Source organism: Salinicoccus sediminis, assembly GCF_000986795.1.
Taxonomy (GTDB): domain Bacteria; phylum Bacillota; class Bacilli; order Staphylococcales; family Salinicoccaceae; genus Salinicoccus; species Salinicoccus sediminis.
In genome coordinates, this window is sequence record NZ_LAYZ01000024.1 from 1 (window position 1) to 57,671 (window position 57,671).

General features: G+C 51.6%; 51 protein-coding genes (1 of these 51 running past the window's edge). 5 read left to right on the forward strand and 46 right to left on the reverse strand.

Annotated elements, in window-relative coordinates:
- The 10 genes from WN59_RS08595 to gmk form a co-directional block, all read right to left on the reverse strand.
- On the reverse strand, positions 1–1,041 hold a 1,041-nt coding region (locus WN59_RS08595; RefSeq protein ID WP_046515820.1), incomplete at its 3' end, for a cytochrome P450.
- Between the two features lie 67 nt (positions 1,042–1,108).
- Positions 1,109–3,088: a Stk1 family PASTA domain-containing Ser/Thr kinase gene (gene pknB / locus WN59_RS08600; protein WP_231577188.1), complete on the reverse strand. Its 1,980-nt coding sequence runs from the start codon at positions 3,086–3,088 to the stop codon at positions 1,109–1,111.
- The gene (locus WN59_RS08605) at positions 3,085–3,831 is read right to left on the reverse strand and encodes a Stp1/IreP family PP2C-type Ser/Thr phosphatase (RefSeq protein ID WP_046515826.1); all 747 of its coding nucleotides are present in this window, start codon (positions 3,829–3,831) and stop codon (positions 3,085–3,087) included. Before WN59_RS08605 ends, pknB begins: the two co-directional genes overlap by 4 nt.
- A 3-nt stretch (positions 3,832–3,834) precedes the next feature.
- Positions 3,835–4,938, reverse strand: coding sequence for a 23S rRNA (adenine(2503)-C(2))-methyltransferase RlmN (gene rlmN, locus WN59_RS08610; RefSeq protein WP_046515829.1), 1,104 nt, complete (start codon positions 4,936–4,938; stop codon positions 3,835–3,837).
- Between the two features lie 2 nt (positions 4,939–4,940).
- Positions 4,941–6,242 carry a 16S rRNA (cytosine(967)-C(5))-methyltransferase RsmB gene (gene rsmB / locus WN59_RS08615; RefSeq protein ID WP_046515832.1) on the reverse strand — a complete coding sequence of 434 codons (1,302 nt, stop codon included), beginning with the start codon at positions 6,240–6,242 and terminating at the stop codon, positions 4,941–4,943.
- On the reverse strand, positions 6,243–7,187 hold the full coding sequence (gene fmt / locus WN59_RS08620; RefSeq protein WP_046515834.1) for a methionyl-tRNA formyltransferase: 945 nt from the start codon (positions 7,185–7,187) through the stop codon (positions 6,243–6,245).
- Positions 7,188–7,199: 12 nt separating this feature from the next.
- Entirely contained in the window at positions 7,200–9,578 is a 2,379-nt protein-coding gene (gene priA / locus WN59_RS08625; protein WP_046515838.1) for a primosomal protein N', read from the reverse strand.
- On the reverse strand, positions 9,578–10,768 hold the full coding sequence (gene coaBC / locus WN59_RS08630; protein ID WP_046515841.1) for a bifunctional phosphopantothenoylcysteine decarboxylase/phosphopantothenate--cysteine ligase CoaBC: 1,191 nt from the start codon (positions 10,766–10,768) through the stop codon (positions 9,578–9,580). Before coaBC ends, priA begins: the two co-directional genes overlap by 1 nt.
- Before the next feature lie 40 nt (positions 10,769–10,808).
- A complete protein-coding gene (gene rpoZ / locus WN59_RS08635; RefSeq protein ID WP_046515844.1) occupies positions 10,809–11,003 on the reverse strand; it encodes a DNA-directed RNA polymerase subunit omega in 195 nt (64 codons plus the stop codon).
- Positions 11,003–11,623 (reverse strand): guanylate kinase, encoded by a 621-nt coding sequence (gmk, locus tag WN59_RS08640; protein WP_017548484.1) that lies wholly within the window; start codon positions 11,621–11,623, stop codon positions 11,003–11,005. Before gmk ends, rpoZ begins: the two co-directional genes overlap by 1 nt.
- 139 nt (positions 11,624–11,762) lie before the next feature.
- Between gmk and WN59_RS08645 the strand changes: the two genes are divergently transcribed.
- Positions 11,763–13,460 carry an Rqc2 family fibronectin-binding protein gene (locus tag WN59_RS08645; RefSeq protein WP_046515849.1) on the forward strand — a complete coding sequence of 566 codons (1,698 nt, stop codon included), beginning with the start codon at positions 11,763–11,765 and terminating at the stop codon, positions 13,458–13,460.
- 103 nt (positions 13,461–13,563) lie between these two features.
- Here the strand turns inward: WN59_RS08645 and WN59_RS08650 are convergent, their stop codons facing one another.
- Genes WN59_RS08650 through glgB form a run of 4 tightly spaced genes read right to left on the reverse strand, consistent with a single transcriptional unit; the run spans position 13,564 to position 19,177 of the window.
- Entirely contained in the window at positions 13,564–14,970 is a 1,407-nt protein-coding gene (locus tag WN59_RS08650) for a glycogen synthase (protein WP_046515852.1), read from the reverse strand.
- Between the two features lie 20 nt (positions 14,971–14,990).
- Positions 14,991–16,097: a glucose-1-phosphate adenylyltransferase subunit GlgD gene (glgD, locus tag WN59_RS08655; protein ID WP_046515855.1), complete on the reverse strand. Its 1,107-nt coding sequence runs from the start codon at positions 16,095–16,097 to the stop codon at positions 14,991–14,993.
- Positions 16,090–17,247, reverse strand: a complete 1,158-nt coding sequence (locus tag WN59_RS08660) for a glucose-1-phosphate adenylyltransferase (protein WP_046515858.1) — start codon at positions 17,245–17,247, stop codon at positions 16,090–16,092. Before WN59_RS08660 ends, glgD begins: the two co-directional genes overlap by 8 nt.
- Position 17,248: 1 nt before the next feature.
- Positions 17,249–19,177 (reverse strand): 1,4-alpha-glucan branching protein GlgB, encoded by a 1,929-nt coding sequence (gene glgB, locus WN59_RS08665; protein WP_052747358.1) that lies wholly within the window; start codon positions 19,175–19,177, stop codon positions 17,249–17,251.
- 171 nt (positions 19,178–19,348) lie between these two features.
- On the opposite strand from glgB, the gene pulA reads away from it, so the two are divergent.
- Both pulA and WN59_RS08675 read left to right on the forward strand, forming a co-directional pair.
- On the forward strand, positions 19,349–21,445 hold the full coding sequence (pulA, locus tag WN59_RS08670; RefSeq protein WP_052747360.1) for a type I pullulanase: 2,097 nt from the start codon (positions 19,349–19,351) through the stop codon (positions 21,443–21,445).
- On the forward strand, positions 21,438–23,081 hold the full coding sequence (locus tag WN59_RS08675; protein ID WP_046515869.1) for a phospho-sugar mutase: 1,644 nt from the start codon (positions 21,438–21,440) through the stop codon (positions 23,079–23,081). The genes pulA and WN59_RS08675 overlap by 8 nt, the downstream gene beginning before the upstream one ends.
- A gap of 136 nt (positions 23,082–23,217) precedes the next feature.
- On the opposite strand, the gene pyrE is transcribed toward WN59_RS08675, so the two are convergent.
- From pyrE to bshC, 29 genes are all read right to left on the reverse strand, one after another.
- Positions 23,218–23,826: an orotate phosphoribosyltransferase gene (gene pyrE / locus WN59_RS08680; protein ID WP_046515872.1), complete on the reverse strand. Its 609-nt coding sequence runs from the start codon at positions 23,824–23,826 to the stop codon at positions 23,218–23,220.
- A complete protein-coding gene (pyrF, locus tag WN59_RS08685; RefSeq protein WP_046515875.1) occupies positions 23,823–24,527 on the reverse strand; it encodes an orotidine-5'-phosphate decarboxylase in 705 nt (234 codons plus the stop codon). The genes pyrE and pyrF overlap by 4 nt, the downstream gene beginning before the upstream one ends.
- A complete protein-coding gene (locus WN59_RS08690) occupies positions 24,524–25,462 on the reverse strand; it encodes a dihydroorotate dehydrogenase (RefSeq protein WP_082099231.1) in 939 nt (312 codons plus the stop codon). The genes pyrF and WN59_RS08690 overlap by 4 nt, the downstream gene beginning before the upstream one ends.
- Positions 25,459–26,208, reverse strand: a complete 750-nt coding sequence (locus WN59_RS08695; protein WP_046515879.1) for a dihydroorotate dehydrogenase electron transfer subunit — start codon at positions 26,206–26,208, stop codon at positions 25,459–25,461. Before WN59_RS08695 ends, WN59_RS08690 begins: the two co-directional genes overlap by 4 nt.
- Positions 26,209–26,216: 8 nt before the next feature.
- Positions 26,217–29,393 (reverse strand): carbamoyl-phosphate synthase large subunit, encoded by a 3,177-nt coding sequence (gene carB / locus WN59_RS08700; protein WP_046515883.1) that lies wholly within the window; start codon positions 29,391–29,393, stop codon positions 26,217–26,219.
- Positions 29,386–30,477, reverse strand: a complete 1,092-nt coding sequence (carA, locus tag WN59_RS08705) for a glutamine-hydrolyzing carbamoyl-phosphate synthase small subunit (protein WP_046515887.1) — start codon at positions 30,475–30,477, stop codon at positions 29,386–29,388. Before carA ends, carB begins: the two co-directional genes overlap by 8 nt.
- Complete coding sequence (locus WN59_RS08710; RefSeq protein ID WP_046515890.1) at positions 30,477–31,751, reverse strand: dihydroorotase; 1,275 nt, start codon at positions 31,749–31,751, stop codon at positions 30,477–30,479. The genes carA and WN59_RS08710 overlap by 1 nt, the downstream gene beginning before the upstream one ends.
- Entirely contained in the window at positions 31,752–32,633 is an 882-nt protein-coding gene (locus tag WN59_RS08715; RefSeq protein WP_046515891.1) for an aspartate carbamoyltransferase catalytic subunit, read from the reverse strand. It abuts the gene before it with no gap.
- A complete protein-coding gene (locus WN59_RS08720; protein WP_046517231.1) occupies positions 32,626–33,942 on the reverse strand; it encodes a uracil-xanthine permease family protein in 1,317 nt (438 codons plus the stop codon). The genes WN59_RS08715 and WN59_RS08720 overlap by 8 nt, the downstream gene beginning before the upstream one ends.
- Before the next feature lie 27 nt (positions 33,943–33,969).
- On the reverse strand, positions 33,970–34,497 hold the full coding sequence (gene pyrR, locus WN59_RS08725; RefSeq protein ID WP_046515893.1) for a bifunctional pyr operon transcriptional regulator/uracil phosphoribosyltransferase PyrR: 528 nt from the start codon (positions 34,495–34,497) through the stop codon (positions 33,970–33,972).
- A gap of 216 nt (positions 34,498–34,713) precedes the next feature.
- Positions 34,714–35,619, reverse strand: a complete 906-nt coding sequence (locus tag WN59_RS08730; protein ID WP_046515896.1) for an RluA family pseudouridine synthase — start codon at positions 35,617–35,619, stop codon at positions 34,714–34,716.
- The gene (lspA, locus tag WN59_RS08735) at positions 35,606–36,091 is read right to left on the reverse strand and encodes a signal peptidase II (protein ID WP_046515899.1); all 486 of its coding nucleotides are present in this window, start codon (positions 36,089–36,091) and stop codon (positions 35,606–35,608) included. Before lspA ends, WN59_RS08730 begins: the two co-directional genes overlap by 14 nt.
- 9 nt (positions 36,092–36,100) lie before the next feature.
- Entirely contained in the window at positions 36,101–38,839 is a 2,739-nt protein-coding gene (ileS, locus tag WN59_RS08740) for an isoleucine--tRNA ligase (RefSeq protein ID WP_046515902.1), read from the reverse strand.
- A gap of 267 nt (positions 38,840–39,106) precedes the next feature.
- Positions 39,107–39,625 carry a DivIVA domain-containing protein gene (locus WN59_RS08745; protein ID WP_046515905.1) on the reverse strand — a complete coding sequence of 173 codons (519 nt, stop codon included), beginning with the start codon at positions 39,623–39,625 and terminating at the stop codon, positions 39,107–39,109.
- Between the two features lie 21 nt (positions 39,626–39,646).
- Positions 39,647–40,429 carry a YlmH family RNA-binding protein gene (locus tag WN59_RS08750; protein WP_052747362.1) on the reverse strand — a complete coding sequence of 261 codons (783 nt, stop codon included), beginning with the start codon at positions 40,427–40,429 and terminating at the stop codon, positions 39,647–39,649.
- A gap of 112 nt (positions 40,430–40,541) precedes the next feature.
- A complete protein-coding gene (locus tag WN59_RS08755; protein WP_046515911.1) occupies positions 40,542–40,847 on the reverse strand; it encodes a YggT family protein in 306 nt (101 codons plus the stop codon).
- 11 nt (positions 40,848–40,858) lie between these two features.
- Positions 40,859–41,458, reverse strand: coding sequence for a cell division protein SepF (locus WN59_RS08760; RefSeq protein ID WP_046515913.1), 600 nt, complete (start codon positions 41,456–41,458; stop codon positions 40,859–40,861).
- A gap of 5 nt (positions 41,459–41,463) precedes the next feature.
- Entirely contained in the window at positions 41,464–42,105 is a 642-nt protein-coding gene (locus WN59_RS08765; RefSeq protein WP_046515916.1) for a YggS family pyridoxal phosphate-dependent enzyme, read from the reverse strand.
- A gap of 4 nt (positions 42,106–42,109) precedes the next feature.
- A complete protein-coding gene (locus WN59_RS08770; RefSeq protein WP_046515919.1) occupies positions 42,110–42,880 on the reverse strand; it encodes a polyphenol oxidase family protein in 771 nt (256 codons plus the stop codon).
- A gap of 59 nt (positions 42,881–42,939) precedes the next feature.
- A complete protein-coding gene (gene ftsZ, locus WN59_RS08775) occupies positions 42,940–44,079 on the reverse strand; it encodes a cell division protein FtsZ (protein ID WP_046515922.1) in 1,140 nt (379 codons plus the stop codon).
- 26 nt (positions 44,080–44,105) lie between these two features.
- Positions 44,106–45,566 (reverse strand): cell division protein FtsA, encoded by a 1,461-nt coding sequence (ftsA, locus tag WN59_RS08780; protein ID WP_046515926.1) that lies wholly within the window; start codon positions 45,564–45,566, stop codon positions 44,106–44,108.
- A gap of 113 nt (positions 45,567–45,679) precedes the next feature.
- Positions 45,680–46,942, reverse strand: a complete 1,263-nt coding sequence (locus WN59_RS08785) for a cell division protein FtsQ/DivIB (protein ID WP_046515929.1) — start codon at positions 46,940–46,942, stop codon at positions 45,680–45,682.
- Between the two features lie 17 nt (positions 46,943–46,959).
- A complete protein-coding gene (gene murD, locus WN59_RS08790; protein WP_046515932.1) occupies positions 46,960–48,300 on the reverse strand; it encodes a UDP-N-acetylmuramoyl-L-alanine--D-glutamate ligase in 1,341 nt (446 codons plus the stop codon).
- Positions 48,301–49,278: a phospho-N-acetylmuramoyl-pentapeptide-transferase gene (mraY, locus tag WN59_RS08795; RefSeq protein WP_046515934.1), complete on the reverse strand. Its 978-nt coding sequence runs from the start codon at positions 49,276–49,278 to the stop codon at positions 48,301–48,303.
- 11 nt (positions 49,279–49,289) lie between these two features.
- A complete protein-coding gene (locus WN59_RS08800; protein WP_052747364.1) occupies positions 49,290–51,320 on the reverse strand; it encodes a penicillin-binding transpeptidase domain-containing protein in 2,031 nt (676 codons plus the stop codon).
- A 106-nt stretch (positions 51,321–51,426) separates the two neighbouring features.
- A complete protein-coding gene (gene ftsL / locus WN59_RS08805; protein WP_046515939.1) occupies positions 51,427–51,807 on the reverse strand; it encodes a cell division protein FtsL in 381 nt (126 codons plus the stop codon).
- A gap of 11 nt (positions 51,808–51,818) precedes the next feature.
- Positions 51,819–52,748 carry a 16S rRNA (cytosine(1402)-N(4))-methyltransferase RsmH gene (rsmH, locus tag WN59_RS08810; RefSeq protein WP_046515941.1) on the reverse strand — a complete coding sequence of 310 codons (930 nt, stop codon included), beginning with the start codon at positions 52,746–52,748 and terminating at the stop codon, positions 51,819–51,821.
- A gap of 11 nt (positions 52,749–52,759) precedes the next feature.
- Positions 52,760–53,191 carry a division/cell wall cluster transcriptional repressor MraZ gene (gene mraZ / locus WN59_RS08815; protein WP_046515944.1) on the reverse strand — a complete coding sequence of 144 codons (432 nt, stop codon included), beginning with the start codon at positions 53,189–53,191 and terminating at the stop codon, positions 52,760–52,762.
- Between the two features lie 143 nt (positions 53,192–53,334).
- Positions 53,335–54,921 (reverse strand): bacillithiol biosynthesis cysteine-adding enzyme BshC, encoded by a 1,587-nt coding sequence (gene bshC, locus WN59_RS08820; protein WP_046515947.1) that lies wholly within the window; start codon positions 54,919–54,921, stop codon positions 53,335–53,337.
- A 113-nt stretch (positions 54,922–55,034) separates the two neighbouring features.
- Here bshC and WN59_RS08825 point away from each other — a divergent pair, with 113 nt between their 5' ends.
- Entirely contained in the window at positions 55,035–55,502 is a 468-nt protein-coding gene (locus WN59_RS08825) for an N-acetyltransferase (RefSeq protein WP_046515949.1), read from the forward strand.
- A gap of 62 nt (positions 55,503–55,564) precedes the next feature.
- On the opposite strand, the gene rpmF is transcribed toward WN59_RS08825, so the two are convergent.
- Together rpmF and WN59_RS08835 are read right to left on the reverse strand one after the other, a co-directional pair.
- Positions 55,565–55,738, reverse strand: a complete 174-nt coding sequence (rpmF, locus tag WN59_RS08830) for a 50S ribosomal protein L32 (RefSeq protein ID WP_017548446.1) — start codon at positions 55,736–55,738, stop codon at positions 55,565–55,567.
- Positions 55,739–55,741: 3 nt separating this feature from the next.
- Positions 55,742–56,263 carry a YceD family protein gene (locus tag WN59_RS08835; protein WP_046515953.1) on the reverse strand — a complete coding sequence of 174 codons (522 nt, stop codon included), beginning with the start codon at positions 56,261–56,263 and terminating at the stop codon, positions 55,742–55,744.
- Between the two features lie 137 nt (positions 56,264–56,400).
- Here WN59_RS08835 and WN59_RS08840 point away from each other — a divergent pair, with 137 nt between their 5' ends.
- Positions 56,401–57,549, forward strand: coding sequence for a nucleotidyltransferase (locus WN59_RS08840; protein ID WP_046515955.1), 1,149 nt, complete (start codon positions 56,401–56,403; stop codon positions 57,547–57,549).
- On the opposite strand, the gene coaD is transcribed toward WN59_RS08840, so the two are convergent.
- Positions 57,524–57,671 carry the 3' end of a pantetheine-phosphate adenylyltransferase gene (gene coaD, locus WN59_RS08845; protein WP_046515958.1) on the reverse strand. The gene runs 338 nt beyond the window's last position, so the window shows 148 of its 486 coding nt (coding positions 339–486); its start codon lies beyond the right edge, outside the window; it ends in the stop codon at positions 57,524–57,526. The two genes, WN59_RS08840 and coaD, sit on opposite strands and share 26 nt — an antisense overlap.

Consider the following 57,671-nt stretch of genomic DNA (forward strand, 5'->3'; position numbering starts at 1 on the left):
GCCATCCCAGTCCTTGAAGCGTTCAGGATAGAAATCATCCGGATTTTCAAATACGTCCTCGCGGTGCATCGTTCCATATATATCGAGAGCAATCATTGTATCCTTTTCAATTGGATGCCCTTCGAACTGTATATCCGTTTTTGCTTTGGCAGGCAGGAAAGGAACGAACGGATAGAACCTTCTTACTTCCTGGGAGAACATGTATGCATAGTCATCATCGGACTTGATCTTCTCCCGCGTAATCGGATGCTCATGCATCGCAAGGAGACCGAATGAAACAAAGCGGTTGATGGCGATGAGCGGGCGGAATGTGTTCATCAGGTCGATTGCGCATAGCCTGGAATCCATCGGATTTCCTTTATAGTCTTCCCAGTGGGCGAATTCATACAGTGCAGTGCCCTCCGGAGGGAATATTTTGCCTTTGCGTGTTTGGATGATCTGATCTTCAAGCCAGTCCTCAACACGTTTGCGGGCATCCACAGACGCTTTATATCCTTTGAATTTTCCGCCGAGACCTTTGAAGGAGTCGATCATGACATCCATGTCAGTCGCAATCTCTTCAATCTTCTCCTCAGGTGCCTGTACGCCGGCCCATTTGGTCCCGATCTTGGTCAGCTGCACGATGGACTCACGGTAGATGTTGATCTGATCCATCTGTTCCATCTTCTGGGTATTCATGTACCAATGGTTGCGTGTCAGTTCCCTCAGATGTTTCAGGTTGCCTTCAGTCATGAGGGACATGAACAGGGCTTTTCTGTCAATATGCTTTTTACCCGTGGTCGTGTGGATTGCCCCTTTACCGAACAATGTATTCACGACACGTTTTGGCAGTGTGCCGGAACGCTCGATCTTGTCGTTGTCATAGAACAATTCAGCAGCATCTTTACCGCTGATGACAATAATCTTTTTTCCGCCGAGTGCCCGTGTTTCAAAAATATTTTCACTTCCAAGGCGCTTCCTCTGGTTGGTTATATAGAGATAGCCCTGTTTCATAACTTTAAGAGTGTTGTCGAGACCTTTGTCTCTCTTAATTGTGCCCATAAACTCTCCTCCAAATTTCAGTTTCCATACCATTATATATAAACAGTTGACCCAATGCCAACAATTACTAATATGGAATCTCATCTTCTATTTCAGTCTCACCGTCGATTACAACTTTGTAGGAAGCCGTCTCCCCCTCTTCAATCGTCAGATCGATGCTGTACTCTCTTTCTTCAGTCATTTCAAAGGTGTCGGCGGCCGTACTGATGTCATTATCCTTGTCTTCGATGAAAATTTCAACAGTTTGCGGCTCAGGTTCTGAGTCCTCTTCTGAAGCGTTTTCTTCCTTGTCACCTTTTCCACTCTCCGAAGACTCTTCTTCCGACGGATCTTCTTCGGCTTCCTCTGCGGATGAACCCTCCTCTTTCAGATAAGGGATCGTGATGTTCTGTACATACTGCTTCTCACCGGGCTCCTGGCCGCGGGATACAACCATCTGGATGGTCGAACCGGGAAGGAAACCGCCATAGTTCGGACTCTGGCTGATGATATGGCCCTCCGGCACATCTTCGTTATAAAGTTCATTTGAAACCTCAACGTTGAACCCCTGGGACGTCAATTGTTCATGTGCAGTTTCATACGGCTCACCGGTATAATCGACGACTTCGATCGGCTCGAGCCCCTGGGACACTGTGAGGATCAAGTCCTCTTCTGCGGGATGGACTTCATCTTCCGGCTCAATGGATTGTGACAGGATCGTCCCCGGCTCACTTTCATCATACTGTTCCTCTATGTTCACCGCACCAAATCCAAGCGAATTGATATCATTGCTGACATCATCATAGTTCTCCCCCGTGAAATCCTCCATCTTGTACGGCTCTTCTCCGAGGCTCATGACAAAATCCACAGCCGTCCCCTCTTCGATTTCTGTACCGGCCCCAGGGGAAGTGCTGATGATATGTTCCGCTTCGACGGAATCATCATATTCCTCGGTGACTTCGCCCTTGACCAGATTGTTCTCATCAAGCAGCTGTTCTGCTTCCTCCATGGTGGAATCCTCAAAATCAGGCGTGGCGACCGTCGGTTCAGGCCAGAAGGCCGACGCAAGCACTCCGCCGGCGGACAGCAGGAGAAGGAGCGGAATCAGCCATAATAAAAACAGGCGTCTCTTTTTGGGCTTTTCTTCCCTGTCCGCTTCCCCTTCTTTCGGCGGCTCCCCGGCCTCCACCGGCGCAGCCACTGCTGTAACCATCGTATTTTCATCATCCTTTTTAGCAGAAGGAGTATACGGTGCATCATTATCCCTGTATTCACCGATTGCCCTTATGACATCATCGGCGTGCCTGTACCTGTCATACGGATCCTTTTCTGTACATTTTAAAATGATGTTGATCAGGCCGCGGGGCACATCCCGGTACTCCAGAATATCAGGCATCGGTTCTGAAATGTGCTTCAGCGCCACAGATACCGGTGTCTCGCCTTCGAATGGAAGCCGTCCCGAGAGCAGTTCGAAAAGGACGATCCCGAAGGAATAGATGTCCGTCCGCTCGTCTGTCTGGCGCCCTTTGGCCTGTTCGGGGGAAATATACTGTACAGAGCCCATCACCTGGTTCGTCTCCGTCATCCGCGTTTCGCTCAGGGCCTTGGCAATGCCGAAATCCGTGATTTTCACCCTGTGCTGCTCGTCCAGCAGAATATTCTGGGGTTTGATGTCCCTGTGGATGATGCCCGCCTGATGCGCGTGTCTGATGCCCCCGAGGACCATCAATGCAATCCTTACAGCCTCATCCAGCGGGATCGGGTGATTGTCGCGTATGTACTCCTTCAGCGTCGGACCCCTCACCACTTCCGTGACCAGAAGATGGTATTCGTCTGATTCATCGACATCCAGTACACTCACTATATTCGGATGGGACAGCTGGATGGTGCTTTCCACTTCACGCTGAAAGCGTGCTTTCGACTTGTCACGGTCGTGATGGTCCACCTTGATCAGCTTGACGACCACTTCGCGGTCCAGGATGATATCACTCGCTAAATAGACGGAACTCATGCCGCCGCCCAGATATTTTAAGATTTTATAGCGTTCTGATACCACTCTTCCTATCACTCTGTTTCACTCGCTTTCAGATCGGCCAGGACGAGGCTGATATTATCAGTGGAGCCGTTTTTCTCCGCCCTGCGGATCATTTCCTCCGCCCTGTCGGACAGTTCTTTCCCTGTTGCATATGTCAGGCTGTGTATTTCATCCGTCGCCATCTCATCAGTCAGCCCGTCGGATGCAACCATCAGATAGTCATACTGCCTGTTCCTCAGCCTGAAGACATCCGCCTGTATGAGACGGTCTGTCCCCATCGCTTTGGTGATGATATTTTTCTTCGGATGCCTTTCGGCTTCTTCTGCTGTGATTTCGCCTGCATCCACCAGCAGGTTGACGAACGAATGGTCCTTCGTCACCTGCTCTATGGATCTCGGATTCATGACATAGGCCCTTGAATCACCGACGTTCAGCACGATGATCGTCTCATCTATGAAAGCGGCCAGGACGAGCGTCGTGCCCATGCCCCGGTACTGCGGGTTCTCCTCCTGGTAGTCGAACAGGCTGCGGTTCACTTTCATCACCAGATTGCGCAGGTACTGTTCACCGGTCTCCACATCGAGGAGGTTTTCCGCTCTCCATGCTTCACCGATTTCATCCAGCACGAATTTACTGGCCACGTCACCATACTGATGGCCGCCCATGCCGTCAGAAACCATGATCAGGAGCTGTCCGGTACCATTATGGAAAATGCCGGTCACATCTTCGTTTGTACTTCTGAAGTTTCCGCAAATACTCTTTTCAACTACTCTCAAGGATCATTCCTCCGTCTCTTCTTTTGATTCCTTTGCCCTGAGCTGTCCGCAGGCTGCATCGATGTCGGTGCCCTGTTCGCGCCTGAGGGTTGCATTGACACCGCATTCGTTCAATGTTTCAAGAAATTCAAAAATATCGTCACGGCTCGTCCGGACATAATTGCGTTCCGGCACATGGTTCACGGGGATCAGGTTGACATGGCATTTCAGATCCTTTATCAGTTCGCTTAATTCCCGTGCATGACGGGGCTGGTCGTTCACCCCGCCGAACAGCCCGTACTCGAATGTGACCCTGCGGCTTGTGACCTGCTGATAGTACTTCAGGGAGTCCATCAGCTTGTCGATATCATACGCCCTGTTGATGGGCATCAGTCTGCTGCGTATTTCATTATCTGCAGCATGCAGGCTCACTGCGAAATTGATCTGGATATCCTCCTCTGCAAAATCATATATCCTCGGCACGATGCCGCTTGTCGATACGGTAATGTGGCGCGCGCCGATGTTCAGACCGTCGTCATGATTGACGACGCGGAGAAATTTCATCATCTGGTTGTAGTTCTCAAACGGCTCTCCGATGCCCATGATGACGATGCTGCTCACCCGCTCATCCGTTTCATCCAGGGCTTTTTGGATCTGGAGCACCTGGGAAACGATTTCGCCCGCTTCAAGGTTGCGCTTCAGTCCGCCAAGCGTCGAAGCGCAGAAGCTGCAGCCGATGCGGCAGCCTACCTGCGTTGTGACACAGACCGAATTGCCGTAGTCGTGACGCATCAGGACGGTCTCGATCGTATAGCCGTCCCTCAGGCGGAATAAAAATTTCATCGTGCCGTCTTTGCTTTCCTGACGCACCACGGTTTCCAGACTGTCCATGTTGTAGTTTCGAGCAAGCTTTTCGCGAAGTGGTTTCGGCAGGTTCAGCATCCCGTCGAAATGGTTCACGCGGTGGACGTAGAGCCATTCGAATATCTGCTCCCCCCTGTAGTCCGCTTCCCCCCATTCCACTGCAAGATCTTTCAGTTCATCCTTTGACAGCGAATAGATCGACGGCTGGTCGAACTCCGGCAGTTTGTAGTTCCTGATCTCTTTTTTAGGTGGTCTTTCTATCATGATTACTTTTCCTTCTTCCTGAACCTGGCGATGAAGAATCCATCGGTGCCCGCTTCCTGGGGCAGAATCTGTCTGAACGGCCCTTCAAAGCCGAGGGCGTCGATGGTGAATGGATCGAATTCCATATCTTCATTCTGCTTTTTGAAAGTGAAGGCCACATTCTCATTTTCCATCTGGTGGATGGTGCATGTGGAATAGACGAGTATCCCGCCAGGCTTTAAATAGTTTTTAACGTGATTCAGTATTTCCAGCTGCAGTTCTACAAGCGGCGCTATATCCTGTTCTGTGCGTTCATATCTGATTTCCGGTTTCCTTCTGATCACACCGAGCCCCGAGCATGGTGCGTCGACGATGATGCGGTCGTACATCCCGGGATAGTCGTGGGATGCAGCATCGCCCCGGAATGTGCTGAGATTTGTGAGTCCGAGCCGTTTCGCCTGGGCTTTGATCAGCGGCACTTTATGCTCGTGTATATCCGACATATCGATATGTCCATCCGGCATCTTTTCAAGCGCATGGAGCCCTTTCCCCCCCGGCGCGCTGCAGGCGTCGAGCACCGTATCGCCCGTTTTCGGTTCAAGTGCGGTGTTCACAAGCATCGAACTCAGATCCTGTATGCTGAAATATCCTTCCCTGTACAGAGGCGACCGCAGTATGTCGCCGCCGCGCACTCTGATCGCATCGGCTTGCAGTCCGCTCTCCTCTACATCATGACCGTCAAGCTGTAATCTTTCAAGGAGTTCAGGGCGGGATATGCGCGAAGTATTCGTGCGGATGTACATTTCAGGATGAGTGTCGAGGGCACGGGCGATCTCAGCCGCTCCCTCCAGTCCATGATGCGTCTCCCACTGCTTCAATATCCACTGCGGGATGCTGGTTTCTATCGACAGCCTTGAAATATCTTTTTTTACACTGCCTATGTCACGGAGCGGATTCCGTTCGAAATTCCTGAGTATGCCGTTTATGACGTTGGCATGACCCGGCCCGCCAATCGATTTGGCGATATCCACTGCTTCATTGATCACAGCGTAGTTCGGCACGCGTTCCAGCCATACAATCTGGTAGACGGAGAGATACAGCAGGCTTTTCTGCCAGCGCCTGATTTTCTTTCTGATGTAGGGTTTTATATAGAATTCGATTGTAAGGCGCTTTGAAATTGTACCATAGACGATCTCGGTCAATAACCCCCTGTCTGAGGGATCAAGATTATTCTCTTTGATGATGTCATTGAGGACGATGTTGCTGTAGCCGCCCTCTTCTGTAATACGTGTATATACTTCCAGTGCAAGTTCCCTTACATTCATCTAATCCACCTGCCCCATGACTGTGCCGATCAGATCCTGTCTGCCTGCTGCAAAATGATGCGCATCCGCCTTCTTCTTGCCGGAGAGCTGGACTTCGGTCACTTCCACAGCCCGTCCGTCACCGCACGCAACTGTAAAGCCCCGCTCTGTAATGCCGGTGATGGTGCCTGGCATTTCAGCTGTACTGTCCACAGGTTTGTCTGCGCCGTAGATTTTAAGACGCTTGCCATCAAGCATCGTGTATGCACCGGGCCATGGTGACAGACCCCGTATATGGTTGAATACGGTGCGCGCATCCTGCGTCCAGTCAAGCCGTTCATCTTCTTTTGAGATGTTCGGGCTGACAGTCACTTCCGCCGGGTCCTGGGGCGCACGGTCGTTCGTCCCGTCAAATATGGACGGCAGCGTCTCAAGCAGCAGTTTTGCTCCGATTGTGCTCAGGCGGTCATGGAGCGTACCCGTATTGTCATCATCTGTGATCTGTACGGCGCTCCGGCTGATGACATCACCTGAGTCCAGTCCTTCAGCCATGTACATGATGGATACACCGGTCTCCCGGTCCCCTTCCAGTATCGCACGATGGATGGGTGCACCGCCCCTGTGGCGCGGAAGCAGTGAGGCATGGACATTCACAGCACCGAGCCGCGGGATGTCCAGGAGTTCTTTGGGAAGTATCTGGCCATATGCTGCAGTAATGATGATGTCGGGGTTCATCTCCCTTATCTTTTCAACGGCTCCGGAATTCCCGATCCGTTCCGGCTGGAAGAGGGGGATGCCCATCTCTTGTGCTGCAGCCGCAACCGGCGGCGGTGTCAGTACGCGCTTTCGCCCCACGGGCTTGTCCGGCTGGCTGATGACCATGGAGACCCCATGATTCCCATGCAGTGCCCTGAGCACCGGCACGGAGAAATCAGGTGTACCCATGAAAATGATGGTTTCGTTCATAAATGGTGCCTCCTACATGATTACAAGCGGATTGACATCTATTTTCAGGGAGATGCCTTCCTTCTTGTATTTTTCGTGATATTCCTCATCCAGTGCGGTGAGGATGTCAAGCAGTGCCGGCTCCCGCTTGTACTTCAGCAGTATCTGGAAACGGTGCTGGCGGTTTATGCGCTCTATCGGGCTCGGTGAGGGGCCGACGATGATCGACTGTCCGCTCATCGCCCCGGCAAGCGTTCCGTGTATATGGCTTGTGGCATCCAGGCACTTCCTCACATCTTCACTGGAAATCGTGAACAGTACATGGAAGTAGAACGGCGAATACCGCGCCATGCGCCGGAATGCCATTTCCTTTTCATAGAAACTGCGGTAGTCATTGTGACGGGCAAGCTCTATCGCATAGTGCGATGGATTATAAGTCTGGAAAAGGACCTCACCGCTCAGCTCATGCCGCCCCGCACGTCCGGATACCTGGGTCAGCAGCTGGAACGTCTTTTCATTCGCCCGGAAATCCGGAAGATTGAGCATCGTATCCGCGTTCAGCACACCGACAAGCGTCACTTTCGGATAGTCGAGTCCTTTGGCAATCATCTGGGTCCCGAGCAGGATCGGTATCTCGTCTCGTTCAAAATGGTTCAGCAGCTTCTCGTGCATGCCTTTGCGGCGCGTTGTGTCATTGTCCATCCTGACGACATCGGTGCCGAACATGTCGCGCAGTATCTCCTCCACTTTCTCCGTGCCCGTGCCGCGGAACGTCACATCAGTGCCCGCACAGTTGTCGCACTGTCTGCTGACGGCTGACTCATAGCCGCAGTAATGGCACAGAAGCGAATTGTTGGACTTGTGATACGTGAGTGATATGTCACAGTTCGGGCACATCGGCACATGACCGCAGCTCTGGCATATCTGGAAATTCGAATAGCCCCTCCGGTTCAAAAGCAGGACTGTCTGCTCCCCTTTTTCAATCCGGTCCTGTATGGCGTCATGGAGCTGTGTGGATATGATCGAAGTGTTTCCCGTCCGGTGCTCTTCCGACATATCGACGATCTGGACTTCGGGCAGCACCTTCGTACCCGCCCGTTCGGTCAGCTCAAGGCGTCTGTAGACCCCTTTTTCGCTTCTTGCATATGTTTCGAGACTCGGTGTCGCAGTGCCCAGGATCAGCGGGCACCTGTGGCGCCGGCTTCTGAACTTCGCAACCTCCGCCGCGTGATACATCGGCCGGTCACCCTGTTTGTATGTCGTTTCATGCTCTTCATCGATGATGATGGCACCGACATCCTCAAACGGAGCGAACACACTGCTCCGCGCGCCGACGGACACCCTTGCCCGGCCTTCTTTGATCTTGCGCCATTCATCATATTTCTCGCCGGCGGAAAGAGCGGAGTGGAGCACCGCCACATCATCACCGAAACGCATCTTGAAACGGTTCACCATCTGTGGTGTCAGCGCGATTTCAGGCACGAGCATGATTGCCGTCCGTCCCTCTTCCAGCACTTTTTGGATGACCTGCAGGTAGACTTCCGTCTTGCCGCTGCCTGTGATGCCGTGGAGCAGGAAGGTTTCGGCAGTCTCCGCATCCATGGATGATGTGATTTCATCATAGGCATGCTGCTGTTCTTCGTTCAGCACCTTCGGACGGTCATACTCAAAGACCCGGCCGGAGTATGGGTCGCGTTCGACTTCGACATCCACTTTATCGATGAGCCCTTTTTTGTAGAGCGCGTTCACCATGGCATTCGAATAACCCTCTTCGCTGAGGTCTCTGACCAGCACGGGTTCGGATGACATATCGATCCGCTCAAGCAGTTCAACCTGCTTTTTAGCCCGTCCCAGGTTCGGTTCCGGCACTTTCAGCGAATAAACACCAAGCGCCGTCTTTTTGCGGGTGTGCTGGGACATCACCGTCTCCTCGGCGAGTGCGCCGGATTTCAGGTGCGGACGCAGGACGCTCAGCTGTTCTGCTGTGAGACGGCGCGTTTCCGCCTCTTTGCTAAAACCGAGCGATGAGAGCGCCTGTGCCGCTTCCCTGTCATCAGAAACGAGACGTATGATCTTTTTGTAATTCGCCTTCAGCGCGGCAGGGAGGATGGTCTCGATGACACTGATATACTGGTCGACGTAGTATTCCGCCAGATATTTCGCAATCACGATCATCTCTTCGGTCAGTACCGGCTCGATATCCAGTGTCCTTGCGATAGGCTTAATCCTCGCCGGATCGAAATCCGCAGTATCATTTATGTCCATCACATAGCCCTGTATCGTCCGGCGCCCGAACGGCACGAGGACCCTGTGCCCCACTTTGACGATGTCCTGCATGCCCTCCGGTATCCGGTAATCGAAAACCTGGTTGACACTTTTACTCGGTACATCAACTATGACTGAAGCAAACATCAACCCTGCCACCTCTTGACGATCGTACCGATGATCTCGACGCCGAGTGCCTGCTTGTCCATCTTCGGATAAGGCTGTTCAAAACCGTCGCTGAACAGCATGATGACCTCGTTGTCATCACTGTTCATCCCTATCTCTTTGTCCGAAACATCATTCATGACGATACAATCCGCATTTTTCTTTTCCAGCTTGGCTGCTGCGTACTTGCGCACATTGTCAGTCTCCGCGGCGAAGCCCACGACGAACATATCCCCTTTATGATCCCCTGCATACTGGAGGATGTCCTGCGTCTTTTTCAGTTCAATGGACAGTTCATCGTCATCTTCAGATTTCTTCATTTTGGAACTCTGTACGTCCCGTGGTGTGAAATCGCTGACGGCCGCGGTGAAAATGCCGAGATCCGCATCCATATGGCCCTTGACCGCCCCGAACATATCCGCAGTCGACTCCACATCGATCACTGTCACACCGGGCGGCGCGGGCAGGTTGACCGGGCCTGAGACGAGTACGACATCCGCGCCGCGCGCAGAGGCCGCTTCAGCGATCGCATATCCCATCTTACCGCTGGAATGGTTGGTCAGATAACGGATCGGGTCGATGGCCTCCCGGGTCGGGCCTGCTGTGATGAGCACTTTTTTGCCCTCAAGTGTCTTCTGAACCGTCAGCATACCCTCTATATAGGCTTTTATTTCAGGGACGTTTGCCATCCTGCCTTTTGCATTATAGCCGCAGGCAAGGAAACCCGATTCCGCATCGATGAAATGATAGCCCTCTCCCATAAGCAGTTCTATATTGCGGCGGACGGCCGGCTGGTTGTACATATGCACGTTCATGGCGGGGGCCATGATGACAGGTTTCGTGTTTGCAGCAAGTACATTGAGCAGCATATTGTCATAAATCCCGTTTGCCAGCTTGCCGATCGTATTTGCAGTGACCGGAACAACAGCGATTGCATCCGCCCACTCCCCAATTTTTATATGGGAGATGACAGAAGGATCTTCCTCTTTAAATGTATTCGTATAAACATGATTGCGCCCGATTGCCTGGAAGGCAAGAGGCGTTACGAATTCAAGTGCATTATCCGTGAGCACGACACGGACTGCATGTCCGGACTGTATCAGTTTACTCGTAAGATCGATTGCTTTATAGGCAGCGATGCCGCCTGTCACACCTATTACAATATTTGCCATGTCCTCACCTCTTTAAAAAAAGCTGACAATGAATTGTCAGCTAGTGTTGTTCTGTCACTTTGTTTTCTGCGATTTCCTCTAAAGCCCGACTTACAGTCTTGAGTGTCTTATACTCATCCAGAATCAGATCTTCGGGTTCATCCTGCAGGTGTCGTGCGCGTTTGGCAGCCATGGTCACGACGAGATATTTGGAATCGACATTCTTTTTCAGTTCATGGATTGATGGGTAAAGCATTAATTATTAACCTCCAGCAGCATTCTTAATTTAGATTCTACACGTGCACGCCTCATATGGGATGCTTCCACGATGCATTGGACACGCTGGCGGGCAGCATCGACATCGTCGTTCACCACAACATAATCATACAGGTTCATGAGTTTCAGCTCACGTTTGGCCTCATCTATCCGGTGTCTGATGATATCCGGTGAATCCGTACCGCGGTTGACGAGCCGTTCCTCCAACTGTGTAAGATTCGGGGGTGCAAGGAAGATGAACAGAGCGTCCGGGAATTTTTCCCTGACCTGTTTGGCACCTTCGACTTCAATTTCCAGGAATACATCATGTCCATCCGCCATTGTCTGTTCCACATATTCTACAGGAGTCCCGTAGTAGTTGCCGACATATTCGGCATACTCGATAAACTTGTCCTGGTCAATGAGCAATTCGAACTCTTCCCTTGTCTTAAAGAAATAGTCGATGCCATCCACTTCCCCTTCACGCATCTGTCTTGTTGTCATTGAGATCGAGTACTTGAAATCCGTATCCGGGTGATCGAAAATCGCCTTTCTCACAGTACCTTTGCCGACACCGGACGGTCCGGAAAGAACAATTAGAAGTCCTTTTTCTGAAGTCATAACACGTAACCTTTCTATTTGTGATTATCTCTTAATGTATCATATCCAAGCCTGAAATTCATCATAAAATCACTGCATCGACCAAACTCACCCATTTCATGTTAAAATACAGGATAGCAAATCACAGGAGGAACAGCCAATGGCATTTGACGGCAACTTTGTCCATGCACTCACCGATGAACTTTCAATATTGGAAAAAGGCAAGATCAATAAGATCCAGCAGATGGATGATACATCCCTCATACTCAAAATCCGCTCACAGCGGGCAAATCATAATCTCCTGATCAGTGCACACCCGATGTATGCACGTTTCCATCTGACGCATCAGAAGTATGAATTCCCGTTCGACCCGCCGATGTTCCTGCGCGTCGCGAGAAAACATATCGAAGGCGGCATCATCAAAAGCATCCGGCAGATCGGCAACGACCGGCGGGTGGAATTCCATATCCAGTCCCGCAATGAGATCGGGGATGATGTCGGGCGCATACTCATCCTCGAGATCATGGGCAGGCACTCGAACATCATCATCACCGATGAACAATATAATATATTGGAAGGCATCAAGCACCTGACACCAAACAACAATGCCCGCACGATCATGCCGGGGTTCGCATACAAGGCACCCCCGACGGCGGAAAAGCTCAATCCGAGGACGGAGGAAATAGAAAAGCTGCCTTCCCGGATTGATTTCAACAGCGGCAAGGTAAGCAGACAGATCCTTGCCGCCGTTGAGGGATTCAGTCCGTTGTTCGTCCGGGAAATCGAGTACAACGCCGGGCACTTCAACATCCGCAACATCGTGCCCGCAGTCAGGGAGACACTCGCCAAGGCCGGGGAAATCCGCCCCTCCCTTTATGACGGGGGCGCAAGCGAGACATTTTATCATACACCCCTTGGGCACCTCGGGGAACCCTCTGAAACTTTCGGTACGCTGTCTGAGCTCGCGGACCATTACTATCACAACCGCTACCAGACTGCACTGATCAAGCAGAAGGCGAATGATTACCTGAATGTCATCAGCCGGGAATATGAGCGCACGGAGCGGAAGATAGAAAAACTGAAGGGGGACCTGGGGGAAGCAGCTGAGAAAGATGTACATCAGAAATACGGGGAACTGCTCACCGCCTACATGCATCAGGTGCAGCCACACCAGGATTCCGTTACGGTGCTTGACTATTACACAGGCGAAGAAGCCACCATACCACTCGAACCGGATATTTCACCGAGTGACAATGCCCAGAAATACTACAGCAGGTACAACAAGCTGAAAAAGCGTGAAAGCGAGGCGGCAAAGCAGCTCGACCAGGCGCGTATGGATATGGAGTACTTCTCGAACCTGCTCCATCAGATGGAAGAGATCACAACAGAAGAGGAAGTCGGGGAAATCCGTGAAGAACTGTATGAACAGGGCATCATCAAAGCGAGAAGGAGCAGCGGGAAGAAAAAGAAGAACCGTCAGATCCAGCTGCACCAGTTCCGGACAACCAACGGCCTGGATGTGCTGGTGGGCAAAAACAACAAGCAGAACGATTACCTGACATCAAGGAAAGCACAGAACAACCATCTGTGGTTCCATACAAAAGATATTCCCGGTTCACATGTCGTCCTCACCCATCCGCCCGGCCAGATCGAAGAGCAGGACATACTGGAGGCCGCCATGCTTGCCTCCTACTTCTCAAAAGCGAAGGAATCCGAATCCGTACCCGTCGATTTCACAGAAATCAGGCATGTGCATAAGATCAGCGGAGCCAAGCCCGGATTTGTCACATATACAGACCAGCAGACCGTGTTCGTGACTCCTGATGGGAAAAAAGTCGACAGCATGGCAGTGAAATAAGATCCATCATGGGTATACGGGCCCTTTGCGGCCCGTATTTTTTTGATTTTGGACAGGGTACACCCTCTGCCGGAAGTGCCTCCCTCAACGAGGAGGCGCTGCATCATTTATCATACAATGCCGCATACTGCTGTGCGGAAGCCGTCCAGCTGTAATCGGAAGCTGCCATATTCCTGCACAGTGCATCCATGTGTTCCAGTGACCTGTACAATTTCAGGCTATACTTGAGCCTGTCCAGCAATTCGTGCGCATTGTAGTTGGCAAACGACAGGCCGTTTCCTGTATGGTCATATTCGTCATACGGTATGACAGTGTCCTTCAGCCCTCCGGTCTCCCTTACGATCGGCGCACTCAAATAGCGGATCGCAATCAGCTGGCCGAGACCGCATGGTTCAAAAAGGCTCGGCATGATGAAGAAATCACCTGAAGCGTAAATCCTTCTGGCAAATGGTTCGCTGAAACCGAGTGTGACGTGGACTTTCCCGGGGAAATGCGCTTCAAGTAACCTGAAATACTCTTCATATTCAGCGTCACCGGAGCCGAGAACCACTAGCTGGACGTCCGATTCGAGAAATTCATGCATAATGTGCCTGATGAGGTCCAGTCCTTTTTGGGCGACGAGCCGGGTGACGACACCGTACATCGGTATGCGTTCATCCACTTTGAATCCAAGCGCTTCCTGCATGGCTGTCTTATTCGCCAGTTTGTCGGCGCGCGAAGATTTGAACTGCTGGCTGAGGGCAGGGTCCGAGAGCGGATCATAGTCCTTCGTGTCCAGGCCGTTGAGGATGCCGTACAGGTCGCCGCGCCTGTCGGCAAGCACCGGTTCCAGCCCCTCCCCGAAAAAGGGGGTGAGGATTTCATCCGCATAGGTTTCGGAAACCGTTGTTATGATATCCGCATGATAGATTGCCGCCTTCATCATGTTCATCATCCCGTGCCACTCAAAACCTGCAAAGTGTTCCATGCCGAGATCGAGCATTTCTCCGAATCCTGAATGCTCGAACCATCCCTGGTATTTTATGTTATGAATCGTATAGACCGTCTTCATGCCGGGGTGCGGCCGTTTTATACTGCCGATCGCGACAGCGGCACCGGTCTGCCAGTCATGGCAGTGGAGCACATCGAAATGTTCTTCAGTGCGGTACATGAACTCTATGATTGCATTGGAGAAAAAGATGAATCGCTCGCCGTCATCGACATAGCCGTACAGGCCGTCACGGTTGAAATAATATTCATTGTCGACAAAATAGTAGTCGACACCCCGGTCCCGGCGCTTCAGGATGCGCGTATACTGGTTGCGCCAGCCGACCGGCGTGCTGAAGACGAAGACTTCCTCCATATCGGGACGGTAACCGGACTCTATGATCTCCTTATAGAGCGGCAGTATGACAGAAACCTCCACTTCCTGCTCTGCCAGGGCCTGGGGCAGGCTGCCGGCGACATCCGCCAGCCCCCCGGATTTTATAAAGGGGGTACATTCACTCGCTGCAAAAAGCACGTGTTTCATGTAACGACCGCCTCCTTCTTTTAAATGGTGGACCGCTTCGCAATGATATACGGTTTGTCCTCTGAACCGATGAGCATGCGGCCTTCTGTAATTGTGACATTTTTATCCAGGATTACATTTTCCAGATATGCCCCACGGCCAATCGTACAATTCGCGAAAACCACTGAGTTTTTAACAGTTGCCCCTTCTTGGATTGTGGCATTTCTGGAGATGACAGAGTACTCCACTGTTCCTTCAATCATGACGCCATTGGCGACAATTGAAGATTTAACATCACTGCCCTTCTTGTACAGCGCCGGCGGATTCGTGCTGATCTTCGTTTTCACAAGGTTTTCACCATGAAAGAAATCACGGTATCTTTCATTTCCGAGGAGCGACATGCTGTTTTTGAAGTACGCCTGTACTGTATGGAAATAATAGGTAATCCCTTCAATGTCAAAATAGTCTGTCCGGAACCGGTTCAGCTGCTCACGGATGCCGTTGTGGAACAGGTTCGGCTTGTAGTTGTCTATGCAGTAGCGCACTATATCAAGCAGCACCTGCTTTTTGATGATGAACATGCCCGTATAGATGTGATTGTTATTCCTGTCATTATTGAAACCGGTAAGGCTGTCACCTTCCGTCAGAAGTTTCAGCATCTGTGCGCTTGGTATATTCTCCTGCGGCCGCCTCTCTGCGACGAAAGTGATATCATTATCCTGCTCCTTATGATAACGGATCGCATCTTTGCAATTGGCGTTCGTAATGAACTGCGAACCGGCGACCATGACGTGATTGCCTTTGAAACGGTCGAACAGATCCCAGTGATTATGGAAATGCTTCAGGTCCCCTTCGGAAATGTCGGAAGGGTCGTTCCAGTCCGGAGGCAGGATGAATATCCTCGAATTCCTGCCTTCGAAGCCGAAGTCCTCCTTGCGGCTCAGATGGTCGAGCAGCGACCTGAATTTATTGCCGGCGAATACACCGACGGTCTTTATGCCCGAGTCGGACATGTTCGTCAGTGCAAAATCAATCAGACGGTACCTTCCCATGAACGGCACGGATCCTCCGCTTCTGAAATATGTCAGTTCCTCCAGGTCATCCTGTTCCGCCTGCAGGTTCACCAGCCCAAGGACATCTCTATGCATTTTTTCCGCCTCCCTTACCCATATAGTCTCCCAAAGTCCCTTCACTCAATACAACGGGCTCATCACCGTCCGCCCGCACCACCGTCCCCGCCGGCACTTTGAGACCGGTGGTCACGATGACGCGCTCCAGTATGACGTTATCCCCGATTACGGCATCGGGAAGTATGATGGAGGATTTCACGTCCGATCCCCCGCCTGTCTCCACGCCTGTGAACAGTACTGAATCTTCGATTCTGCCCTCTATGAACGAGCCGGAGGAAATCAGCGAATTGGTGATTTCAGCGGTCTTACCTATATACTCCGGCGGCCTGTTCTCTTCGTTCGGATACGTCGCCCATGTTTTGGACCGGAGCATTGTCTGGAAATCCTCTTTGAGGAGATCCATGTTCGCTTCCCAGTAACTGGCGACAGTTCCGACATCCTTCCAGTAGCCGTCGAATCTGTAGGCGAATAAAAGCCTCTGATCCAAAAGCAGTTTCGGTATGATATCCTTGCCGAAATCATGATCGCTCGATTCATCCTTTTCATCCTCGAGCAGATAGGGCCTGATGACATCCCACTTGAAAATATAGATTCCCATCGAGGCGAGGTTGTTTTTCGGATGTTCGGGCTTCTCATCAAATTCGTAGATGCTGAGGTCTTCATTGGTATTCAGGATGCCGAAACGGCTTGCTTCCTCCATCGGTACTTCAATGACGGAAATTGTCGCATCCGCTTCCCTTGCCCTGTGGAAGTCGAGCATTTTCGTATAATCCATCTGATACACATGGTCACCGCTCAGGATCAGCAGCTCATCCGGTTCAAACTGTTCGACATAATTCAAATTTTTGACGATGGCATCCGCCGTCCCGGAAAACCACGAACCGCCCTCCCTGTCAGAGAATGGGGCGAGCACACTGACACCGCCGGTCTGTCTCTCCAGCCCCCACGGCTTGCCGATGCCGATGTGTTTATTGAGCATGAGCGGGGAGTACTGCACCACCACTCCGACCGTCGAAATATCCGAGTTGGCCAGGTTGCTCATCGTAAAGTCGATGATCCTGTACTTACCCCCGAACGGGACTGCCGGTTTTGCAATGTCTTTCGTCAATTCCCCGAGCCTCGTTCCCTTTCCCCCGGCCAAAAGCATCGCTACAACTTTGGACGTCATATTATATACCCCCATCTGGATTATTTTCTATTTCAAACACCTGGAATGCCAGGGGTGCCACCGTCACCTTTATATGCTGATTTTCCCTGATGTGGTGTTCATCGAAGCTGAAATGCCGTCCGGGGTTCGTCACACCGGAACCGGAAAATTCCGTACTGTCACTGTTGAACACTTCCCTGTACGTGCCCGGCGACGGCACCGGAATCTTAAAATCATGATAGACATCCGGCCTGTAGTTCAGTATGCAGACTTTGAATGCCGCCCCCGCCCGCCTCGCGTAGCTGAAGACAGAATGCACTTTGTCATCGACGACGAGCCACCTGAACCCCTCCGGATCATAATCCGCCCTGTAGAATTCGGGATTGAACCTGTAGAGCCGGTTCAGGGACTGTACGTACTTTTTCAGTGCCCGGTGATAAGGATAGTCCAGAAGATGCCAGTCGACCTGCTCTTTGTCCTTCCATTCATGATACATGCCGATTTCCTGTCCCATGAATAAAAGCTGTTTGCCCGGCTCCGACATCTGGCTGCCGTACAGGAGGCGTGCCTGGGCGAACTGCTGCCACTGGTCGCCGTACATCTTCCCCACAATGGATTTTTTCCCGTGGACCACCTCATCATGTGACAGTGGCAGTACATAGTTTTCATTGTACTTATAGGCAAGCGAGAACGTCATACGGTTGTGGAAGTAGTCCCTGTGGCTGAAATCCTTGTCCATATAGGAGAGCCTGTCATGCATCCAGCCGAGGTCCCATTTGAAGTTGAATCCCAGACCGCCGGCATCCACAGGCGAGGTCACCATCGGTGTATCCGAAGAGTCCTCCGCCATCATGAGCAGCGATTCATCATAATCGAAGACCGCCGCATTCAGCTTTTTCAGGAAACTCACGCCTGCTTTGTTCACCTCTGTACCATCACTGTTGTAGATCTTCTCGTGTGGTTCATGATTTTCAAAGTTCAGGTCGATCATGCTGTGCACAGCATCTATACGGAGACCGTCCACATGGAATTCCCGGAACCAGAACATCGCAGCCGAGATGAGGAATGACTGGATTTCCGGGCGGCCATAGTCGAATGTCAGCGTCCCCCACTGCCTTTTATCCGCAATGCGCGAATCCGGATGTTCATAGGTCGGTGTGCCGTCAAACAGACGCAGACCGTGGTCATCCCTGCAGAAATGGGCGGGAACGTAATCCATGATCACCCCGATCTCCGCCCGGTGCAGTTCATTGATCAGGAATTTCAGCCCTTCGGGGTCCCCGTAGCGGCTTGTTGCAGAGAAGTATCCCGTCACCTGGTACCCCCAGGAGAGGTCAAAAGGGTATTCTGTAAGCGGCAGGAATTCCACGTGGGTGTACTCCATCTCCCTGAGGTAGGGAATCAGCGCCTCTGCCGTTTCCCTGTAGGAATAATGGGCAAGGTCGGTCAGTTCATCATCTGTAAGTCCCCCTGTTCTGGTGACAGGATGCTTCATCCACGTCCCCAGATGCATTTCATATATGCTTATCGGGGACCGGTAGACATTCGAGCAGCTGCGCCGTTTGAGCCAGGCATCATCCGTAAATTCAAATTCATCCGCATGGATGATGCTTGCGGTGGCCGGACGCTTTTCATGATAGAAGCCGTAAGGGTCTGACTTGAGATGGGAAGTTCCGTCAAAGTGGATCCTGTATTTATAAGTATCACCGATGGACAATTCCCCGCTCCTGAAGATCCACAGGCCGTCATCCCCGAGCCGTTCAAAGTCCATGCCCCTGCCGGTGTAGTCATTCGCGTCACATGCGAGCTGCACATGATCCGCTTTCGGCGCCCATGTGATGAAACGCATTTCCCCCTCCGGCCCGGGATGGGCGCCCATAAATTCATAGGCACGGTAGTGATTCCCCTGATGGAAAAGATATTTGTCCAGATCAAAGTCATCTTTGCTCAAAAAATCCACCCCTTTCGGTTATACTGTGGTTATATCCTTATTCGCAAGTATACAACTGTTCAGAAAGAAAAAACTTGGATCAATACAATTCTATCAAAATTTTCAAAAAATTAATATTTTTTTATCATTACGTTTAAAATACTCTGCCTGAAAAGGGATATGGAGGAACCTATGCTCAGAGCTTATCTCGACTCATCTGATGAAATTACAGTCAGACCTTTTGATGGTCATGAATTGGACTATGGGAATATAAACCTGTTTCAGGACGGGACTCTGATGGAGCGGGAAAGTGCAGTGGTTTCAGACGGACAGATCCGCCTGAAATATAAAGAGGATATCGCCCTCGATCAATTTGCCCATATAGAATATGACGGGAGAATGTATCCGCTGATGAACGGAACGTACGTCCATTCCATCGATTTCGATATGAAGTATTCGACCGGCGAAGAAATGGGCGCCGCCTACACGAGAACCCATACGGTATTCAGAGTGTTTGCGCCGACCGCAGTCAGCTGCCGGCTGCTGCTCGATCACGAACCGCGGGAGATGGATAAGAAAGGCGGCTATTTCGAAACCACAGTCCATTCAGACTGCCACGGCCGTCACTATCACTACGAAGTCAGCCATAATGATGTGACCCATTTCGTCATCGACCCCTACGTTAAGGGTGTGTCGGCGAACTCCCGGGAGGCCATGGTAATTGATTTCGAACGGATTAACCCGGGCTTCAGGGTACATCCCGTCCCTGATGTCCAAAATGACGAGGCCGTCATCTACGAAATACACATACGGGATATGACCACCCATCCGAACAGCGGGGTGAAACAAGAATACCGGGGGAAATACCGCGGCATGGCTGAATATGCCTTCACAGAACACGGTCTATCGAGCGGCCTCAACTATTTGAAGGAACTCGGTATCACCCATGTCGAGTTCATGCCTGTCAATGACTTTCCCACCGTCGATGAACTCAATGCTTCGAAAAGCTATAACTGGGGATACGACCCGATGTTCTTCATGGCCCCTGAAGGCAGTTATGCCAGCGATCCGAACAACCCGCTGATCCGGGTGCTCGAATTGCAGGAACTGGTGAAAGCTGTGCATGAAAACGGCATGAAAGTCATCCTCGATGTGGTGCTCAACCACGTTTACGAGGTGGAAAATTCCAGTTTTGAAAAACTCGTCCCGGGCTACTATTTCAGGCATAACGCCGACCTTTCCCTGTCAAACGGCACAGGCGTGGGCAATGATTTCGCTTCTGAAAAGCTGATGGCAAGACGGTTCATCCACGATACCATCTCGTTCTGGCTCGATTATTACCGGGTGGACGGCTTCAGGTTCGACCTGATGGGCGCGCTCGATATCGAAACGATGCAGGGCGTCGCAGAAATCTCCCGGCGTCAGGACCGTGAAATATTTCTGCTCGGTGAAGGCTGGGATCTGCCGACCGCCCTCGATCAATCCAAAAAGACACTGCCCGACGCCGGAGGCCGTCCCGGATCCATACATTTCTTCAACGATCATTTCAGGGATGCAGTCAAAGGCAATAATTTTGAACTTGCTGCAAAAGGGTATGTGAATGGTGAGGGCGCAGGAATAGATGAAATCCGTAATATGTTCACCGGCTCTTTTGAAGGTTTTTCCGCAGACATGAGCATCAATTATGTGGAAGTCCATGACAACCACACATTATATGACCGTTTGAGGTATTCCTCCGGCAAACGCCAGTATGTGCTTGAAAGCCAGCATCAGCTTGCCACGGCGCTCGTCCTTCTGTCATTCGGCACACCGTTTCTGCACGCCGGACAGGAATTCTTCCGGACCAAATTCGGTCACGGCAATACTTACAACCTGAGCGACATGCTGAACAGGATGGACTGGAACCGGCGTGCCAAATATCAGGATAATATCGAATTTGTGAAATCCCTCATTGCATTCAGGAAATCTGAACCGGTGTTCAGACTAAAGGACCGGGAACCGGTGGAGAAAGCGGTGACCCTCCTTTCATTCGAACGCATGCCCCGGGTATTCGGTGCCAGAATCAGATACAGGAACAGTGATTTCATAATTCTGATCAATCCGACGGAGACTTCGGCGGAACTTTCCTTAGGAAGCGATGAGGCCTTCGGCGTCAGGCTTTCCAATCAGCGGAGTACGGATAAAGCCGTCTATAGGAACAATTTTTATATAAAAGGCTACGAAGTTGTGATTCTTGCAAAGTCAGGCAGTGAATCTATAAACATTGAGGAGCGTGGATTGAATGGATAGGAAGCAATGGGAAGACCACATCAACGGAAGTTTCATAGACAGGAAAAGTTATGAAGCACTGAGTACGGAAGATAAGGAGGAAGCATTTGGCGACACCCTGTCTTTCGGGACGGCAGGCATCAGGGGGAAGATCGGGCTCGGGCCAAACCGCCTGAACCGCTATACTGTCGAAAAGGTGGCGCTCGGGCTCGCGCATTCACTGAAGGATGAAGCTGATCCGGTTGTTGTGATCGGCTATGATACAAGGCATTTCTCCATCGAATTTTCACAGACCATGGCCGCAGTCCTTGCACACAACGGCATTTCAGTCAAGGTGACAAAGCAGTACACTTCAACACCTGAGCTTTCATTTTTCGTACGCAGTTACGGCGCTTCCATCGGAGTAATGATCACAGCAAGCCATAACCCGCCCGAATACAACGGCATCAAGGTATACGGGCCGGACGGTGCCCAGCTGATCGATGCACCGGCTGCCGCCCTCAGCGAAAAGATCAATGCGATCGAGGATGTATTCTCCATCGGAAGCAAACCGTTCGAAGAGGGTCTCGGGGAAGGAATCATCCAGTATGTATCAGGTGCAGTGGAGGACAGCTACAGGAAGCATGTCACAGATTTCATCGGCAGCATCCCTGAATCGGAGCTATCCATCGTGTTCTCAAGCCTGCACGGCACAAGTGTGCCCATCGTTCCCGACCTGCTCGATTCTCTCGGCTTCAGTAATTACTCGCTTGTAACTGAACAGTGTGTGCCCGACGGCGACTTCCCGACCACCGCTTCCCCGAACCCTGAAAGCCCGGAAGCATTCGAATACTCGAAGGCGCTCGGGCGTGAGACCGGTGCAGATCTGCTGATTGCCACAGACCCCGATGCGGACAGGATGGGCGTGATCGTCAGGAATGAAGACAGATATGTACATCTGAATGGCAACCAGCTCGGGATTTTATTGCTGGATCAGCGCATGAAGGAGCATAGGGACAGAACGCCTGTGGTCATAAAATCCATCGTTACGAGCGATCTTGGCCGTAAAATCACGGAAGCCGCCGGCGGGGAAATGATCGAAGTGCTGACCGGCTTCAAATATATCGGCGAGCAGATAAAGTCTCTGGAAAATGATGATGATAAACAGTTCGTGCTCGGCTATGAGGAGAGCTACGGCTACCTGCTCGAGCCATTCGTCAGGGACAAAGACGCTATCCAGGTGGTGCCTTATATCATATCCATGGCGGCCGGGCTCAGAAATGAGGGGCGGACGCTCGTCGATCATCTTGAGGACATATACGAGGAACACGGACGGATTATGGAAGTCCTGTACAGCCACACATTCGAGGGTACAGAAGGCCGTGAAAACATCGACGAGATCATGAGCCAGTTCAGAAGGAATACGCCCAAAGAGATCGGCAGACGGGAAGTCATCCTGATCGAGGATTTCCTTCTCGGCAGGCGTACCGATAACTCAGGCAACAGTGAAGAAATCGATCTTCCCGAAGCCAATGTCATCAAGCTCCATTTCAAGGACGGCTGGATCGCCCTCAGACCTTCGGGTACTGAACCCAAAATAAAGCTCTATGTATCACTGGACAGCACACAGATCGAACAGGAGGCCAAGATCATCAATGATATGATCTTCGGTGTTTAGGCATCCATATGCACAAAAGGATACTGAAAAGAGCTTAGAAAGTTAATATGCAGCAAATATATCAGACAAAACCCGTGCGTCAGGTCCCCAGGATACTGACGCACGGGTTGTTTTTTGCATAGATTCTTATTTTCCTTCACAGGCTGTTCTTGAAATCGATGACAGTCTGCTTCTTCGATTCATCCAATGTACCTTTTTCCATGCTGACGTCAAGGAGTGCATCGAGGCCGCTCAGTGTATGGAAGGCTGCCTCCGCCGCTTCGAATGCATCGGCCGCCTTTTTGATACCGTAGGTGAAGATCGCGAATACACCCATCACTTCAGCGCCGTTCTCCCTGAGTGCCCAGACCGCCTCCAGGCTGGAGCCGCCGGTTGAGATCAGGTCTTCGATGACGACCACTTTGCGGCCGGATACATCGGCACCTTCAATCTGGTTGCCTTTGCCGTGCTTTTTCCTGGATCCGCGCACATAGCACATCGGCAGATCCATACGCTCGCTGATATAGGCAGCATGGGGAATGCCTGCAGTGGAAGTGCCTGCAATGACTTCCACATCCGGTGCATAGTGCTTAATCAGTTCCGTGAACGCATCCGCAATTTCTGCGCGTGCATGGACATCGCCGATGACTTTCCTGTTGTCACAGTATATCGGCGCAACGATTCCGCTCGACCATGTGAATGGATTGTCCGGCCTGAGTTCCACCGCATTTATATCGAGAAGTATTTCCGCTATTCTTTCCTTCATGACAATTCGTCCCCGCTTTCCCACATTTCTTTTACCATCCTGTATCTTGCAACAGGGTCCTCCGCCTGTGTAACCGACCGGCCGACTACGATATAGTCGGTGCGGAGCCTGTTTGCAGCGGCCGGTGTGACAATCCGGACCTGATCATCCTTCGCATCCTGCTGCAGCCTGATGCCGGGCGTGACCGTGAGGAAATCCGCGCCGCAGTGCGCATGGATCATCTCTGCTTCAAGCGGCGACGAAACGACACCGTCAAGGCCTGCTGCACGTGCGAGTCCGGCATAGTGTTTCACACTGTCTTCCAGCTTGAGAATGGACTTCTGCTCATCTTTCACATCTCTTTCACCCATCGAAGTCAGCTGCGTGACCGCGATCAGGGTGCCATCCGGATTGCCGGATTTGAATGCTTCAAGTGCGCGCTGCATCATGACGCTGCCGCCCTGGGCATGCACATTCGTCATCTGCACATCAAGACCTGCGAGCCCGGCCATGGCTTTTGCGACCGTATTCGGAATGTCATATAGCTTCAAGTCCAAGAAGATGTCATGACCCATCGCCCTAATCTCCTTTATGATATCCGGCCCGTTCTGCAGATAGAGTTCCATTCCGACTTTGACGAAAAGCGGCTCGCTGAACCGGTCCAGGAAGTGCTTCACTTCCTCCGTCCTGCCGAAATCAAGCGCTATGATCGGCCTGTTCACTGAAAACCACTCCCCTGCAGCGTTTTATATGCCCTGCCCTTTATGTCATGCAGGTGGGCAAGGCCCATTTCCTCCACTCTCCGGTCGAGATCACTGATCAGTTCCGGACATATATATGGATTGGTGAAGTTCATGGTGCCGACTGCAACCGCATCCGCTCCGACGGAAATGTAGTCCAGGATATCATCGGCGTCCGCAATGCCGCCCATTCCGATGATGGGGATATCCGGCAGGTGCTGCCTCACCTGATAGATCATGTTCAGGCTGACAGGTTTTATAGCGGGTCCGCTCAGCCCCCCTGTAATGTTGGAGATGATCGGCCTGCCGTCACGTCCGAGCCTCATGCCGACGAGCGTATTGATCATCGTCAGGCCGTCCGCAACATCAGCCACGCTTTTTGCCATGGCGGTGATATCCGTTACATTCGGTGACAGCTTCACGTATACCGGCACGTCCGAAACTTCCTTCACAGCGGCACTCAGGCGCCGTGCCGTCTCGGGATCAGTGCCGAACTGGATGCCGCCTTCCTTGACATTGGGACAGGAGATGTTGAGTTCCAGCGCTCTGACATTCCCCGCCTTGGAAATCTTATCCGCAACGATACGGTAATCCTCGATGGCAGTCCCGGCAACATTGGCGATGACGGGCACGTCAAACTGTTCTAGATACCTTAGCTCATGTTCCACGATATGATCCACACCCGGATTCTGGAGGCCAATGGCATTGAGCATGCCGCTTGAAGTCTCCGCTACACGCGGTGTCGGGTTGCCGGACCTCGGTTCATGTGTCGCCGCCTTGACCATGATGGCTCCAAGATACGACAGATCATACAGCTTTGAAAATTCCTCCCCGAAACTGAAGCAGCCGGACGCCGGCATGACCGGATTTTTAAGATCTAGGCCGGGCAGTCTGATATTGAGTCTTTTACTGTTCACAGGACAATCTCCCCTTTTTTGAATACTGGCCCTTCTGTACACAGTTTGATGTATTCGCCATCTGTTTTTTCACACACACAGGCATAGCATACCCCGAAACCGCATCCCATGCGTTCCTCGAGGGAAATGTATCCATCAAGGTCCATCGTTTCCGACAGCACTTTCAGCATGACCTTGGGACCGCAGGCGTAGAACAGGTCGAAGTCGTCTCTTAGCTCCCTGATGACATCCGTGACGAACCCTTCGGTGCCATATGAACCGTCTGCGGTTGCCACATGGGTCTCCCCGAGTGCCTTGAACCTGCTTTCGTAGAAGACATCTTTCTTTGAGTTGAAGCCGAGCACATGCGTCGTCCTCACTCCCATCGCATTCAGCTGCTTCGACAGTTCATACAAAGGCGGTACACCGATTCCGCCGCCGACGATGAGGACATGGTCGTTCACCTCAAGCGGATAGCCGTTGCCGAGCGGGGAGAGGATGTCCAGTGTATCCCCTGCACCGAGCTCTGACATCTTCGTAGTCCCCGCGCCTTCAGCACGGTAGACAATCGTAAACCGTGACTGCCCGCGGTCGATATCCGCAATGGAGATCGGGCGTCTCAGGACATGCTCGGTCGAGCCTGGCACACGAACATGCACAAACTGCCCGGGGGTCTTCATGCCGGAAGTGATGGGACCTTCAAGCACCATTTCATATATGTGGTCTGCAATCCGGCTCTGGCTCTTAATGTTCATCAGATTCTTCATTCCATCACCTACATTTTTTCCATATTGAATGTCATGCTTTCAATCACTTCCACAAGCGTCCGCGCCGTATCAAGGGATGTCAGGCATGGTATGCCGTTTTCCACGGATTCCCTCCGGATGCGGAAGCCGTCGCGTTCAACCTGCTTGCCTTTTGTCATCGTGTTGACGACAATCTGCACACTGCCGCCCTGTATCGCGCCGAGCAGGCTGGTCTGTCCCGCTCCTACTTTGTCAACTGTGATGAATGGAATGCCATGTTTAGCCAGAGTCCTGCCGGTGCCTTCTGTCGCCATCAGTCTGTAACCGCACTGGGACAGCCTGCGGGCAAGCTCCACCGCTTCTTCCTTGTCTTTATCCGCCACAGTGAACAGAACAGTGCCGTGGTCTTTGACTTCAAGACCGCTTGCGACAAGCCCCTTGAAAAGTGCCTTGTTCAGACTCATATCCTTACCCATGACCTCACCGGTCGATTTCATTTCCGGTCCGAGTGTGATGTCAACGTTTTTCAGCTTGCTGAAGCTGAACACGGGGGCTTTGACATGATAGCCTTCCTTGAACGGTGCGAGTCCCGGCTGGAATCCGGCCTCTTCGATTTTCATCCCGAGGATGGCCTTCATTGCAAGGTTTGCCATAGGGATTCCAGTGATCTTGCTCATGAACGGCACTGTACGGCTCGCTCTCGGATTGACTTCGAGCACATAGATTTCACCATCTGAGAGGACGAACTGTATATTGATCAGCCCGACCGTATTCAACCCGAGTGCCAGCCTCTCTGTATAATCCCTGAGCGTATCGATTTCACTGTCTGATAGAGTCACCGGCGGATAGACCGCGATGGAATCACCGGAGTGCACACCCGCGCGTTCGATATGCTCCATGATGCCCGGGATGATCACTTTCTCACCGTCGCTGATGGCATCCACTTCAATCTCCTTGCCGGTCAGGTAGCGGTCGATCAGCACCGGGTGTTCCGGGGAGGCCTTGACGGCGTCCCTCATATAGTTTTTCAGTTCCGTTTCGTTATAGACGATTTCCATTGCACGTCCACCCAGCACATAGCTTGGGCGCACAAGTACCGGATAGCCGATGTATTCGGCATTTCCGAGCGCCTCTTCTTCATTGGTCGCTGTCTTCCCGAGCGGCTGCGGAACGTCGATGTCATGCAGCAGCTGTTCGAATCGTTTCCTGTTCTCCGCCCTGTCAAGATCATCAAGCGTCGTGCCGAGAATTTTCACGCCGTCCGCTTCCAGCTTGTCGGCCAGGTTGATCGCCGTCTGGCCTCCGAACTGGACAACCACGCCTTCAGGCTGTTCGTGTTCGATGATGTTCATCACGTCTTCATGCGTCAGAGGTTCGAAATAAAGTTTGTCGGATATTGAAAAGTCCGTTGACACGGTTTCCGGGTTGTTGTTGACGATAATTGCCTCGTACCCTGCTTCCTGTATGGCCCATACGGCATGGACTGTCGCATAGTCGAACTCAACCCCCTGACCGATGCGGATCGGTCCGCTGCCGAGCACAAGGATCTTTTTCCTGTCGCTTCTCACCGATTCGTTTTCAAACTCGTAGGTACCATAGAAATACGGGGTGGCCGATTCAAATTCCGCAGCGCATGTATCCACCATCTTATAGACAGGCATGATGCCGTTCTCCCTGCGCATCCTGAACACCGCAGATTTATCAGTATTCCAGCGATGTGCAATGACCCTGTCGCTGAAGCCGTACTCCTTCGCCCATTTCAGATGCGGAATGGAACCGGTATTCTCTTTCAGCTCATGTTCAATGTCGATGATATGCTGGAACTTCCTCAAAAAGAACATGTCTATCATGGTCCATTCATGGATTTCCTCCATGGAAACCCCGCGCCTCAGCGCCTCGCCAATGTAGAACAGCCTTTCATCACTCTGTGCCTCGATCATGCGGATGATGTAGTCAAGCTCAAACTTGTCACCGTTCGGCAGACCGAGATGATGCACTCCGTATTCAAGGGAACGGATCGCTTTTAAGAGTGATTCCTCATACGTACGGCCGATGGCCATTACTTCACCGGTCGCCTTCATCTGTGTCCCGAGCTTGCGTTCACCCTTGGCAAACTTGTCGAACGGGAAACGCGGTATTTTCGATACCACATAGTCGATAGCCGGTTCAAAGGCGGCATAGCTCGTTTCCGTCACCGGGTTGATCATCTCATCCAGCGTCAGGCCGACTGCAATCTTGGCAGCAAGCTTTGCGATCGGATACCCCGTCGCCTTCGACGCCAGGGCGGATGACCTTGAGACCCTCGGATTCACTTCGATGATATAGTAGTCGAATGAATGCGGGTCGAGTGCCAGCTGCACGTTACAGCCGCCTTCGATGCCGAGCTCGCGGATGACATCGAGTGACACATCACGCAGCATCTGGTTCTCCTTATCCGTCAGCGTCTGCGTCGGGGCAACGACGATGGAGTCGCCGGTATGGATGCCGACGGGATCGATGTTTTCCATGTTACATACGACGATGGCATTATCATTCGAGTCCCTCATCACTTCGTATTCTATTTCCTTGAAGCCGGCGATGGACTTTTCGACCAGGCACTGGCTGACCGGCGAATATTTCAGCCCGTTCGCCACGATTTCCCTGAGGTCGTCTTCGTTGTAGCATATGCCGCCGCCTGTGCCGCCCATCGTGAATGCCGGACGGACGATGAACGGATAGCCCACCTTTCCGACAAAGTCATAGGCCTGATCTACCGTATTGATGATATCCGATTCAGGCACAGGAACCTCCATCTGGTTCATGAGTGTCCTGAACAGATCACGATCCTCCGCCTGTTTGATGGAATCGAGTCTTGTACCGAGCAGTTCAACACTGTTCTCCTCAAGAACACCGAGCCTGTCAAGCTCAACAGCCATGTTCAGGCCGACCTGTCCGCCGAGCGTCGGCAGGAGGGCATCCGGCTGTTCCTTGCGGATGATCCTGGACAGGAAATCCGTCGTCAGCGGCTCTATGTAGACCACATCGGCAATCTCCTTATCCGTCATGATCGTGGCCGGGTTCGAGTTTACAAGGATGACGCGGTAGCCCTCCTCCTTGAGCGCGAGGCAGGCCTGTGTGCCTGCGTAGTCGAATTCCGCTGCCTGGCCGATGATGATCGGGCCGCTGCCTATTACCATGATTGTTTTGATGTCTGCACGTTTAGGCATTGTTAGCCTCCTTTTTTGTTTCCATCATATTTACGAATTCATCGAAAAGGTATCCTGAATCATGCGGTCCTGCAGTTGCTTCCGGATGGTACTGGACGGAGAACACCGGATGCTTCACGTGTCTGACTCCTTCGACCGTCCTGTCGTTCAGTGCGGTGTGCGTGATTTCAAGCCCGGTGCTCCCGAGCGAGTCTGCATCGAGAGCGAAGCCGTGGTTCTGTGCAGTGATCTCGACCCGGCCCGTTGCATGATTGATGACCGGCTGGTTGCTTCCCCTGTGTCCGAATTTCATCTTGAAGGACTTCGCGCCGCAGGCGAGGCCGATGAGCTGATGGCCGAGGCATATGCCGAATAAAGGTACCCTGCCGATGAGATTTTTCACCGTGCGGATGCCCGCCTCCACATCTTCCGGGTCACCCGGCCCGTTTGAGAGCATCACTCCATCGGGCTTCATCCTCAGGATATCCTCCGCTGTGGTGTCGTGCGGAACGACTGTGACGTCACAGCCGTGCGTATTGAGCGATCTTACGATATTCTCTTTTTTACCGTAGTCGACAAGCACCACACGTTTCCCCGGTCCGGTTGAAATATACGGCGCCCTGGTGGATGCCCGCTTCACCTGGTCCGTCCTGAAACTTGCATTCTGAAGCAGCTCGACCAGCTCTTCATGGTTTTCGTCATCTGTCATGACGGCCTTCATGACCCCCTTGTCCCTGATCTTCCTTGTGATGCTCCTTGTATCCACGCCGCTGATCCCGGGTATGTTGTGCCTTCTGAGAAAAGAATCCAGTGATTCGGATGCCCGGAAATTCGAAGGCTCGCTGCACGCTTCCCTTACGACAACCCCCCGCGCCGAAGGGACGAGCGTTTCGTTATCCTCGGTGTTCACGCCCGTGTTCCCGATCAGCGGGTAGCTGAATGTGATGATCTGGTCGGTATACGACAGGTCTGTAATGATTTCCTGTGCACCGGTCATGGCCGTATTGAACACCAGTTCACCTTCTGCAGTGCGGTCGCTCCCGAATCTGTATCCTTCATAAACTGTACCGTCTTCCAGTACCAGGTACCTTTTCTCTGTAAGCATTATTTTTCCTCCTTGTATGCCACGTTGCCGTCGACAATTGTCATGTAGATATCCGCTTCAAGCTGTTCTCCGTGAAATGGCGTGTTCCTTGCCTTGCTGTAGAATTCATTTTTGTCCAGGACGTACTGCTTCCCAAGATCGATCACCGTAATATCGGCAGCCCGACCCTCTGTGAGGACACCCATGCCGAGACCGAAAACTTCGGACGGTCTGACTGTCAGCCAGTCCACCAGCTGCTGAAGTGTAAACACCCCGGTTTTCACCAGTTTCGTATAAAGGAGCTGGAAGGCATTTTCACTGCCGGTGATGCCGAACGGCGCCCTCTCTATGCCAACCGCCTTCTCCTCTTCGGCATGCGGCGCATGGTCTGTCGCGATGCAGTCGATCGTGCCGTCAAGCAGCCCTTCGATGAGTGCCTCACGATCTGCCGGCGCCCGAAGCGGCGGGTTCATCTTGAAGTTCGGGTCTTTGCCGGTAATATCCGTATCGTCCAGGACAAGATGGTGCGGCGTGACTTCCGCCGTCACATGGATGCCCGCCCTCTTGGCATCCCGGATTATGCGCACGCTTTCCTTTGTACTCACATGACATACATGGTAGTGGCAGCCCGCCGCTTCTGCGAGCAGTATGTCCCTTGCGATATGGACGGATTCGGTCACTGCCGGGATGCCTGGTATATCCAGTTTTTCACTCGTTTCACCTTCATGTATCGCACCGCCGTGTATCAGTGTGTTCTCTTCGGTGTGGGCGACGATCGGCATGCCGGTTTCTGCACCTTTGTACATCGCACGGAGCATCATATCCGCACTCTGTACACCGACGCCGTCATCGGTGAAGGCGAATGCACCCGCTTCCCTGAGTCCTTCGAAATCGACCAGTTCACGGCCGAGCTGGCGTATGGTGATCGAGGCATAGGGCAGCACTTTGACATGCGCCGTCTCCCTGATCCGCTTCTGGATGCTGTTCATCGTTTCCACATTGTCCGGTACGGGCCGTGTGTTCGGCATCGGGCAGACGGCAGTGAACCCGCCCCTTGCTGCTGCCTGTGTCCCCGTCTCTATCGTCTCCTTGTGTTCGCCGCCCGGTTCACGGAGGTGGACATGGACATCCACGAACCCCGGTGTGACAAGTTTTCCTCCAAGATCGATCACCTCATCTGCCGCCGCATCAACCCTTTCATCCAGGCGTGCAATTTTGCCGTTTTCGATAAGTATATCTCTTCTCACTTTTTCTTCCTGTTCCAGTACCATTCCATTTTTCAAAAGCAGACTCATCTATTCAACACTCCCCAGAATTTCCTGTAGTACACTCATGCGTGCAAAAACACCATTCCTCATCTGTTCAAAAATGACCGATCTTTCGCTTTCAACAAGTTCTTCCGATATCTCAACTCCCCGGTTGACCGGGGCGGGATGCATGATTATGGCACCTTCTTTCATGCGCCCGTACCGCGCGGGATTCATGCCGTACTCCCTGTTATAGTCTTCCTTTGTAAACTTCGCTGCGACATCATGCCGCTCGTGCTGCACGCGGAGCAGCATGATGACATCCGCATTTCCGATTGCCTCATCGAGTTCCGTATATGGCGCCGCAGCGTCATGGTCGACCCATTCAGGCGGTGCCGCGAAGCGCACATCCGCCCCGAGCCGCTCGAGCGCCTGCTGGTTGCTGTGGGCAACCCGGCTGTGGACGATGTCGCCGGCGATGACGATATTGAGACCGCGGAAAGTGCCGAACCGCTCGTAGATCGTCATCAGGTCGAGCAGAGACTGTGTTGGATGTGATCCGCTGCCGTCGCCGGCGTTTATCACCGGGATGCCGAGACCCGTGAGCTGCCCGTAATACTCCATTTCAGAGTGCCGGATGACCAGAGCATCCGCACCGAGTGATTCGAGTGTCTTGCATGTGTCGTAGAGCGTCTCCCCTTTTGAAACCGAACTGTAGTTCACATCGAAGGGGATCGATGTGACGTTCATCTTCAGCTCAGCCATCTCGAAACTCGTCTTCGTCCGCGTCGAATTTTCAAAGAAGAGGTTTGCGATATATCTGGGTTCCTGATAAGGCATATAATTGCCGGCCTTCATCTCAAGCGCCCGTCTGATGAGGCGCATGACCTCCTCCTCATCCATGTGTTCCATCGAAAGCAGATTATCCATGGGTTACCGGTTCCTCCTTGTCGTCTGGCAGAATTGCATTCAGTATGATGCCTGCGAGTGCTGCGAGCGCCATCCCTTCTAGGTTGAAGGGGATGTCACCAATCGTGAAATCGAGATGCGCTTTTCCTATACCGATGACCAGTATGAGGGATACGATGCTGAGATTGCGTTTGGAATCAAGGTCGATCTGTGCATCGATCAGCATCCTGAGCCCGCTTGCTGCGATGATGCCGAACAGCAGTATGGAAACGCCGCCCATCACCGGTGACGGTATGCTCTGTACAACAGCGGTGAACTTGCCGACAAAGCCGAGTACGATGGCAAGGACGGCAGCCCCGCCGATGACCCACACACTGAATATCCTTGTGATTGCCAGCACCCCGATGTTTTCCCCGTAAGTCGTTGTCGGCGGTCCGCCGATTATGCCTGCGAACATCGTCGCGACGCCGTCGCCGATCAGCGAGCGGTGCAGCCCCGGCTTCTTGAAGAAATTCCTGCCGACAACTTTGTTGATGACTACCTGGTGGCCGATATGCTCACTGACCGTTACAAAGACGATCGGCAGCATGACGGCGAGAAGTCCCGGATTGACTGTGGGCTCATATGAAACGAACGGCATGTATACATCGGGCAGATGGAACCAGCCGGTTTCCATGATCTGCGTGAAATCCACTATGCCCACGGACACTGCTGTAATGTATCCGCCGATGATTCCGATCAGTATCGGTATCAGCCCGAGGACACCGCGCAGGAAGACGCTCGCGAGTATCGTGATTGTGAGCGTGATGAAGGCGACGAATATATAGGTCATGCTGTAGCCTTCCTGATTGCCGGAATCCGTATACATCGCCATATCCACAGCCACCGGCGCAAGGCCGAGGCCGATGACCATGATGACCGGGCCGACCACTACCGGCGGCAGCAGGTGCATCAGCCATCTGACACCGAATATTTTGATCACAAGGCCGATGACGACATACAGCACCCCGCTCGCAAACAGTGCTGTGAGCACTTCACCGAGGCTGTTCGCCCCGAGCGCGATCGTGATCGGCAGTATGAATGCAAAGCTCGAGCCGAGGTAGGCCGGGATCTGTCCTTTCGTGATCATTATGTAGAGCAGCGTGCCGACCCCGCTCGCAATGAGTGCAGCTGAGACAGGCAGTCCGGTCAGAAACGGCACGAGCACCGTCGCGCCGAACATGGCGAACAGATGCTGTGAGCTCAGGAGCAGCCACTGGCTCGGTTTGGGGCGCTCTCCTACATCCAGTACGGGCTCCGTTGTCCTTTCGTACATCTCTTCATTCTCCACTTTCTCTTCCATTCAGGATTCCCCCCGTTATTCGCTGATGACCACTTCGTTCACATCATCGTATTCTTCCAGATTGACGCTGATCTTTTCATCTCGTGCCGTCGGGATGTTCTTGCCGGCATAATCCGCCCGGATCGGCAGTTCCCTGTGGCCGCGGTCGATCAGGACTGCAAGGGATATTTTCGATGGCCGCACCCGGCTCAGTATCGCATCCATGGCCGCCCGGATGGTGCGGCCGGTATAGAGTACATCATCGACGATGATGACATGCCTGCCGTCAAGTGGAACATCGATGTCTATCGCATCCTCCAGTGCATCGGTATCAGGCTCCTTGTCATCCCGGTAGGCTGTAATGTCCAGTGTACCTGTCGGAATCGTGACGCCGTCTATCTCCTCGACTTTCTTCTGAAGACGGTCGGCCAGGAACTCCCCTCTCGTTTTGACTCCGAGGAATACGAGGCCTTCCGTCCCTTTATTCCGCTCCAGTATTTCATGGGATATGCGCGTCAGTGATCTTGTGATCTGTGCTTCATCCAGAATCGTCCTCTTTTTCATTTTCCCTGTCTCCTATCCGAATTTTTGTATAAAAAAATACTCATGTCCAAAGACATGAGTATACACGTATCCCAAAAAACCTGCAGTCCGGCCCGCGGACCGGCTGCATCCGTCCATATCATGCCTTTGGAGCCTCACGGGACTCCGTTTAAAGACATTTCCTATTTACTTTTCTATAACAGTCTATGCCTAATGAATTCCAAAGTCAAGGATTTATCAGGATTTGTGTTCAAGTTCTGAAATGATATCCTCGAATTCATCCGGCAGCGGCGACGTGAATTCCATGTACTCATCCCTCGCCGGATGGATGAATCCGATGGTGCCCGCATGGAGCATCTGCCCGTCTGTATCGAGCGTTTTCCGCTGTCCGTACTTCGGATCCCCGGCGAGGGGGTAGCCGATATATTTCATATGGACGCGGATCTGATGGGTGCGGCCGGTCTCGAGTATGCATTCCACCAGAGTGAACTCATCGAAGCGTTCAATCACATTGAAATGCGTCACAGCTTCCTTGCCATCATCCACTACAGCCATTGCCTGGCGCTCTTTCGGGTTCCTGCCGATCGGCGCCTCGATTGTTCCCTTGTCATGGGGGATCACGCCGTGGACCAGTGCAGTATATCTGCGCGTCACGGACTTATCCACAAGCTGATCGACAAGCGCCCGGTGCGTCACATCGTCTTTGGCCACCATGAGCAGCCCGCTCGTATCCTTGTCGATCCTGTGCACGATACCGGGCCTCAATTCACCGTTGATGCCGGACAGGTTATCCAGCTGGTGCATCAAACCGTTGACGAGCGTACCGGAAGTGTGGCCGGCGGCGGGGTGCACCACCATGCCGCGCGGCTTGTACACAACGGCCACATGATCGTCTTCATAGACGATATCAAGATCGAGGTCTTCAGGGACGATGTCGCTTTCGACAAGCTCACGCTCATCCACTTTCACCAGATCATCCGCCTTCACTCTGTAATTCGGTTTCACAGTGTTCCCGTTAACCAGTACTATGCCATCTTTGATACGCCCCTGCATGTCACTGCGGGATGTATCCGGCACGATTTCTGCAAGGAAACGGTCTATCCTGAGACCGTCCTCTGCCTGTGTCACTTTAATTTCCTGCATCTTTTTCACCTTTTCCCATAAAGAAGAATTCAACGATCATCAGCACGACACCGACAGTCAGTGCGCTGTCGGCAACATTGAAGATCGGAAAGTCGTAGAAGATCAGGAGTACATCAACGAAATCCACTACTTCCTGGAACAGAATGCGGTCGATGAAATTGCCAAGTGAACCGGCAACGAGCATCACGATTGCAGTCTGCAGCAGTAAATTATCCTTTGCTTCTTTGATGTAAACATAGACCAGAATGGCGAGTACGACCACCGTGATGATATAGAAGAAGATCATCTGCCCCTGGAGCATGCCCCAGGCGGCGCCGCTGTTGCGGTGGGAAGTGATCGCAAGATATTTGCCGAGGACCGGGATGGATTCCCCTTCCTCCATCCGGGTGACAACCAGGAATTTGGTCAGCTGATCCAGCCCGATCAGAAATGCGGCAAGGAGGGCCATCGGTGTGATTCTGTAGCTTTTCATGAGCCCCTCCTACAATGCCTCGACAACACTGCGGCATCTCGGACAGATATCATCGTCGCCTTCATTGATTGACTCTGCCGTGGAATAGTTCCAGCAGCGCTCGCAGCGGGTACCTTCCGCATGCTCCACTTTGACGGTGACATTGTCATATTCAATGCCGTCGGGAAGCGCGTCCGCGACTTCGACCTGGGATACGATGAACAGCTGCTCGAGACTGCCGTTGATATCAGCAAAGTCGAGCCCTTCAGGACGTGTCACATACACTTTTGCCTCGAGCGATTTACCGATCACCTTTTCATTCCTTGCCACTTCAAGGGCTTTGAATACGTCATCGCGCACAGCCATGAAATGCTTCCACTTCTGAACGAGTTTTCCGTCCACTTCCGCTTCTTCCGGCAGATACTCCAGATGCACACTTTCCTTTTCCACATGCGGTGTGTGCCGGTGGATCTCTTCTGCCGTATGCACGAGGACCGGTGCGAGGAGCCTGTTGAGCTCCGTCACGATCTTATACAGGACCGTCTGCATGCTGCGCCTGATGTGCGCATCCTCCTGTTCGATGTAGAGGATGTCCTTGCCGTAGTCCAGATAGAAGTTGGACAGGTCGACATTGATGTAATTCTGGAGTGCCTGGTACATGGATACATAGTCGTACCTTTCATAGCAGTCGCGCATCAGGTTGATCATTTCATTGAAGCGCTGGTACATGAACTGGTCGACTTCCATCATGTCATCATACTGGATCGCATCTTCCGCCGGGTTGAAATCCGCCACGTTCCCGAGCAGGAACCTGAATGTGTTCCTGACCTTGCGGTACACTTCGGAAACCTGCTTGAGGATGTCGTCTGAAATTCTCACATCCTCCTCGAAGTCGGATGACATTACCCACAGGCGGATGATGTCCGCTCCCATCTGCTTCATCACTTTCTCGGGCAGTATCACGTTCCCGACGGATTTGGACATCTTCCTGCCCTGTCCGTCCATGACGAATCCATGGCTCAGAAGTTCCTTGTAAGGGGCGATTCCCCTTGTCGCCACGCTCGTGATGATCGAGGAGTTGAACCATCCGCGGTATTGGTCGGAACCTTCAAAATAAAGGTCCGCCGGATATGTCAGATTGTCGCGGGTTGCGAGCACCCCGCGGTGGGTGGAGCCGGAATCGAACCATACATCCATGATATCCGTCTCTTTTGTGAATCCGCCATCCGGTGAGCCCTGGTGTGTGAACCCTTCCGGCAGCAGCTCTTTCGCGTCCCATTCGAACCAGATGTTCGAACCGTGCTCTTCGAACAGGGCGGCAACATGTTCGATGACTCCGGTATCGACGATCTCCTCTCCATTTTCTGCATAGAAGAATGGCAGCGGCACGCCCCATACACGCTGGCGGGAGATCACCCAGTCACCACGGTTTTTGATCATGTTCGACATGCGCCTGCGGTTCCACTCCACCTGGAACTTCGTATCATCAAGGGCATCGATGATATCCTGGCGTACATTTTTGATTGAAGCGAACCACTGCGGTGTCGCACGGAAGATGACAGGTGTCTTCGATCTCCAGTCGTGTGGATAGGAGTGCGTGATGAAGTTCATTTTCACAAGTGCGCCGGCTGCTTCAAGATCTTCTGTGATCACTTTGTTGGCCTTGTCGTAGAAAAGCCCTTCATATTTGCCCGCTTCGTGCGTGAACACACCTTTGTCATCTACCGGGCTTAATACACCCAGTTCATATTTCTGGCCGATGATGAAGTCATCATCACCGTGTCCCGGAGCCGTATGGACACAGCCTGTTCCGCCGTCGAGTGTGACATGGTCACCGAGGACCACAAGGCTAGACCTGTCGAAAAGCGGATGCTTTGCCGTCATATACTCAAGTTCTGAACCTTTGAACTCCCTGGTGCGCGCAACTTTGTCCTTGTCGAGATCCGCATCCTCGCAGTAGGCGTCAAGGAGGCCTTCCGCTACGATATATTCTGCCCCTTCATAGTTGAACTGTACATAGTTCAGTTCGGGATGGACTGCAATACCCAGGTTTGAAGGGATTGTCCACGGCGTCGTTGTCCAGATGACGATTTTGACTCCCGGATCCACCACGCCTTTGCCGTCTTCCACATCGAAGGCGACGTAGATGGATGGTGAACGTTTGTCCTTATATTCAAGTTCAGCTTCAGCGAGTGAGGATTCGCTTACAGGAGACCAGTAGATCGGTTTTTTCCCTTTGTAGATCAGGCCTTTTCCGACCATATCCTTCAACACCCGGACCTGGGCAGCTTCGAATTCCGGCTTGTATGTCAGATAGGGATTGTCCCACTCACCGTCGATCCCCATGCGCTTGAATCCTTCGCGTTGCTGATCGATCTGCGTATTCGCAAATTCGATGCATTTGTTCCTGAATTCCTCGATGGACATGCTTTTGCGGTCCACGCCTTTGTTTGTCAGCGCCTGCTCTATCGGCAGGCCGTGAGTGTCCCAGCCGGGAACATACGGGGCATAGAAACCGCGCATCTGCTTATTCCTGATGATGATGTCCTTGATGATCTTGTTCAGGGCATGCCCCATGTGTAGCGAACCGTTCGCATACGGCGGGCCGTCATGAAGCACATACGGCGTGTTGCCCTCATTCTGTTTCAGCTTCTTTTCATACAGGTTGGCATCAGCCCACTCTTTTTGCATCTGCGGTTCTTTATTGACGAGGCCGCCGCGCATCTTGAATTTCGTCTTTGGCATCAGCAGTGTGTCTTTGTAGTCCATTTTCCTAACTCCTTTTCAAGTGTATTGTCATTAGAAAGGACTCATGCCGTGTTTCAACAGGGGCGAATGAATATCCGCGGTACCACCCTCATTGACCCACGACATGAGTCCACTTGTCCAGTATATTGAAATACATCATTAGTGATATCAGCACCGTCACCCTAAGCCGGAGCTCCCACCATCCTCCGGTCGCTGGTATCACTCAATGACGCCTGCATGTCTAACAATACTATTATTATGCTAAATATTTGACAATCCGTCAATATGTCATTCGCCGGATTCCGGCTTCCTGTCCTCCATGTCGTCCAGCCGGTGTGCCTGATTCTGCTCGAAATCGAGGAGGTAGTCCCAATCCTCCGATTTAAGAAGATCGAGCTGTGCTTCGACGAGCATTTTGAATCTCGCCCTGAAAACTTTGGACTGCCGTTTCATATCCTCTGTCTGTGACGCTATGTGACGGGCGCGTGCCATCGCATCCTCAATGATGCGTTCGCGTTCGGCCGAAGCCCCTGAAACTATCTCTTCAGCACGGTCACTGGCAATGCGTTTAGTCTCATCCCCTGCACGCTGGGCAGTAAGGATCGCCTCGTTGATGCTCGTTTCGACGCTTCTGAAACTGTTCAGGTTCTCCTCACGGTCATCAAGCAGACCTTCAAGCTGTCTGATCTTCTGATCCCGGGATTCAATTTCATCCTGCAGCCTTTTCAGATGGTCGCGCACCTCTTTTTCATCCAATCCGCGGTATACTGTTGCGAACTTCCTGTTCACCGCTTCCTCTCTGTCCATATCCTTCACCTCAACTTGTGTTTACCCGTCTCTGTACAGTCTAACCAGAATGCGGTACTTCCCTTTCCTGGTTTCTGCAATCAGGGAATCGATGACAAAACGGCCGAAGTGCCTCACCGATACGATATCGCCGGTTTCCATTATAAACGATGGTTCGGTAACAATCGAATGATTCACCTTCACTTTGCCTTTCTCCACGCGGCTTTTGGATTTGGCCCTGCCCTCTTTGATGACCTCGGAAATGACAGTATCCAGTCTGAATGATGAGGACAGTATGACATGGCTCTTTCCGTCATCCACAGCATCCATGAATGATTCATGGGGGATTTCGGTGAGGGTCACCGGCGCATTCTTTATCCTGCCGAGCGTCTCCCTGAACATCGGCGCATAGGGTTCCGCGATTGCGAGCTGGATCCTGTCCCCTGTTATGATATCACCAATCAGGGAGCGATCGAGTCCGACGTTCATGACAGCGCCGAGAACATTGCGGTGGGTCAGCGTGACGAATTTTTCGGGATAGCCGATTTCAAATACCAGCACTTCGAAGTCATCCTTCGCCGCTTCAAGCAATTCGGGGATTATCATCGCCCGCTCCCGTTCCCGCTCTCCTGTGCCCCCGCCGTAGAATTCGACTCTCAGATCCGGGTATGAACCGGCGATGCTGCGTACGATCTTCCGCTCCCGCGGGTCAAGGAAATCCAGCAGGACCGGGTAGTAATCCCTGGATGCTATTTCAAACTTACCGTTCAGCATCGTAATCTTATCATGTTCTTCTTTCCTGAAATGCTGATAGATCTCTTTCATCATTCATCCTCCGCCATCTTACTGTGATACTCGTGCTGCATATAAAAATTGGGCGCTCCGGGATACACATTCATGACATATCCGTCCCGGGCGCCCATATCTCATATTCGGTTCAGACCAGTGCCGTTATGATCGCCTGGAAAATGGAGTTCAGGCCGCTTTGGAATAATCTCAGCCCGATAAGCAGGATGATTGGGGAAAGGTCGAGCATCCCGCCGAGAGGCGGAATCAGATTCCTGACCGGTTCCAGTATCGGCTCATAGATTTTTCCGAGTATCCGGCCGAACGAGGATTCACGCAGCGCCGGCAGCCACGAACTCAGAATGTATATGATCAGGCCCCATGTGAAGATGGGGAATATTGTATTGATGAAGTTCCTTATAAACAAAAGTATTTCAATGATTAATTGATTATCCAAAATAACTCTCCTTAAATTTCTTCTGAGTGGTCTTTCTGTCCACTGATTTCCCCTTCTACGCCTACACTGTTGGGAGTGCACAGGAAGATGTCGCTTCCGACTTTCTGAATGTCGCCGTCAAGCGCATATACCGTCCCGCTCAGAAAATCGACAATGCGCTTCTTCGGACCATGATCCACTTTGGACAGATTAACCAGTGCTGCACGTTCAGCCTTCAGCTCATCGGCAATATCCTGTGTTTCTGAAAAAACCCTTGGTTCGAAAAGACAAACTTTCGTATTGCTCGTTTCTGCCGTCATCAGTTTCGTCTCCTTCTCGTTCCTGAGTGTGCTCTTGTCTTTCTCCTGGCGCTTTGCCGCTGATTTTCTTCTTTCGGGACCCCGGATGCCTTCAGCCATCTTCTTTTCCTTGGCATCCTGGCCCTTCGCCTGCTTCTTATCCCCGTCTTTTTCGCTTTCCACCGGAGCAGGGCGCTTTTTGGCTGATTGCTCAAAGCTGGTCACCTTGGAATTTAGCCGGGGTTTCTTTTTCTCCGGCTCCTGAGTTTCTGCCGGGGCGTCTTCTTCGTATTCCACTACGAACATATCTTTGAAAAATTTTTTGATGGCCATGGCATTCACCTGCTTCCCATAATTTTGCTGCCGATCCGGACGAAGGTCGCACCATGCCGGAGTGCAATGTCATAGTCATTGCTCATCCCCATGCTGAGCTCACTGATCTGAATATTGCCGCCGTTTTCCGCAGAAAGCTTCCCTTTCAGCTCCGAAAGCCTCTTGAAAACATCATCTATCAGCAGTCTGTCTTCAGTATTCGGTGCCATGGTCATCAGACCGATGACTTCGATTTTTCCGCAGTCTCTGAGAACATCGAGGAATTCCGGGACATCCTCCGGAGCGAGCCCGTGTTTTGAATCTTCGCCGGAGACATTGACTTGTATAAAACATTTTACAGTATGATCGCTGTATTGTTCAATTTTTTTTGCGACGGACTCACGGTCAAGCGAATGCAGGTAATAAAGATCGTCTGCAATCAGTTTCACTTTGCGCGACTGCAGGGTGCCTATGAAGTGCACAGTTGCATCCCCAGGCAGTGCCTCCCTCTTCTCGCGGAAGCCTTCCGGGCGGTTTTCGCCGAAATCCCGGATACCTGCATCATAAGCTTCCAGAGTCTCTTCGACAGTATGGTATTTCGTCACGGCAATGATTGTCGCATCATCACCCGTTTCCTCTTTGATACGTGTGTAATTCTCTCTGATCATTTATCTATTTCCTCCCGATGAATGCAAGGGCACGCCCTGTGTTGCCCGACTCCAGACGGTAAGAGAAGAATCGCTCTGTCTCTTCAGTTCCGGTTTCAGTGACATGCACCGAACCGGCATCCACACCCGCCATGACCGCCTGATGACGGTTCACGGCCTTCAGATCAAGGTCAAACCCTTCCTGATGCGCCTCGACAGCACATGCAGGCAGACCGGCTGTTTCCAGTGCATTGATGACCGCGTCATCCACAGTATAACAGGAACCGTTGATCGCCACACCGATGACAACTTCCAGGTCGGCGGGATCGCCGTCATAAGATCCGGCCATCCGGCCTGTTATATTGTGTGATGTCCCCCGCCACCCGGCGTGGGCCAGGGCAGTAAAGCTGTTTTTCCTGCTCCACATATAGACCGGCACACAATCGGCATAATTCATGGTAAGCAGCAGGCCGGGATCATATGTATATATGCCGTCCACATCATGGAGTTCACCGGTCAGCCGCCTGACATTCATACCTGCATCCTGTGTTCCTACCTCCCGGATATTCCCGCCGTGTGTCTGTATGGGCAGTATCCAGTTCTCAGGCGGAAAGCCGGTTTCCCGGCCCAGTGCATCCTGGTGTGCATGGACATTCCTTTCGTCATCACCGATGTAGAGTGCCATGTTGAAGCTGTCCTTGGGATAACTGCTCCGGCCGCCTGTCCGTTTTGTATATCCCATCAGTATTTCATGATTTTCAAAACCGACATGATGGCGGTGGTTTTCAAGATTCATTATCGTCACACCTTAAAAAATAAGTCAGAAAGGCTCGCCCTTCTGACTTAAGTTCTATTCTATCGTCTGCGTCTTGAACGGTTTCTAAGGAATGTCGGCACTTCGTAGTCTTCATCCTTCGTTTCCGGAGTGCTTCTTTCCGGTTCACGCGCCGGTCGTGACGGCGGTGTATCGTCGACTCTCTGGGAGGTCGGATATGAAACAGAATCCCGTTTTTCTTCTCTTTCAGGTGTTCTGTTCACGGATTTTTCGTTGAAGCCGGTCGCGATGACCGTAACTACGATTTCATCCTCGAGTTCAGGGTTGATCACTGTACCGAAGATCATGTTCACATCTTCATCAGCCGCATCCTGTACAATGTCTGCGGATTCCTGGGCTTCGAACAGCGAGAGGGACTCTCCGCCTGTGATATTCATGAGAACACCCTGCGCACCGACGATCGATGTTTCAAGGAGCGGACTTGAAATGGCTTTTTTGGCCGCTTCGATTGCACGGTTTTCACCGCTTGATACACCGATTCCCATGAGTGCGGAACCCTGGTTCGTCATGATCGTCTTGACGTCTGCGAAGTCGAGGTTCACTTCACCGCTTACAGCGATGAGGTCGGAGATGCCCTGCACGCCCTGACGGAGTACGTTATCCGCTTCTTTGAAAGCTTCCATCATCGGAGTGGATTTATCAACGATGTCAAGGAGCCTGTCGTTCGGGATGACAATCAGTGTGTCCACTGACGCCTTCATTGCATCTACACCTGCCGCTGCCTGTGTCTGGCGTTTTCTTCCTTCGAACGAGAACGGCCTTGTAACGACACCGACAGTAAGCGCACCCATCTCTTTGGCAATCTTGGCTACAACCGGGGCTGCTCCCGTGCCTGTTCCGCCGCCCATGCCGGCGGTGACGAACACCATGTCCGCGCCCTGGATTGCATCTTCGATCTGTTCACGGGATTCCTCGGCCGCCTTTTTACCGATATCCGGGTTGGCGCCTGCACCGAGACCGCGTGTCAGTTTTTCACCGACCTGGATTTTGGATTCAGCTTTTGAAAGATTCAGCGCCTGTCCGTCAGTATTGATGGCGATGAACTCCACATTCTGCATGCCGTCATCAATCATGCGGTTGACGGCGTTGTTTCCGCCGCCCCCTACACCGATGACTTTCAACGAAGCCATATGGTTGAAACCTTGCTCAAATTCTAACATTTTATTTTTCCTCCCAGTCATTCATCTTACTCGAACAAATTTTTAAACAGTTTTTTCATATATCCACGGTAGTCCTTGGGTTTATCCGGCCGTTTTGTTTCCTCATCACTTCTCGTGACAGGTTCATCCGGACGGTCATCTTCATAAGCGTAGTCGGAGTATTCTTCATCGTTCTGAGGTGTTTCGGCACTTTCGCCATCGTAGGAGTACTGATTATTTTCCTCCTCCAGCTGACGGGCATTGTTTTCTTTACGCTTATTGAACAGTCCCGTAAAGAAGCTCCCGGAATCCTCTGCAGGCGTTTCCCCGACAGCTTCCCCAGGCTCCGTCTCATAATTATCAATTGTAACATACTCAAGTAGTTCATCAAACATTATTCCACTGGATATGGTTGAAATGGCGCTCGCGTATTCAGGCTTTCTTGCCCCCATCTGTTTCGGGATGTGGATCCTGATCTTTTCGCTCACGAGGTCCTGGAGAAGTTCTTTGACTCCGAGAAGGTTGACGGTGCCGCCTGTGACGATGAAGCCGCCGCTCACTCTTGTAATGCCGGCTGCCTGAAGTTCTGCGAACACATCAAGGAGCATCTCTTCGAGCCTTAGTTCGATGATATCCGCCAGATCCTTCGGCGTAACCTCGACATCAGGCTCCCCATCCCTCTGAGGCAGTCTGACGATATCTTCATCCGAAGCGAGGTCGAAGAATGCATGGCCGTACTGGTGCTTCACTTTCTCCGCAACTTCGAACGGTGTATTGAAAGCCTCCGACAGATCATTTGTAATATGGCTGCCGCCGACAGGCAGACTGCCGGCGAATTTCAATGCACCGCGCTCATAGTAGCCGAACTGGGTCAGATCGGCGCCGATATCAATGACCGCTCCGCCGAGTTCAACTTCGGATTCGCTCAGGACATGCTGATAGTTCACAGCGTCGGAGTATACATCGAGGACAGTCAGGCCTGAGTCTTCCACGCATTTGACTGCATTCATCAATAGTGACCTGTTGATGAGTATGATGCCTGCATTCACAGACAGCGACTGGGTTGCCATCATCTCTTTTGGATCGGCCACTTCATGCAGATCATCCACTCTGAAGTAATTCGGGAAGACAGTGATGACCTCTTTATCATTGTGCATCTCACGCTCCCTGATCGTTTCGAGGAGCTCCTCGATATGCTCTCCGGTGATTTCCGTGGAGTTTCCACCGAAGCGGAGTTCCTCTTCACCCGTCCCGAATTCCGTGCCGGTTATCGGCATTTTAAGAAAGACTTCATCAATTTCAATCCCGGATGAAATCTTCGCTTTTTTAATAGTATCCTTTATAGCATTTCTTGCCAGTTCAAAATCTTTGATCATTCCCCTGGAAATCCCATCAGTGAAGGTCTGACCGGTACCGATGACATTTACACCATCATGGAATTTTTCACCGACCACCGCTTTGACACTGGTGGAACCGATATCAAGGGCAACATAATAATGTTCCTTCAACTCGTCTGCCTCCTAGCAAGCTTTTTCAGTTTTCTCTATATACAGTTTACATTATACCTTATATATTGTGAACTATTTAGGGAGAATAGTCCAGTAAAAAAATGGACGGGGAATTACTCCTCCCCGTCCCCGAAACCGGATAATACTTCTTTCACATTGCCAAGAGAACCGCTCACATTTTCTATATACTGCGCCTGGACCGGCGTTTCATAGATGCCCTGCTTTATATCCTCCGCCTCTGCACTGTCGTACGGCAGGAAGCTGCTGCCTATCTCGAGATCGATTACGCCCTCTTTACTGTCGCCTATCTCTTCGCGCATGCCGATGTAATAGTTCATCTTGCTGTCGATCGTACGGTAGTCCGCCACAATTTCCTGCCCGTCATTCATGAACATATGGATCCGTGTCGATGACTGTTCAGACGGGCGGTAATAAATTTCCGATATTCCGTCAAGTATCGAAGGTTCGATTTTGCTCAGGCTCTCCACCAGGGCGTCAAATTCCTCACCCTCGAAATAATGGAGGATGGGGGCTTCATTCGGTGGTGCCGGATAACCGCGCAGCACTCTGGCATTTTCAAGGACCGGGTAGTAGTTTCCGCCGTTGGTGACATAACCGAGCGGCCGGTATTCCGAGATGTTCACATCCACGCCGTTCCACCAGGACCGCTCCACATGGACTTCCTCTATCGCAGGCAAAAGGGCAATGTTCTCTTCCGCACGGTCCGTATTGATGCTGAACATCTTGTCACCTTCTGAAAACTGCAGCCTTTCGGCAATCTCCTCATCATTGATCAGACTGTTGCCGGAAATGCTGACTTCCCTGACCGAACTTGCACCGGAGAAAACATACCAGACCAGTGTGCCGAACATCATGAGCGCCAGGATGATCAGCCCCGTATAGACATGTACGCGCTTCGGCTTCCTGAAGTATGACTTCAGAGGTTTTCTCTCTTTTTTCACCTTTTCCTTCGCTGCCGGTTTTTTGAAACGGCGGCCTTTTTGTCCTGGCCGATGCTTTTCCTTTTCATCACCGGCCCGTTTCGTCCGGTTGTAGGTATCGACGGAAATCGGCCTGCCGTCCCGCGTGAATGTCTCTATCTCATCTGGATCCTCTGCGTCTTCATCCTGTACCTCTTGTGCTGGGGCTTCAGTTTCTCCCGCAGGGGAAAAATTGTCATCTTCCGCCTCATCCATTCCCGCAGAGGCTTCAGGTTCCTCTAGGGGTGCTGCAGCATCCTCACCGTCTTCATGTCCGGAAGGTTCGGGCTCACCTTCAAGACGCGCCCTCAGCATATCTTCATGTTCATCGTTACCTCCTGTGCGGTCGTCTTTCAGCCTCTTTTTAAGGTCATTGATATCCGGACGTTCTTCCATCGGCTCACCTCCTGATTTCAGTCTTCCAAATTACTGAAGCCTTCTTTGAAATGGTCGCCCCGTGCTTCATAATCCTTGTATTGATCCCAGCTTGCGCAGGCGGGGGAAAACAGTACAGTGTCCCCCGGACGGCTTATGCCTGCAGCAAGGCCGGCTGCATCGTATGGATTCTCTGCTGTCAGAATTTCCTTGTGTGTCCTGTCGGCAAGCTCAATGAATTTATCCTTTGTTTCACCAAACGTGATAATTGTCCTGACCCGTTCCATGCGGGGGATGAGCTCATCGAGTGTCTGCCCCCTGTCCAATCCGCCGGCGATCCATATTACAGGCGACTTGAATGTTTTAAGCGCAAATGAGGTAGCCAGATTATTGGTCGCTTTGGAGTCATTGTAATAATCGGTCCCGCCGACAGCCCCGAGATACTCCATCCTGTGGGGGATGCCGCCGAAGGTGCTGAGCGTCTTTACGATTCCTTCATCCGTCGCCCCGTGCATTTTTGCAGCGATTAAAGCAGCCAGTATATTTTCATGGTTATGCCCGCCCAAAAGCAACACATCATCCACATGGATGAGCGGTCTGTCCATATAGGTGACGCAGCCGTCCTTTATGCAGGCGGCCGCTTCACCTTCAACCGAGAAGAATTCGACATCGACGGCATGGTCGAGCCTGTCGAGTTTCCCTTTCTGCATGCCGTTGAAAACCAGCTTGTCCTCCTCCCCCATATTCCTCAGAAGATTGAGTTTTGCCGCTTCATACGCCTCCACCGATCCGTGGTAATCGATATGCGCTTCGTATATATTGGTGATGACTGCTGTATCCGGTTTGAAATCCATGATGCCCATGAGCTGGAATGAAGAAAGCTCCATTACGAGAATATCATCTCCGCCCGCCTCTTTTGCGGCGCTTGTGGCCGGATAGCCGATATTGCCGCAAAGGATCGGGCTGAGTCCGGAATGGGACAGCATTTCCCCGATCAGATGGGTCACGGTCGTCTTGCCGTTTGTACCTGTAATGCCGATGATCGGCGCCTCTGAAATATGCCCGGCGATCTCGACTTCCGTTATGATCGGGATCCCTCTTCTTTCAGCTTCCTGGAGGAACTCTATACCGTAGGGAATCCCCGGGTTTTTTACGATAAGCTGTGCATCGTTCAGGAGGCTTGATGGATGATGACCGTCCACAATTTCAACGCCCCATCCTTTCATCGTCTGCCTGAGGCGCTCATCGGCAAGTACTTCATTGGTCGTAAGAACAACGTCTGCGCCGAGTGATACCAGTGCCGAGACCGCGCTCCGCCCGCTCCTGCCGTACCCCAGGACGATGACCCTCTTATTTTTGAACCCGTCATATTTCTCCATTTAGACCGCCCCCAGCAATACACCGATTACACCGGCAGCTGCCCCTGTCAGCCAGAAAACGATGACGATCTTCCATTCGCTCCAGCCAATGAGCTCGAAATGATGATGGATCGGTGTCATTTTGAATATCCTTTTGCCTGTCAGTTTGAATGATGCGACCTGCAGCATGACAGACGCCGTCTCGATGACGAACACGATGCCGATGATGAGGAGCAGCAGACTGTCATTCAGCATGATGGAGACAGTCGCGATGATTCCACCGAGTGCAAGTGAGCCGGTGTCGCCCATGAACAGCTTTGCCGGATATTTATTGAACAGCAGGAATCCGGCCAGTGCGCCGATCATGATGGTCAGAAAAAGCGCAACCGCCATTTCACCGCGCATCAGCGCAATGACGAGGAAACTTGCGGATGCAATGATTGAAAGCCCTGTTGCAAGGCCGTCGAGCCCATCTGTCAGGTTTACGGCATTGGAAAACCCGACCTGCCAGAACACGATCCATATGATGAACAGGATTCCGAGCGGAATACTGAAGCCGGTACCCGGAATATGGACTGCAGAAGAAATGTCCGGAATCGCAAACGTCAGTATGAAATAGACGATGACGGAGACGGCTATCTGTGCCAGGAACTTCTGTTTCGAAGTCAGGCCGGTATTGTCTTTTTTGACGACGATGATGTAGTCATCGATGAACCCGATCAGGCCGAAACCGACAGTGACGATGATCAGTACAAGCATCTTATAGACATCGTCGACGAACAGCAGGGATATGAGAGCGAACACCAGGATCGGAATCAGGTATGTCAGCCCGCCCATCGTGGGCGTGCCGGTCTTGACCTGATGGCTTTTTGGTCCTTCCTTCCTGATGGACTGGCCGAACTTCAGCCTCTTCAGGATCGGCAGGGAAAACGGCACGAGCACAGCTGTCAGTATGAATGCAGCCAGCCCTAAAATAGATAATGGTAGTAATGTAAACATTTTGTCCTCCTCTAATCATTCGGATCATTCGATGACAGTGTCAGCTCCAGCGATGTCTGTTCATCGATCGGTGTACCCGGTTTGACGGATTGCTCCTGGATGAAGCCTTCGCCTTCAACTGACACATCGATTCCCATGAATTCACCAAACATCAGTGCCTCCCGCATCGACAGCCCCTGAAGGTCAGGCATCAGCTGTTCGCCATCCGTTTTTACAAAGAATGTATCATATGGCAACAGTGTATCATTTTTCGGATAATGGTCCACAATCTCTTCACCGTCCCCGGTGATGATCGTCTGGATCGTATCCTCGGCCGCAGGCTCAGCTTCCGACAGCGGCTGGCCGGTATAATCACCGACTTCAACAGCTTCTCCGCCTGCACCATCATCCGCACCTTCCACTTCAAGGTATTTCAGAGTGCGTTCCATCAATGGATTGAAGCCGTGCATGACACCGTAATCCCATGTATCGGATTTATTCTTACTTGCAAGTTTGATGCCGTAGTAGACAATCACTTCAGGATCATCCTCCGGCGCGTATCCGAGGAATGACGTCAGGAATTCGTAATCGCCGTCCATGTAGCCGCCGCCCTCTGGATCGATGATCTGTGCCGTTCCTGATTTGCCGGCAACTTCATAATCATCCAGCAGGTATTGTGAGTTATGGTCTTCCGAACCGCCGACGAATGTATTGATCTCTTCCTGCGTCTTATCGGCCGCTTCTTTTGGAATGACCTGACGCACGACCGTCTCTTTGCCGTCATGGATCACTTCACCCGTGTCAGGATCGGTGATTTCATCAACGACGTACGGCTTCTTCATCTTTCCGCCGTTCAGTATCGCAGTCATTCCCTGGATCATCTGTATCGGTGTGACTGTGGAACTCTGACCGAATGCAGTGGTTTTCCTCTGAAGTTCATTGTCCCAGGCGAGGACGCCGGATGGTTCATTGGGGAATTCCGATCCCGTCGGTTCGCCGAATCCGAATTTCCTGTAGTATTCGAGCATCTTGTCTTCGCCCACTTTATCCTGCAGGAGCATCATCAGAGCATTGGATGAATACTGCATCCCCTGGTTGTAGGTGATATTGCCCCATCCCTCTTTCTGCCAGTCATAGATGGTATGCCCGTTCACATCATAGGAGCCGGATTCATACGTCGCATCCGGATCATATTCCCCTTCTGCAATGGCAGCTGCCAGGCCGAACACCTTGAATGTGGAACCGGGTTCGAAAGAGTATTGATAAAGCATGTTCAGCCAGCTGTTGCCGAACCCTTCACGCGTCCGCGGGTTGAATGAAGGCCGCTGTCCGCTCGCAAGAATCTCTCCCGATTCTGCATCGGCAACAACCGCGAAAAGCTCCTCCGGTTCAAAATGCTCCTCCATGGTATCCAGTGAATCTTCAAGATAGAGCTGGATATTCGAATCGATGGTCAGTTTCATATTCGCTCCGCCTTGCGGCGGCTTCACCGTATCGCTGTTCGGAACGATATATCCCCACAGGTCCTGTGTGTAGTCTATTGTGCCGTCCTGACCGCTCAAAACATCGTCATAGGCACGCTCGAGGCCCATCTGGCCTGAGAGTTCATCGCTCCCGCCGCTCTCTTCAGCGTAGCCGATGAGATGGGAGGCAAAGTCCCCGTTCGGATAGAAACGCTTCGTCTCAGGTACGAAGACGAGCCCGGCGGTCCCGGATTCCTCCAGCGTCTTTTTCTGATTATAGGAAAGGTCCCTGCCTTCCCTGCCGAATTCCACCTGGAACTGCTCCTTTTCAATCCCCTCTTTGATACGGGCTTCAATATCTTTCTGTTCCATATCTATCACGCCGGCAAGTGTTTCAGCCGCTTTTTCCGGATCCGTGACATGATTCGGGTAGTCGGAATCTGTTATGAGCGCCAGACGGTAGGATTCCATGTCGCTCGCAAGCACGTTCCCTTCCCTGTCGGTTATCTGTCCGCGTTCCGCCTCCATCTCGGCAGAACGCGAGAATTTGTCCTGGCCGTGTGCCACCAGATCTTCGTCATCCAGTGTTTTGACAATCATTAAATAGCTGAATTGCCAAAATATGCAAACAAAAAGCACTCCTATACCAAGATAAATTAGGAGCGCACCGACAGATAGTCTTTTTGTTTTATCGCCAAGCTTGAATCTAATCCTTGCCATACTTCTCAGCAACCTTTACATTTCCATTGTTCAGATCGAGTCCGAGTTCATTTGCCTTTTCATATATTCTGTCATAGGATGCAAGATCCGTCACTTCCGTCTTGAGCTCGCTGATCTCGCCTTCCTTGATCGCAATTTCATTTTCAAGCTGCGTCTTTTCAGTCTGCAGTTCGTAGGCTTCCATTTTTAAAGATAGCACAAAGATCGCTGCAGCCGCAATCAGAACAAACAGTGTCAAATATACCAGTGTCTCCGCCTTTTTCAGGCTTACGACACGCGTCCTGGTCCTCGTACCGGATTTCTCCCGGACTTTCGGTTCAACCTGGGACTCAGGCATAACATTACGTCTATAACTTTCTACCGCCATGATAACACTCCCTACCTCTGTTTCTCTGCTATTCGCAACTTCGCACTTCTTGCACGCGGATTATCCTCGACCGCCCCGGTGTCAGCTGTGACCGGTTTCCTGTTGACACGCTTTAAGACCGGCTGGTATTCCTCCGGCACCACCGGCATGTTTCTTGGCAAATCCGGACCCTTCTCATATTCCATGAACATCTGTTTGCATATTCTGTCTTCCAGCGAATGGAACGTTATGACAGAGACCCTTCCGCCTTTATCGAGGAGCTCTATCGCCTGTTCAAGCGAACGTTCAAACACACCGAGCTCGTCATTCACTGCAATGCGCAGTGCCTGGAAAACACGCTTGGCAGGATGTCCGCCCGTCCTTCTGAACTTATGCGGGATCTGCGATTTGATTATTTCAGTGAGTTCCGTGGTCGTTTCGATCGGCGCTTCAGCCCGCCTGCGTTCTATTTCCCTGGCAATCTTTTTGGAGAACTTCTCCTCTCCGTATCTGAAAAAGATGCTGACGAGCTGTTCATATGAATAGCTGTTCACTATTTCATGTGCATCGAGGTCACGGCTCTGGTCCATCCTCATATCCAGCCTTGCTTCCCTGGAATGGCTGAACCCCCGTTCTGTGAGATCGAACTGAGGACTCGATACCCCGAGATCGTATAAGATTCCATCAATTTTATGTACATTTATTCTGTCAAGTTCTTCCTGCAGGTTTTCAAAATTGGAATGGATCAGCGTCAGGTTTTCCCGTCCCCTGAATTTCCCCTCAGCATTCTTTATGGCCGTCGCGTCCTGGTCGAATGCAATCAGCCTGCCTGTTGTGAGCTTGCCGAGAAGATATTCGGAGTGGCCCCCGCCGCCCAGGGTGGCATCCACATAGATACCCTCCGGATGTACATCCAGTCCATCTACTGTTTCTTCCAATAGAACGGTTTCGTGCCTGAACATTCTTTCACACCCTATAGATCAAAGTCGATTAAATCTTCTGCAATATCTTCAAAATTCTCTTCGGATTCAGAGTAGAAAGCGTCCCACTCCGCAGCATCCCAGATTTCAATCCGTCCGGAAACACCGATGACCGTGCATTCCTTAGTCAATCCTGCATAATCCCGCAGGTTCTGGGGGATGTTAATCCTTCCCTGTTTGTCGAGCTCCACAGCAGTTGCCCCCGAAAAGAACAGCCTCATGAATTTTCTGGCGTCTTTTTTGGTCAGCGGCAATTCCTTCATTTTCTCTTCGATCTTTGCCCATTCATCCATAGTATATCCAAACAGGCATTTATCAAGACCGCGAGTGATGATGAACTGTTCTTTCAATTCGTCACGGAACCTGCTCGGCACGATCATTCTTCCTTTCGCATCGAGCTGGTGCCTGAATTCTCCCATGAACATGTCCATCACCTCCGCCTCTATAAATAATCTACCACATCTCTCCACTTCATACCACAATTTCTATGCTGTTCGCCCCATTTTATTCTCAGACAATAAAAAGACAGTTCTTCCAAGGCAGGAAGAACTGTCCGTAAAAGCTGTCATTACAATGTTTTTATGACTGTGAGCTGTGTTGTGTATGAAAGTGGAGGAAAAGTGGGGGTGTGCCCCTGGAACATCCATGGATGATACACACGCTCCTGGAGCGTACCGCCCGGCATCATTTTTTCCGCCACTTCGTCAAGGTCATTCAATTGCCGGCGCAGACTGCGTCTGACTGTGAGCTGATATCTCCTTTTGAGATAGTCCAGCTGTTTCTGGTGCGCCAACATGTTCGCTTCTATGAGCTGCCGGTGCTGCCCTCTCCCCTCTTTTTGCTTGAGGCCTGTGTAGTCCCGGACCAGCCTTTCCCCGATTCCCTCCACTTCATTGAGGAAGGGGATGTCGGTATGCGATTCGATGAGGGCTTCTTTGATTCTTTCAATATCATCGGGCATTCCGGCAGAAAGCGCCAGCCCATGCTCATCTTTAAGTTTTTCAACCCGCATGTCTTCGTGGATGATCTCCATGCGTTTTAAGACGATCGGCATCGGCACATCGAATGCTTCAAACACTTTATGGAGCTCCCCCCAGTATTTCACCTCTGCACCGCCGCCTGCAAAAATCAGGGTGTTGAAAAGCATCTCCTGCATGAGCGGCCGTGTCACAACATTGTTGCTGAATGTTTCCGGCGTTTCCCCGAGGCGCCCCATAAGTTCCCTCTCGTCCGCCGGCGCCTCATCCGAGATGAATCTGCCGTCTTCGTATGTCAGCAATGTACGTGTGTACTCAGAGCCGGTGAACAGATGGACATTCGTGTCCGTTTCTATCATCCTGTCTATGCCCGCCTCCCTGTCGAAGGCAGCCTGCCCTTCCCTGAAGGCGGCATCCATTTCCCTGCGGCTTTGGATCATCGCCTCGAACATGGGCACCTCCAGCCGGCGGACCTTCTTCGAGTGGGCATTGAATATGAGCAGCCCTTCATCTTTGAATGTATCATGGACGAGCGCATGGAAGAGTTCCGTCCAGTAGTCGTTCGACTCTATCATCCTCTCGACTTCGTCCTTTTTGCCTTTCAGGAAATCTGAATCACCGCATCCTTCTGTGATCCTGTACAGTACCCTTTTCATCTCGGCCTTGTCATACTTGTAGAACCCTAGGCTCATCGGCACCGTCAGATTCGGTTTGTAGGATATTTTGCGTTTCCTTCTATGGTCGCCGTCATATATATGGGTATGGTTCACCTCTTCAAAATCATGGTCCTCACCGGCTATCCAGAATACGGGTACTGCCTCGTAGCCATGGTCTTTCTTTATTTCCTCAACCAGCACCAGGAGGGTGATGATCTTGTGGATGATATATGCCGGACTCATAAAAAGGCCCGCCTGCTGGCCGCCGATGACCACACGCTGCCCTTTTTTCAATCTTTCTATATTATCCTCCTGTGACCTGCTCAGTCCATATGGCGACATTTCGCTCCAGATTATGCCGGCAAGTTCCTCTGTATGCTTATGTACAGGTCTCCCGAGCACCGAATCGATGCTCTCCTTATCATAGGAGAGGCCCTGGTAATATTTAAGCAGGGATTCATCCCTCTCGTTGAATCGCTGTGTAAAGCGATCCTGCTGGAAGTCCATACATTCAATCTCCATAACCAAACTCCTTCATCAAATATGCTAATCTAATTATAAATACTATATGCTTATAAAACAATTGAATGATTTCAGAGAACTATACTATAATGATGACAAAGGAGAGAATAATAATGGCAGAAGTAAAAAACTTGGCAATAAATTACAAGACTGTGGAAGATTTCAAGAAGTTCAGGGAGTACGGTGCGCAGGAACTCCAGATGACAAAAGAGCTCGAAGGGAACATGATTGACGCTGATATCAACTCGCCTTTCTACGGCATCTATGTCGGTGACAATCTTGCCGCCCGCATGTGCCTCTATACGAAAGAGGATAACAACCAGCCGATTTTCGACCCGCCCCATGAATACATGGTCATATGGAAGCTCGAAGTGCTTGAAAAGTACCACGGCAAAGGATTCGGCAGCGAAATGATCGACTACGCCAAAAGCTTTAAAATGCCGATCAAGGCAATCAGCCGTCAGAACGCGAGACCGTTCTTTGAGAAGCATGGCTTTGAAACACTCAAATATGATATTGAACGCGATATGGCGGACGACCCACTCGTATGGTACCCGAAAGGCTATGTACTGAACCAGTAGCCGCACATAATAAAAGAGAGCCGTTGATGTTGAACATCAACGGCTCTCTTTGCCGCTGCCGCCTAGTTGGCCGCGACATCTTCACCTTTATAGCTGCCGCACTCTTTGCATACGCGGTGGGAAAGCTTCATCTCTCCGCAGTTCGGGCATTCCACCATACCAGGCACTGAAAGCTTCTGGTGCGTACGGCGTTTTCTTTTACGTGTAATTGAGGTTCTTCTCTTAGGTACTGCCATGTCTTAATCCTCCTTATTCTCATTGTCACTTTCCAGCAGTGACTTAAGCTTTGATAATCTTGGATCCACTTTCTGTTCCTCCTCATCCGCCAGTTCGTCTTCTGTCATGACGGACCAGTTACTGCCGCCGGCAGGAACTTCGTCACTTTCTGTCACGACATTCGGAAGATTGACGACGATAAGTTCACGGACCACGGGTTCCAGATCCAAAGTGTGGGTCACCGGATGAACATTTTCATCCAATTCATCGGTCTCTTCCGCCTCTTCATCAAATTCCTCATAGGATTCAATGTGGAGCGGAACCTCGATATTTTCTGATGTTCGGCTATCGAGCATATGAACCACAGTATCGATTGTGAGAGCTACGCCGATCCGGTTTGCTCCGACATGCATTTCACCCTCGACAGATGTCCCGGAAAGTCCGAGCACATCTTTGCGGTCTGTTATTTCTTTGAACTGGACTTTTTCGTTCACAGCGATACTTTCATTACTGAACTTTTTCAGCTGTGTCAATGACCATCTCATATAGTTTCACCTCTTATGAGCACAAAAAACATTGTACAGTTAACAAGGTCTTCTGTCAAGTTATTTTCTTAACACAACACATTATGACCACTCCGCCATCTGTTACAATTATAATGCACAGGAAAGGAGTTTCATAGATGATTATCACATCTTTAATCACCGAATACAACCCGTTCCATAACGGACATATCCACCATATCGAAGCTTCGCGCAGACTGACGGGCGCCGATGTCGTCATCGCAATCATGTCGGGCAACTTTACACAGCGCGGGGAGGTCGCCATCACTGATAAATTCACCCGCGCAGAAGCGGCCGTCAAACATGTCGATCTGGTCGTCGAACTCCCGCTCTACAATGCCGTAAGCTATGCCGATGACTTCGCCCTGGGCGGCGTGCATGCGGCCGCACTGCTCGGCAGCACCAATATCGTATTCGGCAGCGAGTCCGGTGACATCGAAGATCTGAAGGATGTCTACACGAGACTTAAGGACACTGATATAAGGCGCACGATGACTGCGCTGATGAAAGAAGGCTACAGCTATCCGCGTGCCGTGGACGAAGCCATCGGTTCCGATCTGTTCAGTGGATCCAATAATATACTCGGCCTGTCATACATCGGGGCCATCGATGCACTAGGGACGGATATCGAACCGCTGACCATACCGCGGCTCGGCAACCGCTTTGATGATGAAAACCTTTCTGAATCCCGGTTTTCCAGTGCCACGAGCCTCAGGAAGGCACTGATGGAAAACCGGCTGACAGAAGCTGCGCGGTATATGCCAAAAACGCTTGCCGGGGAGATAGCAAATGGTACGCCTCTGTCCAATGCGGATATTTTTGGCAGTCTGAAAATCATCATCAGCCGTATGAGCCATGCGGAACTCCGCGGAATCTACATGATGACAGAAGGGCTCGAACACCGGATAAAGGACCGGATCAGACGCCACAATTCATATGATTCCTTCATCAATGATGTAAAGACGAAGCGGTATACGAGGACCCGCCTCAACCGGCTCATGATTTCCATCCTCCTCAACATTACGAAGGACAGAATGAAAGAGTACGTCCTGCCGGACGCCGTCCGGGTGCTTGCCATGAACCGGACGGGACAGGAGTATCTCAGACGGCTGCCGGAAGGAGTCGAAGTCATTACGAACGTAAACAGCAAAAACCGCAATTCCGTAATGCCGGAAATTGCGGCGACTGACATCTATAACGTTTTTGCCGGCTCAAACAGAGATGATTTCAACACACCGGTGATCATTGCTGGGCGAACTTCTCCTTGAGTGCCTCTTCTACAAGCGGCGGTACGACATCCTCTGTCTTGCCGCCGTATTTTGCCACTTCTTTGACAATGGATGAAGATATGAAGGAATAATTGTTATTTGTCATCATATAGATTGTTTCT

What these genes read in the sequence shown, in the direction of transcription:
- rlmN (WP_046515829.1), bottom strand. Translation starts at nt 4,938, where the DNA reads ATGATAGAAAGACCACCTAAAAAAGAGATCAGGAACTACAAACTGCCG.
- rsmB (WP_046515832.1), bottom strand. Translation starts at nt 6,242, where the DNA reads ATGAATGTAAGGGAACTTGCACTGGAAGTATATACACGTATTACAGAA.
- fmt (WP_046515834.1), bottom strand. Translation starts at nt 7,187, where the DNA reads ATGAACGAAACCATCATTTTCATGGGTACACCTGATTTCTCCGTGCCG.
- priA (WP_046515838.1), bottom strand. Translation starts at nt 9,578, where the DNA reads ATGTTTGCTTCAGTCATAGTTGATGTACCGAGTAAAAGTGTCAACCAG.
- coaBC (WP_046515841.1), bottom strand. Translation starts at nt 10,768, where the DNA reads ATGGCAAATATTGTAATAGGTGTGACAGGCGGCATCGCTGCCTATAAA.
- rpoZ (WP_046515844.1), bottom strand. Translation starts at nt 11,003, where the DNA reads ATGCTTTACCCATCAATCCATGAACTGAAAAAGAATGTCGATTCCAAA.
- gmk (WP_017548484.1), bottom strand. Translation starts at nt 11,623, where the DNA reads ATGACTTCAGAAAAAGGACTTCTAATTGTTCTTTCCGGACCGTCCGGT.
- WN59_RS08645 (WP_046515849.1), top strand. Translation starts at nt 11,763, where the DNA reads ATGGCATTTGACGGCAACTTTGTCCATGCACTCACCGATGAACTTTCA.
- WN59_RS08650 (WP_046515852.1), bottom strand. Translation starts at nt 14,970, where the DNA reads ATGAAACACGTGCTTTTTGCAGCGAGTGAATGTACCCCCTTTATAAAA.
- glgD (WP_046515855.1), bottom strand. Translation starts at nt 16,097, where the DNA reads ATGCATAGAGATGTCCTTGGGCTGGTGAACCTGCAGGCGGAACAGGAT.
- WN59_RS08660 (WP_046515858.1), bottom strand. Translation starts at nt 17,247, where the DNA reads ATGACGTCCAAAGTTGTAGCGATGCTTTTGGCCGGGGGAAAGGGAACG.
- pulA (WP_052747360.1), top strand. Translation starts at nt 19,349, where the DNA reads ATGCTCAGAGCTTATCTCGACTCATCTGATGAAATTACAGTCAGACCT.
- WN59_RS08675 (WP_046515869.1), top strand. Translation starts at nt 21,438, where the DNA reads ATGGATAGGAAGCAATGGGAAGACCACATCAACGGAAGTTTCATAGAC.
- pyrE (WP_046515872.1), bottom strand. Translation starts at nt 23,826, where the DNA reads ATGAAGGAAAGAATAGCGGAAATACTTCTCGATATAAATGCGGTGGAA.
- WN59_RS08695 (WP_046515879.1), bottom strand. Translation starts at nt 26,208, where the DNA reads ATGAAGAATCTGATGAACATTAAGAGCCAGAGCCGGATTGCAGACCAC.
- carB (WP_046515883.1), bottom strand. Translation starts at nt 29,393, where the DNA reads ATGCCTAAACGTGCAGACATCAAAACAATCATGGTAATAGGCAGCGGC.
- carA (WP_046515887.1), bottom strand. Translation starts at nt 30,477, where the DNA reads ATGCTTACAGAGAAAAGGTACCTGGTACTGGAAGACGGTACAGTTTAT.
- WN59_RS08710 (WP_046515890.1), bottom strand. Translation starts at nt 31,751, where the DNA reads ATGAGTCTGCTTTTGAAAAATGGAATGGTACTGGAACAGGAAGAAAAA.
- WN59_RS08715 (WP_046515891.1), bottom strand. Translation starts at nt 32,633, where the DNA reads ATGGATAATCTGCTTTCGATGGAACACATGGATGAGGAGGAGGTCATG.
- pyrR (WP_046515893.1), bottom strand. Translation starts at nt 34,497, where the DNA reads ATGAAAAAGAGGACGATTCTGGATGAAGCACAGATCACAAGATCACTG.
- WN59_RS08730 (WP_046515896.1), bottom strand. Translation starts at nt 35,619, where the DNA reads ATGCAGGAAATTAAAGTGACACAGGCAGAGGACGGTCTCAGGATAGAC.
- lspA (WP_046515899.1), bottom strand. Translation starts at nt 36,091, where the DNA reads ATGAAAAGCTACAGAATCACACCGATGGCCCTCCTTGCCGCATTTCTG.
- ileS (WP_046515902.1), bottom strand. Translation starts at nt 38,839, where the DNA reads ATGGACTACAAAGACACACTGCTGATGCCAAAGACGAAATTCAAGATG.
- WN59_RS08745 (WP_046515905.1), bottom strand. Translation starts at nt 39,625, where the DNA reads ATGGACAGAGAGGAAGCGGTGAACAGGAAGTTCGCAACAGTATACCGC.
- WN59_RS08750 (WP_052747362.1), bottom strand. Translation starts at nt 40,429, where the DNA reads ATGAAAGAGATCTATCAGCATTTCAGGAAAGAAGAACATGATAAGATT.
- WN59_RS08760 (WP_046515913.1), bottom strand. Translation starts at nt 41,458, where the DNA reads ATGGCCATCAAAAAATTTTTCAAAGATATGTTCGTAGTGGAATACGAA.
- WN59_RS08765 (WP_046515916.1), bottom strand. Translation starts at nt 42,105, where the DNA reads ATGATCAGAGAGAATTACACACGTATCAAAGAGGAAACGGGTGATGAT.
- WN59_RS08770 (WP_046515919.1), bottom strand. Translation starts at nt 42,880, where the DNA reads ATGAATCTTGAAAACCACCGCCATCATGTCGGTTTTGAAAATCATGAA.
- ftsZ (WP_046515922.1), bottom strand. Translation starts at nt 44,079, where the DNA reads ATGTTAGAATTTGAGCAAGGTTTCAACCATATGGCTTCGTTGAAAGTC.
- WN59_RS08785 (WP_046515929.1), bottom strand. Translation starts at nt 46,942, where the DNA reads ATGGAAGAACGTCCGGATATCAATGACCTTAAAAAGAGGCTGAAAGAC.
- murD (WP_046515932.1), bottom strand. Translation starts at nt 48,300, where the DNA reads ATGGAGAAATATGACGGGTTCAAAAATAAGAGGGTCATCGTCCTGGGG.
- mraY (WP_046515934.1), bottom strand. Translation starts at nt 49,278, where the DNA reads ATGTTTACATTACTACCATTATCTATTTTAGGGCTGGCTGCATTCATA.
- WN59_RS08800 (WP_052747364.1), bottom strand. Translation starts at nt 51,320, where the DNA reads ATGATTGTCAAAACACTGGATGACGAAGATCTGGTGGCACACGGCCAG.
- ftsL (WP_046515939.1), bottom strand. Translation starts at nt 51,807, where the DNA reads ATGGCGGTAGAAAGTTATAGACGTAATGTTATGCCTGAGTCCCAGGTT.
- rsmH (WP_046515941.1), bottom strand. Translation starts at nt 52,748, where the DNA reads ATGTTCAGGCACGAAACCGTTCTATTGGAAGAAACAGTAGATGGACTG.
- mraZ (WP_046515944.1), bottom strand. Translation starts at nt 53,191, where the DNA reads ATGTTCATGGGAGAATTCAGGCACCAGCTCGATGCGAAAGGAAGAATG.
- bshC (WP_046515947.1), bottom strand. Translation starts at nt 54,921, where the DNA reads ATGGAGATTGAATGTATGGACTTCCAGCAGGATCGCTTTACACAGCGA.
- WN59_RS08825 (WP_046515949.1), top strand. Translation starts at nt 55,035, where the DNA reads ATGGCAGAAGTAAAAAACTTGGCAATAAATTACAAGACTGTGGAAGAT.
- rpmF (WP_017548446.1), bottom strand. Translation starts at nt 55,738, where the DNA reads ATGGCAGTACCTAAGAGAAGAACCTCAATTACACGTAAAAGAAAACGC.
- WN59_RS08835 (WP_046515953.1), bottom strand. Translation starts at nt 56,263, where the DNA reads ATGAGATGGTCATTGACACAGCTGAAAAAGTTCAGTAATGAAAGTATC.
- WN59_RS08840 (WP_046515955.1), top strand. Translation starts at nt 56,401, where the DNA reads ATGATTATCACATCTTTAATCACCGAATACAACCCGTTCCATAACGGA.